Origin of the sequence: Nonomuraea sp. NPDC050383 (assembly GCF_044459125.1) — a bacterium.
Classification (GTDB): Bacteria; Actinomycetota; Actinomycetes; order Streptosporangiales; family Streptosporangiaceae; genus Nonomuraea.
The window spans coordinates 1-55,442 of the sequence record NZ_JBITIP010000031.1; the positions used below are offsets into that span (position 1 = coordinate 1).

Annotated in this window: 54 protein-coding genes and 2 tRNA genes; 41 read left to right on the plus strand and 15 right to left on the minus strand. The window is 72.1% G+C overall.

Annotated features, from left to right (window positions below; all coding sequences use genetic code 11):
• The first annotated feature begins 796 nt into the window (after positions 1-796).
• From ACIBG4_RS40965 to ACIBG4_RS41055, 19 genes are all read left to right on the plus strand, one after another.
• The gene (locus ACIBG4_RS40965; RefSeq protein WP_397208006.1) at positions 797-2,086 is read left to right on the plus strand and encodes a bifunctional folylpolyglutamate synthase/dihydrofolate synthase; all 1,290 of its coding nucleotides are present in this window, start codon (positions 797-799) and stop codon (positions 2,084-2,086) included.
• Positions 2,086-2,451 carry a DUF4233 domain-containing protein gene (locus tag ACIBG4_RS40970; RefSeq protein WP_397207911.1) on the plus strand — a complete coding sequence of 122 codons (366 nt, stop codon included), beginning with the start codon at positions 2,086-2,088 and terminating at the stop codon, positions 2,449-2,451. Before ACIBG4_RS40965 ends, ACIBG4_RS40970 begins: the two co-directional genes overlap by 1 nt.
• An 11-nt stretch (positions 2,452-2,462) precedes the next feature.
• Positions 2,463-4,757, plus strand: a complete 2,295-nt coding sequence (locus tag ACIBG4_RS40975; RefSeq protein ID WP_397207913.1) for a hypothetical protein — start codon at positions 2,463-2,465, stop codon at positions 4,755-4,757.
• A 519-nt stretch (positions 4,758-5,276) separates the two neighbouring features.
• The gene (gene ndk, locus ACIBG4_RS40980) at positions 5,277-5,687 is read left to right on the plus strand and encodes a nucleoside-diphosphate kinase (RefSeq protein ID WP_397207915.1); all 411 of its coding nucleotides are present in this window, start codon (positions 5,277-5,279) and stop codon (positions 5,685-5,687) included.
• A 275-nt stretch (positions 5,688-5,962) separates the two neighbouring features.
• Entirely contained in the window at positions 5,963-6,994 is a 1,032-nt protein-coding gene (locus tag ACIBG4_RS40985; RefSeq protein ID WP_397207917.1) for a rod shape-determining protein, read from the plus strand.
• 5 nt (positions 6,995-6,999) lie between these two features.
• Positions 7,000-7,971, plus strand: a complete 972-nt coding sequence (gene mreC, locus ACIBG4_RS40990) for a rod shape-determining protein MreC (protein ID WP_397207919.1) — start codon at positions 7,000-7,002, stop codon at positions 7,969-7,971.
• Complete coding sequence (gene mreD, locus ACIBG4_RS40995) at positions 7,968-8,432, plus strand: rod shape-determining protein MreD (protein WP_397207921.1); 465 nt, start codon at positions 7,968-7,970, stop codon at positions 8,430-8,432. The genes mreC and mreD overlap by 4 nt, the downstream gene beginning before the upstream one ends.
• Positions 8,429-10,471, plus strand: coding sequence for a penicillin-binding protein 2 (gene mrdA / locus ACIBG4_RS41000; protein WP_397207923.1), 2,043 nt, complete (start codon positions 8,429-8,431; stop codon positions 10,469-10,471). Before mreD ends, mrdA begins: the two co-directional genes overlap by 4 nt.
• An 88-nt stretch (positions 10,472-10,559) precedes the next feature.
• Entirely contained in the window at positions 10,560-11,729 is a 1,170-nt protein-coding gene (rodA, locus tag ACIBG4_RS41005; RefSeq protein ID WP_397207925.1) for a rod shape-determining protein RodA, read from the plus strand.
• A 42-nt stretch (positions 11,730-11,771) separates the two neighbouring features.
• On the plus strand, positions 11,772-13,682 hold the full coding sequence (locus tag ACIBG4_RS41010; RefSeq protein ID WP_310717320.1) for a TIGR03960 family B12-binding radical SAM protein: 1,911 nt from the start codon (positions 11,772-11,774) through the stop codon (positions 13,680-13,682).
• A gap of 356 nt (positions 13,683-14,038) precedes the next feature.
• The gene (locus ACIBG4_RS41015; RefSeq protein WP_310717321.1) at positions 14,039-14,800 is read left to right on the plus strand and encodes a TIGR03936 family radical SAM-associated protein; all 762 of its coding nucleotides are present in this window, start codon (positions 14,039-14,041) and stop codon (positions 14,798-14,800) included.
• 143 nt (positions 14,801-14,943) lie between these two features.
• On the plus strand, positions 14,944-18,087 hold the full coding sequence (locus ACIBG4_RS41020) for an Rne/Rng family ribonuclease (RefSeq protein WP_397207928.1): 3,144 nt from the start codon (positions 14,944-14,946) through the stop codon (positions 18,085-18,087).
• Between the two features lie 232 nt (positions 18,088-18,319).
• Positions 18,320-18,622 carry a 50S ribosomal protein L21 gene (gene rplU / locus ACIBG4_RS41025; RefSeq protein ID WP_310717323.1) on the plus strand — a complete coding sequence of 101 codons (303 nt, stop codon included), beginning with the start codon at positions 18,320-18,322 and terminating at the stop codon, positions 18,620-18,622.
• Positions 18,623-18,637: 15 nt separating this feature from the next.
• On the plus strand, positions 18,638-18,895 hold the full coding sequence (gene rpmA / locus ACIBG4_RS41030) for a 50S ribosomal protein L27 (protein ID WP_310717324.1): 258 nt from the start codon (positions 18,638-18,640) through the stop codon (positions 18,893-18,895).
• 208 nt (positions 18,896-19,103) lie between these two features.
• Positions 19,104-20,456, plus strand: a complete 1,353-nt coding sequence (gene obgE, locus ACIBG4_RS41035) for a GTPase ObgE (protein ID WP_397207930.1) — start codon at positions 19,104-19,106, stop codon at positions 20,454-20,456.
• A 143-nt stretch (positions 20,457-20,599) separates the two neighbouring features.
• A complete protein-coding gene (proB, locus tag ACIBG4_RS41040; RefSeq protein WP_397207932.1) occupies positions 20,600-21,718 on the plus strand; it encodes a glutamate 5-kinase in 1,119 nt (372 codons plus the stop codon).
• A gap of 104 nt (positions 21,719-21,822) precedes the next feature.
• Positions 21,823-23,103 carry a glutamate-5-semialdehyde dehydrogenase gene (locus tag ACIBG4_RS41045; protein WP_355451526.1) on the plus strand — a complete coding sequence of 427 codons (1,281 nt, stop codon included), beginning with the start codon at positions 21,823-21,825 and terminating at the stop codon, positions 23,101-23,103.
• Positions 23,104-23,167: 64 nt separating this feature from the next.
• Positions 23,168-23,344 carry a hypothetical protein gene (locus ACIBG4_RS41050; protein ID WP_310717328.1) on the plus strand — a complete coding sequence of 59 codons (177 nt, stop codon included), beginning with the start codon at positions 23,168-23,170 and terminating at the stop codon, positions 23,342-23,344.
• 130 nt (positions 23,345-23,474) lie between these two features.
• Positions 23,475-25,613, plus strand: coding sequence for a protein kinase (locus tag ACIBG4_RS41055; RefSeq protein WP_397207935.1), 2,139 nt, complete (start codon positions 23,475-23,477; stop codon positions 25,611-25,613).
• Between the two features lie 116 nt (positions 25,614-25,729).
• On the opposite strand, the gene ACIBG4_RS41060 is transcribed toward ACIBG4_RS41055, so the two are convergent.
• A complete protein-coding gene (locus ACIBG4_RS41060) occupies positions 25,730-26,761 on the minus strand; it encodes a M48 family metallopeptidase (RefSeq protein WP_397207937.1) in 1,032 nt (343 codons plus the stop codon).
• A gap of 87 nt (positions 26,762-26,848) precedes the next feature.
• Between ACIBG4_RS41060 and nadD the strand changes: the two genes are divergently transcribed.
• The 4 genes from nadD (at position 26,849) to ACIBG4_RS41080 (ending at position 28,797) form a co-directional block, all read left to right on the plus strand.
• A complete protein-coding gene (gene nadD, locus ACIBG4_RS41065) occupies positions 26,849-27,463 on the plus strand; it encodes a nicotinate-nucleotide adenylyltransferase (RefSeq protein ID WP_310711741.1) in 615 nt (204 codons plus the stop codon).
• 121 nt (positions 27,464-27,584) lie between these two features.
• The gene (gene rsfS, locus ACIBG4_RS41070; RefSeq protein WP_310711740.1) at positions 27,585-27,980 is read left to right on the plus strand and encodes a ribosome silencing factor; all 396 of its coding nucleotides are present in this window, start codon (positions 27,585-27,587) and stop codon (positions 27,978-27,980) included.
• Positions 27,977-28,606 (plus strand): histidine phosphatase family protein, encoded by a 630-nt coding sequence (locus ACIBG4_RS41075; RefSeq protein WP_357632444.1) that lies wholly within the window; start codon positions 27,977-27,979, stop codon positions 28,604-28,606. The genes rsfS and ACIBG4_RS41075 overlap by 4 nt, the downstream gene beginning before the upstream one ends.
• A 118-nt stretch (positions 28,607-28,724) precedes the next feature.
• Positions 28,725-28,797, plus strand: a tRNA-Ala gene (locus ACIBG4_RS41080).
• Between the two features lie 56 nt (positions 28,798-28,853).
• On the opposite strand, the gene ACIBG4_RS41085 is transcribed toward ACIBG4_RS41080, so the two are convergent.
• Entirely contained in the window at positions 28,854-29,474 is a 621-nt protein-coding gene (locus ACIBG4_RS41085) for an L-threonylcarbamoyladenylate synthase (RefSeq protein WP_397207940.1), read from the minus strand.
• 217 nt (positions 29,475-29,691) lie between these two features.
• Here ACIBG4_RS41085 and ACIBG4_RS41090 point away from each other — a divergent pair, with 217 nt between their 5' ends.
• On the plus strand, positions 29,692-30,282 hold the full coding sequence (locus ACIBG4_RS41090) for a TetR/AcrR family transcriptional regulator (RefSeq protein ID WP_310711735.1): 591 nt from the start codon (positions 29,692-29,694) through the stop codon (positions 30,280-30,282).
• Between the two features lie 211 nt (positions 30,283-30,493).
• Here the strand turns inward: ACIBG4_RS41090 and ACIBG4_RS41095 are convergent, their stop codons facing one another.
• The gene (locus tag ACIBG4_RS41095) at positions 30,494-31,360 is read right to left on the minus strand and encodes a polysaccharide deacetylase family protein (protein WP_397207943.1); all 867 of its coding nucleotides are present in this window, start codon (positions 31,358-31,360) and stop codon (positions 30,494-30,496) included.
• 200 nt (positions 31,361-31,560) lie between these two features.
• Here ACIBG4_RS41095 and ACIBG4_RS41100 point away from each other — a divergent pair, with 200 nt between their 5' ends.
• Both ACIBG4_RS41100 and ACIBG4_RS41105 read left to right on the plus strand, forming a co-directional pair.
• The gene (locus ACIBG4_RS41100) at positions 31,561-32,610 is read left to right on the plus strand and encodes a helix-turn-helix domain-containing protein (protein WP_397207945.1); all 1,050 of its coding nucleotides are present in this window, start codon (positions 31,561-31,563) and stop codon (positions 32,608-32,610) included.
• Between the two features lie 210 nt (positions 32,611-32,820).
• Entirely contained in the window at positions 32,821-33,492 is a 672-nt protein-coding gene (locus ACIBG4_RS41105; RefSeq protein ID WP_397207947.1) for an SGNH/GDSL hydrolase family protein, read from the plus strand.
• Between the two features lie 149 nt (positions 33,493-33,641).
• Here ACIBG4_RS41105 and ACIBG4_RS41110 read toward each other — a convergent pair whose 3' ends face one another.
• Positions 33,642-33,974 carry an epoxide hydrolase N-terminal domain-containing protein gene (locus ACIBG4_RS41110; RefSeq protein WP_397208008.1) on the minus strand — a complete coding sequence of 111 codons (333 nt, stop codon included), beginning with the start codon at positions 33,972-33,974 and terminating at the stop codon, positions 33,642-33,644.
• An 18-nt stretch (positions 33,975-33,992) separates the two neighbouring features.
• Positions 33,993-34,961 carry a helix-turn-helix domain-containing protein gene (locus tag ACIBG4_RS41115; RefSeq protein ID WP_397207949.1) on the minus strand — a complete coding sequence of 323 codons (969 nt, stop codon included), beginning with the start codon at positions 34,959-34,961 and terminating at the stop codon, positions 33,993-33,995.
• A gap of 86 nt (positions 34,962-35,047) precedes the next feature.
• Here ACIBG4_RS41115 and ACIBG4_RS41120 point away from each other — a divergent pair, with 86 nt between their 5' ends.
• A complete protein-coding gene (locus tag ACIBG4_RS41120; protein ID WP_397207951.1) occupies positions 35,048-36,229 on the plus strand; it encodes an MFS transporter in 1,182 nt (393 codons plus the stop codon).
• A 177-nt stretch (positions 36,230-36,406) separates the two neighbouring features.
• Positions 36,407-36,805 carry a VOC family protein gene (locus tag ACIBG4_RS41125; protein WP_397207953.1) on the plus strand — a complete coding sequence of 133 codons (399 nt, stop codon included), beginning with the start codon at positions 36,407-36,409 and terminating at the stop codon, positions 36,803-36,805.
• Positions 36,806-36,952: 147 nt separating this feature from the next.
• On the opposite strand, the gene ACIBG4_RS41130 is transcribed toward ACIBG4_RS41125, so the two are convergent.
• Complete coding sequence (locus ACIBG4_RS41130) at positions 36,953-37,618, minus strand: AIM24 family protein (protein ID WP_397207955.1); 666 nt, start codon at positions 37,616-37,618, stop codon at positions 36,953-36,955.
• Between the two features lie 195 nt (positions 37,619-37,813).
• Between ACIBG4_RS41130 and ACIBG4_RS41135 the strand changes: the two genes are divergently transcribed.
• Positions 37,814-38,368, plus strand: coding sequence for a fasciclin domain-containing protein (locus ACIBG4_RS41135; protein ID WP_397207957.1), 555 nt, complete (start codon positions 37,814-37,816; stop codon positions 38,366-38,368).
• A gap of 94 nt (positions 38,369-38,462) precedes the next feature.
• Here the strand turns inward: ACIBG4_RS41135 and ACIBG4_RS41140 are convergent, their stop codons facing one another.
• The 3 genes from ACIBG4_RS41140 to ACIBG4_RS41150 all read right to left on the minus strand — a co-directional run bounded on the left by ACIBG4_RS41140 (position 38,463) and on the right by ACIBG4_RS41150 (position 41,087).
• Positions 38,463-39,422, minus strand: coding sequence for a YbgA family protein (locus tag ACIBG4_RS41140; protein WP_397207959.1), 960 nt, complete (start codon positions 39,420-39,422; stop codon positions 38,463-38,465).
• A complete protein-coding gene (locus tag ACIBG4_RS41145) occupies positions 39,419-39,895 on the minus strand; it encodes a sigma-70 family RNA polymerase sigma factor (RefSeq protein ID WP_310711725.1) in 477 nt (158 codons plus the stop codon). The genes ACIBG4_RS41140 and ACIBG4_RS41145 overlap by 4 nt, the downstream gene beginning before the upstream one ends.
• An 82-nt stretch (positions 39,896-39,977) precedes the next feature.
• Positions 39,978-41,087, minus strand: a complete 1,110-nt coding sequence (locus ACIBG4_RS41150) for a MerR family transcriptional regulator (protein ID WP_397207961.1) — start codon at positions 41,085-41,087, stop codon at positions 39,978-39,980.
• A gap of 101 nt (positions 41,088-41,188) precedes the next feature.
• Between ACIBG4_RS41150 and ACIBG4_RS41155 the strand changes: the two genes are divergently transcribed.
• Complete coding sequence (locus tag ACIBG4_RS41155) at positions 41,189-42,145, plus strand: GNAT family N-acetyltransferase (RefSeq protein ID WP_397207963.1); 957 nt, start codon at positions 41,189-41,191, stop codon at positions 42,143-42,145.
• On the opposite strand, the gene ACIBG4_RS41160 is transcribed toward ACIBG4_RS41155, so the two are convergent.
• Entirely contained in the window at positions 42,119-43,132 is a 1,014-nt protein-coding gene (locus tag ACIBG4_RS41160) for a helix-turn-helix transcriptional regulator (protein ID WP_397207965.1), read from the minus strand. The two genes, ACIBG4_RS41155 and ACIBG4_RS41160, sit on opposite strands and share 27 nt — an antisense overlap.
• Before the next feature lie 44 nt (positions 43,133-43,176).
• On the opposite strand from ACIBG4_RS41160, the gene ACIBG4_RS41165 reads away from it, so the two are divergent.
• On the plus strand, positions 43,177-43,629 hold the full coding sequence (locus ACIBG4_RS41165) for a hypothetical protein (protein ID WP_397207967.1): 453 nt from the start codon (positions 43,177-43,179) through the stop codon (positions 43,627-43,629).
• 7 nt (positions 43,630-43,636) lie between these two features.
• On the opposite strand, the gene ACIBG4_RS41170 is transcribed toward ACIBG4_RS41165, so the two are convergent.
• On the minus strand, positions 43,637-43,957 hold the full coding sequence (locus tag ACIBG4_RS41170; RefSeq protein WP_310711720.1) for a hypothetical protein: 321 nt from the start codon (positions 43,955-43,957) through the stop codon (positions 43,637-43,639).
• Positions 43,958-44,006: 49 nt separating this feature from the next.
• Positions 44,007-45,803, minus strand: a complete 1,797-nt coding sequence (nhaA, locus tag ACIBG4_RS41175; RefSeq protein WP_397207969.1) for a Na+/H+ antiporter NhaA — start codon at positions 45,801-45,803, stop codon at positions 44,007-44,009.
• Positions 45,804-46,003: 200 nt separating this feature from the next.
• Here nhaA and ACIBG4_RS41180 point away from each other — a divergent pair, with 200 nt between their 5' ends.
• The gene (locus ACIBG4_RS41180; RefSeq protein ID WP_397207971.1) at positions 46,004-46,783 is read left to right on the plus strand and encodes a hypothetical protein; all 780 of its coding nucleotides are present in this window, start codon (positions 46,004-46,006) and stop codon (positions 46,781-46,783) included.
• Positions 46,784-46,798: 15 nt separating this feature from the next.
• Here the strand turns inward: ACIBG4_RS41180 and ACIBG4_RS41185 are convergent, their stop codons facing one another.
• Positions 46,799-47,296 (minus strand): DUF523 domain-containing protein, encoded by a 498-nt coding sequence (locus tag ACIBG4_RS41185; RefSeq protein ID WP_310711717.1) that lies wholly within the window; start codon positions 47,294-47,296, stop codon positions 46,799-46,801.
• Between the two features lie 79 nt (positions 47,297-47,375).
• Here ACIBG4_RS41185 and ACIBG4_RS41190 point away from each other — a divergent pair, with 79 nt between their 5' ends.
• The 5 genes from ACIBG4_RS41190 to ACIBG4_RS41210 all read left to right on the plus strand — a co-directional run bounded on the left by ACIBG4_RS41190 (position 47,376) and on the right by ACIBG4_RS41210 (position 51,094).
• Positions 47,376-47,741, plus strand: coding sequence for a hypothetical protein (locus tag ACIBG4_RS41190; protein WP_310711716.1), 366 nt, complete (start codon positions 47,376-47,378; stop codon positions 47,739-47,741).
• Positions 47,738-48,118 (plus strand): hypothetical protein, encoded by a 381-nt coding sequence (locus ACIBG4_RS41195; RefSeq protein WP_310711715.1) that lies wholly within the window; start codon positions 47,738-47,740, stop codon positions 48,116-48,118. The genes ACIBG4_RS41190 and ACIBG4_RS41195 overlap by 4 nt, the downstream gene beginning before the upstream one ends.
• Before the next feature lie 31 nt (positions 48,119-48,149).
• A complete protein-coding gene (locus tag ACIBG4_RS41200) occupies positions 48,150-48,812 on the plus strand; it encodes an SRPBCC family protein (RefSeq protein WP_397207974.1) in 663 nt (220 codons plus the stop codon).
• A gap of 126 nt (positions 48,813-48,938) precedes the next feature.
• Complete coding sequence (locus tag ACIBG4_RS41205) at positions 48,939-50,270, plus strand: CynX/NimT family MFS transporter (RefSeq protein WP_397207976.1); 1,332 nt, start codon at positions 48,939-48,941, stop codon at positions 50,268-50,270.
• Positions 50,267-51,094, plus strand: coding sequence for a metal-dependent hydrolase (locus tag ACIBG4_RS41210; protein WP_397207978.1), 828 nt, complete (start codon positions 50,267-50,269; stop codon positions 51,092-51,094). The genes ACIBG4_RS41205 and ACIBG4_RS41210 overlap by 4 nt, the downstream gene beginning before the upstream one ends.
• A 39-nt stretch (positions 51,095-51,133) precedes the next feature.
• Here ACIBG4_RS41210 and ACIBG4_RS41215 read toward each other — a convergent pair whose 3' ends face one another.
• On the minus strand, positions 51,134-51,916 hold the full coding sequence (locus ACIBG4_RS41215) for a dienelactone hydrolase family protein (protein WP_397207980.1): 783 nt from the start codon (positions 51,914-51,916) through the stop codon (positions 51,134-51,136).
• Positions 51,917-51,985: 69 nt separating this feature from the next.
• Here ACIBG4_RS41215 and ACIBG4_RS41220 point away from each other — a divergent pair, with 69 nt between their 5' ends.
• The 4 genes from ACIBG4_RS41220 (at position 51,986) to ACIBG4_RS41235 (ending at position 53,493) form a co-directional block, all read left to right on the plus strand.
• Positions 51,986-52,405, plus strand: a complete 420-nt coding sequence (locus ACIBG4_RS41220; protein WP_397207982.1) for a MarR family winged helix-turn-helix transcriptional regulator — start codon at positions 51,986-51,988, stop codon at positions 52,403-52,405.
• A 93-nt stretch (positions 52,406-52,498) separates the two neighbouring features.
• Positions 52,499-52,750 (plus strand): helix-turn-helix domain-containing protein, encoded by a 252-nt coding sequence (locus tag ACIBG4_RS41225; protein WP_397207984.1) that lies wholly within the window; start codon positions 52,499-52,501, stop codon positions 52,748-52,750.
• A 4-nt stretch (positions 52,751-52,754) separates the two neighbouring features.
• Positions 52,755-53,357: a Clp protease N-terminal domain-containing protein gene (locus tag ACIBG4_RS41230; protein ID WP_397207986.1), complete on the plus strand. Its 603-nt coding sequence runs from the start codon at positions 52,755-52,757 to the stop codon at positions 53,355-53,357.
• Between the two features lie 63 nt (positions 53,358-53,420).
• Positions 53,421-53,493: transfer RNA gene (locus ACIBG4_RS41235), tRNA-Ala, on the plus strand.
• Positions 53,494-53,881: 388 nt separating this feature from the next.
• Here the strand turns inward: ACIBG4_RS41235 and ACIBG4_RS41240 are convergent.
• A complete protein-coding gene (locus ACIBG4_RS41240) occupies positions 53,882-55,381 on the minus strand; it encodes a serine/threonine-protein kinase (RefSeq protein ID WP_397207988.1) in 1,500 nt (499 codons plus the stop codon).
• Positions 55,382-55,442: the final 61 nt, after the last annotated feature.

Genomic DNA, 55,442 nt, shown 5'->3' on the forward strand with positions numbered 1-55,442 from the left:
GAGAGTAGGTCACCGCCGGACAATCTTTTGATGGGGGTCCATGCGGGTCTGGCATTCGTGCCGGGCCTGTGTGGGCCCCTTTCGCATGCCCGGAGACCGAATGAGGGCGTGCTTTGTTTTTACCTGGCCCTAGGACGTGCTCTTTTTCTTGCCCGGCCCTCAGGAGAGGGCAACGGGTGGCTGCGGGGCCGGAACTACTTGTTCGGCGTCAATCGGTCAATCGCCGGGCGCTTGACCGCGCACGGCGACGGGTGGCGACCCACTTCAATTCCCGGCCTCTTCGGCCGTGTACGTGCTCCGCGAAGGTACGTCCGGCGCTGCGGTGGCGACTTCCATGGACACGCCGATGACCCCACGCCCACATCGCGCCGCCGTTCGTGCATCGCATTGCTGGTCTTGCAAGCGCCATTGGGATCCCGCCCTCAAGCAGGCACCCTTCGTGCTCCCCTGACTGACCCCGGTAGGGCAACGACTGCCCTCGTGCCGGCCGGGAGAACGACTGCCCTCGTACCGAGTGCCCGGCGAGTGACGTACCTCCGGGGCCATATGCGCGGGCAAGCCCTCCTGGACCATATGCGCGGGCAAGCCCTCCTGGACCATATGCGCGGGCAAGCCCTCCTGGACCATATGCGCGGGCAAGCGGTCGAGGTGGGACGCACGCACCTCTGGCCCTCCCTCGTGCGCGGGCGGTGGAAAGGGTTGGTGTGGTCAGGGTTCCGGGGCGGTGTGTGGCCGGGGCGGGTGGTGGGGTCAGTAGGGTTGAGGGGTGGACTACCGTGCTGTTGAACGCGCGATCATGGAGCGAGGCGTCGAGTGGGACTTCGAGCCGACGCTCGACCGCATCGCCGCCCTGCTCGACCTCCTCGGCTCGCCCCAGCGGGCGTACCCGGTCATTCACATAGCGGGCACCAACGGCAAGACCAGTACCGCCCGTCTGACCGAGGCGTTGCTCCGGGAGCGCAATCTCCGCGTCGGCCGGTTCACCAGCCCGCACCTGGTGTCCATGCGCGAACGCATCACTGTCGACGGCGAGCCGTTGAGCGAGGAGCGGTTCGCGGAGGTCTATGAGGAGATCATTCCGTACGTCGAGCTGACCGACACGCAGGGCCGGCGCATCCAGTTCTTCGAGCTGCTCACCGCCATGGCGTTCGCGGCCTTCGCCGACACCCCGGTCGACGTCGCGGTGATCGAGGCCGGCATGGGCGGCTCCTGGGACGCGACGAACGTGGCCGACGGCACCGTCGCCGTCATCACGCCCATCTCCCTCGACCACACCGACCGGCTGGGCCCCGACATCCCGAGCATCGCCGGTGAGAAGGCCGGCATCCTCAAGCCAGGCGCCACCGCCGTTCTCGCCCAGCAGGACCTGGAGGCGGCCGAGGTGCTGATGCGGCGGGCCGCCGAGGTGGGCGCGGTCGTGGCGCGTGAGGGACTGGAGTTCGGGGTGCTGGCGCGCGAGGTGGCCATCGGCGGCCAGCTCCTGACGCTGCGCGGCCTCAAGGGAACCTACGACGAGGTGTACCTGCCGCTCTACGGCGCCCACCAGGCGAGCAACGCGGTCACCGCGCTCGCCGCCGTCGAGGCGCTGACCGGCGGCGACGACCCGCTGGACGTGGAGCTCGTGCGGCAGGCGTTCACGCAGGCATCGTCGCCGGGGCGGCTGGAGGTGCTCCGGCGCAATCCGACGGTGGTGGTCGACGCCGCCCACAATCCCGGAGGCATGCAGGCCACGATCGAGGCGGTGCACGAGGCGTTCGACTTCGCCAAGGTCGTCGGCGTCGTCTCCGTCATGCGGGACAAGGACGTCGACGGACTGCTGGAGCTCCTGGAGCCGGTGCTGGAGGAGATCATCGTCACCCGCAACTCCTCGCCCCGGTCGATGCCGGCCGAGGAGCTTGCACGGCTCGCCGAGCCGATCTTCGGGCCGGACCGCGTCCACCTCGTGGAGCGTCTCGACGACGCCATCGACAGGGGCATCGGCATGGCCGACGCCGAGGGTGAGTTCAGCGGCACGGGTGTGCTCATCGTCGGGTCCGTGGTGACCGCCGGCGACGCCCGGCTGCTGCTGAAGGCGGACGGCGCGTGATGGCCGGCGGCGGGAAGGGCCTGCTGGGGTTCGAGGTCACCCCGGGCATGCGCAGGCTCGGGGCGAGCGTGCTGGGCATGGAGGCGATCGTCGCGGCGCTGGTCACCCCGGTCGCGATCAGCGTGAACGGCGTGCGGCCCGCGCTGGCCGTCACGGCCGGCATCGGGCTCGCCGTGCTGTGCGTGGTGGCGGCCGGCCTGCTCAAGAAGCCGATCGGCTACGTGCTCGGCAGCGTCGTGCAGGTGATCGCCATCGCGACGGGGTTCCTGGTCCCGACCATGTTCTTCCTCGGAGCGATCTTCCTCGCGCTGTGGATCACGGCGATATTCGTAGCTCGCCGTGTCGAAGGCGTGACTTCCCGCTAAAGTCGGCGAACATGGCCGTCCCCCCGATTCAGCGGTCCCCGAACCAACCGGCCACGGGACCCGACCCCGGCGCCACGTACCCGTGGTTCCTCGACACCGTGCTGGCGCTGCTCATCGTGGCCGCGCTGCCCCTGGCGATCGTCGCCATCCCCAACACCGTCTCCGTGGTCGGCGACCTGCTGCCCCCGGGGTTCGACCGGCTCGGGCTCATGCGCGCGCACGGCCTGGCCCTGCCGGCGATGATGCTGACCGTCCCGCTCGCCGCCGTGGCGCTGGGCAGGGTGAAGGTCGCCTACGTCCTGATCGCCGGCCTCGCGCTGCTGGCCGTGGCCGACGCGACAGGCGGGTACGCGGGCTCCACGTTCCTCGTCGGTGTGCTGCGCGTCGTCCACGGCGTGGGCGCCGGTCTGCTCCTCCCGGCCACGCTGGTGGCCGCCTGGGAGCGTCCGGCGGTGCTGCGCGCCGTCTGGTCGGGAGTGCTGGCCCTCAGCCTGCTCAGTGCCCAGGCACTCGCCCTGTGGCCGCTCGACGGGGTGAGCGACTGGAAGGTGACGCTCCAGCCGTACCCCATGCTGACCGGCATCGCGCTGGTGCTGGCCGCCGCCTACCTGGTGCTGTGGCTGCAGTACGGCCGGCGGCCGGCGCCGCGGCCCGAGCCCAGGGAGCGCAGCCGGCTGCTGCTGGCGACCATGCCGGCCGCGGGCATCGCCGTCGTGGCCATCAGCACCGCGAGCGAGGACTGGCGTCCCAACATCGTGATCCTGGTCGCCGTGCTCGCCGTGGGCGCGCTTCTCGCGCTCGCGTCCATCGGCACCCCCCGGGCGCGTTCGCTCGCGTACGTGATGGTCGCCGTCGGCGCCGTGGTGCTGCCGAGCATCGCGCAGGTGACGTACGTCGAGATGGGCGGGCTGGGCGGTCCGGGGCTGAAGGGGCTGTGGGCGCCGTTCGCCGTGGCGGGCGCGCTCGCGGTGGCCGGCGCGGTGCTCGTCCGGCTGTTCGTCCGCGACGACGCGACGTGGCCGGAGCCGCTCGGGCTGCTGGCGATGGTGGTCGGCCTGTGCTCGGTGCGCGTGGTGGTGCCCGCCGCGGACGGGAGGGTGCTGGTCGTGCCCTTCACGCTGCTGGCGGTGGGTGCGGCCGTGGCCCTGACGGCGTCGCTGCGGCGGGCCGGGGTCGGGGCCGCGCTGTTCGGGCTGGCGCTGTGCTTTCCCGGCGTGCTGGCGGGCTACCTGCTGGGCAGCGGCGTGCAGATGGCGATGCTGCGCGGGGTGAGCTCGCCGCAGCAGCTCGTGGACCGGTTCGTGGGGGCGCTGCACATGTGGGCGCTGATCGGCGGGTTCCTGGTGGTGGCCGTCATCGTGCTGGCCGCGCTGCTGTCGCGGCGTGGGCCTGGCCCCGATGGGGCGGGGGACGGCGATCCGGACGGGCCGTCCGGCTCCGGACAGGTGACCGAGGCGGGCCGGCCGGCCGGCTCGGAGGATCTTTCCGGCCCGGAGCGGCTGACCGAGCCGGAGCGGCTGACCGAGTCGGAGCGACTGGCCGATGCCGATGTGGCCGGTGGTTCGTCGGGCGATGGGCATCGGTCCGATGCGGCTGACGGCTTCTCGCGGGACGGCGGCTTGGAGGTCGCTGGGGACGGCTCCGTTAACGGTGGCGTCGAGGTGGCTGGGGACGGCTCCGTTAACGGTGGCGTCGAGGTGGCTGGAGACGGCTCCGGAAACGGTGGCTTCGCGGTCGCGGGGAACGGCTCCGGCGACGGCGCTCGGCGGGCCGGTGCGGCGGCTGACGCCGCCTCTGCGACCGTCCCGTCGGGTGAGGACGTGCCGGGTGACGGGACGGCCGGCGGCGGGGCCAGGAACGGCTCCGGCGGGCTCGGGAAGGGGTCCCTGGGCGCGTTCGAGGCGTCACCGGACGTGAGCGGCACGGACGGCGCGGAACCGCGTGACGGCGCTCTGAGGGGCGCGGCGCGGGAGCGCGGCACGTCCGGGAAGACCTCCGGCGGGCCCCTGCGGGACGGGACTGACGAGGAGGATGCTCCGACCGGGGCGGTTCCCCGGGTACCCGCCTCCTCCATGCCCAACGGGGCGTCCGCGTGGAAGGGCGGCGTTCCGGCGCAGACACCCGCGCCGGGGCCCGCCGACGAGGCGGCATCCTCCGGCGCGCGGCGCGGGTCGCGTGGTGCCGGGGGCGGCGCGGGGAGACGCCGCGGTACCGGCGCCGGTGAGGACGCCGGCTCCGCCGGGACCGAGCAGCGTCCGGCGGTCCCGCCGCCGACCGCCTCCCCGGAGGACGGCTCCCAGGCGTGAGGGCGTGGGACGCCTCCCGCCTTTCGACGGCCGGGTGCCCGTCCCGCCGCGTCCTGACGGTCTGTCGGTGCGCGCGCCGCGGCGTCGTCTGACGTGCGTGGTGTGTTCTCCGGTCGTGTGACGTGCGTGGTGTGTCCTCCTGTCGTGTGACGTGTCGCCGAGCGGGTGCCACCTGCGGTTGTGTCGGGCGTGGGTGCCGTGTGCGCCAGGTGGCGGGTGCCGAAGCGCAGGTCTTCCTGCACGACGTGAACATGTGCGGGAGCGGGTGCCACCCGGTCGCGGGACGCGGGGGCGTGAGTGCCGCTCCGACATGTGGCGCGTGCGGATGAGGGGCGTGGTTCGAGTCGCGGTGAGCCCCGTCAGGGCGTGCGGCGTGGGCGTGGGGTCCGAGGACGGTAAGCTGAGCCGCAGCTACAGCGACGCGAGGTCGTGCGTGCCGCGGAGCGTTCCCGGCGGAGTCATCCCGGCGTCCGTAGCCGCATCCGCGACCCCCAGACCCTGTTCAAAGGAGAACCTCAAGTGTCCGAGCGCACTCTTGTCCTGATCAAGCCCGACGGGGTGAAGCGCGGCCTCATCGGTGACGTGATCGCCCGCGTGGAGCGCAAGGGCCTCAAGGTCGTCGCGATGGACCTGCGCATTCTCGACGTCGAGACCGCCAAGGCGCACTATGCCGAGCACTCCGAGCGGCCGTTCTTCGGCGAGCTGGTCGAGTTCATCACCTCCGGCCCGCTCGTCGCCCTCGTGCTGGAGGGCCCCCGCGCGGTCGAGGCGTTCCGCGCCCTGGCCGGGCTCACCGACCCGGTGAAGTCGGCCCCCGGCACGATCCGCGGCGACCACGCCCTGGAGATCGGCGAGAACGTCGTCCACGGCTCCGACTCGCCCGAGTCCGCCGCCCGGGAGATCAAGATCTTCTTCCCGGACCGCTTCTAAGGAGCGCCGGAGGGCTTGCCGCCCTCCTCGGTAGACCCGTCAGAACCCGTGAGTGCCCGCCGGCCCCCGTGCCGGGCGGGCATTTCGCGTTCTTGGCGCCCTTGCGGTGCACTCTGCACTTCTAGCGGAATTCCGGGCAAAAGGGGTTTGGCGGAGAGGCGGCAGGTTTTTTGTGGGGCGGCTGGGCTCGTTGCGACCGGGCTTGGGTACGTCACGTTACGATTCGAATTCACTCTGTAGCGATTGGCGTACGATATTACGGAAGGCTCCGTTCCATGGGCAGCAAGCTCGCGTTCCTCGGCCGTGACATGGCGGTCGACCTGGGCACCGCCAACACGCTGGTGTACGTCCGCGGCCGGGGCATCGTGCTGAACGAGCCGTCGGTCGTCGCCATCAACACCACCACCGGCAAGATCATGGCGGTGGGCGTCGAGGCCAAACGGATGATCGGCCGCACACCCGGCCACATCGTGGCGGTCCGGCCGCTCAAGGACGGTGTGATCGCCGATTTCGAGGTGACGGAGCGGATGCTGCGCTACTTCATCCAGCGCGTCCACCGGCGGCACCACTTCGCCAAGCCACGGGTGATCATCGCGGTGCCGAGTGGCATCACGAGCGTGGAGCAGCGGGCGGTGAAGGAGGCCGGCTACCAGGCGGGTGTGCGCAAGGTCTACATCGTCGAGGAGCCGATGGCCGCGGCCATCGGCGCGGGGCTGCCGGTGCACGAGCCGACCGGCAACATGGTCGTCGACATCGGCGGCGGCACCACCGAGGTGGCGATCATCTCGATGGGCGGCGTGGTGACCAGCCAGTCGATCAGGATCGGCGGTGACGAGCTCGACCAGGCGGTGATCACTTTCGCGAAGAAGGAGTACTCGCTCATGCTGGGCGAACGCACCGCCGAAGAGATCAAGATAGCGATCGGGTCGGCCTGGGCCGACGGCGACGACGCCCACGCCGAGATCCGCGGCCGCGACCTGGTGACGGGCCTGCCCAAGACGGTCGTGGTGTCGTCCGAGGAGATCCGCAAGGCCATCGAGGAGCCGATCAGCTCCATCGTCGACGCGATCAAGACCACGCTCGACAGGTGCCCGCCCGAGTTGTCCGGCGACCTGATGGACCACGGCATCGTCCTGACCGGCGGCGGAGCGCTGCTCAAAGGCATGACCGAACGGATCAAGGTGGAGACCGGCATGCCGATCCACCTGGTGGACAACCCGCTGGACTCGGTGGCCCTCGGGTCCGGCCGCTGCGTGGAGGACTTCGAGGCGCTCCAGCAGGTGCTCCTGCCGGAATCGCGCGGCTGACCGCCATGAGGGACATCCGCCGTGGCCGGATCATCCTCGGCGTCCTCGTGGCCGTGTCGCTGCTGGGTGCGACTGTGGACCAGCGCACCGGCGCCGAGTCGCCGTTCGTGCCGGTGCGCCAGGCGGGGGCGGGGGTGTTCGGCGCGATCGAGCGGGCCGCCGGCTTCGTGACACGGCCGGTGACCGGTTTCATCCACTCGCTCGCGACCGCCCCCGGCGCGCAGGACGAGGTCAGGCGGCTGAAGGCGGAGAACGCGCGGCTGCGTGCCGGCCTGGTCGCGAACTCGCTCGACGCGGCGCGCTCCGCCCAGCTCAAGCGCATGCTGGGCACCGTCTCCCGCGGCGGCTACGACGTCCTGCCGGCCAATGTGATCGCCCGGCGCGGGAACCCCGGCTTCGAGGAGGCCGTCGAGCTCGACGTCGGCGCCGAGGACGGCGTACGTCCAGAGATGACCGTGATGAACGCCGACGGTCTCGTCGGCCGGATCGTGCTGACCGGGCCCCGCACCTCCACGGTGGTCCTCATCAGCGACCGGGGCTCGGCCACGGGAGCGCGGCTGGAGGGCGGCCAGGAGATCGGGGTGGTCCACGGGGTGGGGCAGAACGGACGCCTCGTGCAGTTCCGGCTGCTCGACTCGACCGCGCCGATGGCGCCCGGCGGGCGCATCGTCAGCTTCGGGTCCCAGCGTGGCGCGCCGTACGTCGCGGGCGTGCCGATCGGGGTGATCGAGCGGGTGGAGGCGACGCCGGGCGAGCTGACGCGGGTCGCGTTCGCGCGGCCGTACGCGGACCTGACGGCGCTCGACGTGGTCGGCGTGGTGCTGCGGGCCCCCCGGCGCGATCCGCGGGACGCGGTCCTGCCGCCGAAGGAGGGGGCCGGACCGCCGAAGCAGGTGGCCGTCCCGCCCAAGGTAGGGGCCGTCCCGCCGACGGCAGGGGCCGTCCCGCCGAAGGAGGAGAAGGAGAGAACGCGATGACGCCTCTACTGCTCGTGCCGCTCGTCGTGCTGGCGCAGGTCGTCCTGGTCAACCGGGTGCCACTGCCGGGAGGAGGCGCGCCCGACCTGGTGCTGCTGGTGGTGACCTGGCTGGCGATGACGCGCGGTCCCGCGACGGGCGCGCTGCTCGGGTTCTGCGCCGGGCTGCTGGTGGACATCATGCCGCCGGCGGCTCACCTGATGGGGCAGTACGCGCTGGCCCTGGCGGTCGTCGGCTATGTCGCGGGACGCGGCGTCGGCAGCCCCGTGGCCACGATCGTCGCGTGCGTGCTGCTGGGGCCGTCGCTGGCCGTGGCCCTCGGGCTGCTCATCTCCGATCCGCGGGTGACCTTCACGACCCTGGTCGAGCAGGTGCCGCTCACGATCGCCTACACGATGATCCTCTCGCCCGTCGTCCTCTGGGCCACCAGCCGTGGCCGGGAGCCGGGGTACGCCACATGACCCGGATGCGTGCCCGGCTGTTCCTGCTGCACGTGCTCGTCCTGACCCTGCTGGTGGTGCTGGCCGTACGGCTGTGGCAGGTGCAGGTGGTCCGCGGGCAGGAGTTCGTGACCAGGGCGACCGAGACGAGGACGCGCACGGTGATCGAGCCCGCGGTGCGCGGGCAGATCCTCGACTCCTCCGGCCGGCCGCTGGTGCGCAACCAGACGGCGCTGGTGGTGTCGGTCGACCGGACCGCGCTCACGCGCACGCCCGACGGCGGCGCGTCGGTGCTGCGCAGGCTGAGCGCGGTGCTCGGCACGCCGGTCAAGAAGCTCAAGGAACGGATCCGGCCGTGCGGGCCCGGTGTGTCCCAGCCGTGCTGGACGGGCTCGCCGTACCAGCCGGTGCCCGTCGCGCAGAAGGCCGACACGCGGCAGGCGCTGCAGATCGTCGAACGCCAGGAGGACTTCCCGGGCGTCACCGCCGAGATCCAGTCGGTACGGCAGTACCCCGGCGGTGAGGCCGGCGCCCAGATGCTCGGCTACCTGCAGCCGGTCACCGAGGCGGAGTTGGAGAAGCGCTCGGGGCTCAAGGCCGCCTACTCCGGCGTCGACCTGACCGGGCGCGACGGGCTGGAGGAGGTCTACGACGAGGCGCTGCGCGGCAAGCCGGGACTGCGCCGGGTGCAGGTGGACCGGATGGGCAAGGCCATCGGCGTCGAGCAGCAGGTGCGACCGGTCAGCGGCGACAACATCGTCACCAGCATCGACGCCCGCGTGCAGGCCGTCGCCGAGCGGGCCCTGGCCAGGGCCATGCACAACGCTCCGAAGGCCGACGGGGGCGCGGCCGTCGTGCTCGACGCGCGTACGGCGCGGGTGCTGGCGCTGGCCAGCGCGCCCGGCTACGACCCGGCGGTGTGGGCGGGCGGCATCTCGGCGAGCGGCTACCAGCGGCTGCTGTCGGAAAAGTCAGGCAAACCGCTGGTGTCACGGGCCATCAACGGGCAGTTCGCGCCCGGCTCGACGTTCAAGGTGTCGTCGGTCACCGCGATGCTGCGGTCCGGCTACCCGCTGAACGGAACCTACGACTGCCCCGGGTCGTACATGGTGGGCGGCCGGCCGTTCAACAACTTCCACGGCATCGGCCTCGGCACGATGAACCTGCACACCGCGCTGGTCAAGTCGTGCGACACGATCTTCTACCGGGCGGCGTACGAGCAGTATCTGCGTGACGGTGGGCGCGACCCCAAGAAGAACCCGAAAGAGGTGTTCGCCAACACCGCCAGGGCCTTCGGCTTCGGCCGGCGGACCGGCATCGACCTGCCCGGTGAGTCGTCCGGCCGCATCCCCGACCGCAGGTGGAAGAAGGAGCTGTGGACGCAGACCAGCGGCACCACCTGTAAGCGGGCGCAGACCGGCTACCCGGAGGTGGCCGACCGGGCGCGGGCCGACTTCCTCAAGCGGCTGGCGTACGAGAACTGCGCCGAGGGCTTCCTGCTGCGGCCCGGCGACTCGGCCAACTTCGCGATCGGCCAGGGCGACGTGCTGGTGACGCCGCTCCAGCTGGCCCGCGCGTACGCGGCGCTGGTCCACGACGGCAAGCTGCGCAGCCCGCGCATCGGGTGGGCGCGGGTGCGGCCCGACGGCACGCTGGTCGAGAAGTACGACGTTCCGGTGGTGGGGAAGCTGCCGCTCAGCGAGAAGGAGCGGCTCTACATCAAGGGCGCGCTCAGCGACGTGCCCTCCGACGGCACCGCGGCCGGGGCGTTCGCGGGCTTCCCGATGGACAAGGTACGCATCGGTGGCAAGACCGGCACCGCGGAGGTGTGGGGCAAGGAGGACACCTCGTGGTTCGCGTCGTTCGCTCCGACGAACGATCCGCGGTTCGTGGTGGTGGCGATGGTGTCGCAGGGCGGGATGGGGGCGCAGACGGCGGCGCCCATCGCGCGGGAGATCTACGAGGGCATCTACGGGCTCAAGGGGCCGGCGGCGCTGCCGGGCGGCAAGCCGGCGAGCAGGCTGCCGAAGTTCGCGCCCGACGGGACGGTGGCGCGGTGAGGGCCCCGTAGACGGGGGCCCGGCGGCCAGTGATGACGACACAGTGGTGACGACACAGTGACGAGGACACAGTGAGGGTGGCGGCGGGGTGACGGCGGAGCGGGTGCTGAGGAACGGCCGGCGCGGTTACGGACGGCGGATCGTGGGCGCGCAGTCGTCGCTGTGGCGGCTCGACGGCCTGCTGCTGGTCGCGGTCGTCGCGCTGTGCGTCATCGGCACGCTGCTGGTGTGGTCGTCCACCCGTACGTGGGCGCCCGGCTCGACCGGCCTGGTCAAGAAGCACATGCTGAACCTCGGCATCGGGCTGGTGCTGTGCGCCATGACGACCGCGATCGACCATCGGGCCATGCGCGCCTACGCGCCGATGGTGTACCTCGTCAGCCTGGTGGGACTCGGGCTGGTGATCTCGCCGCTCGGGGCGACGATCAACGGGTCGCATTCGTGGATCCTGCTGGGCGGCGGGTTCGCAGTGCAGCCGTCGGAGTTCGCCAAGCTGGGGCTGCTGCTGATCCTGGCGATGCTCCTGGCGCAGCCGGCGGAGGGCTCCGACCGGCCGCGCCTGTTCGACGTCGTGCTGGCGCTGTCGGTGGCGGCGCTGACGCTGGGGATGGTGATGCTCCAGCCGGACCTCGGCACGGCGCTGGTGCTGGCCGTGATCACCGCCGCGGCGCTGGTCATCGGCGGCGTGCGCAAGCGGTGGATCGTGCTGCTGTCGCTCGTGGCCGCGACCGCGGTGTTCCTGGTGTTCCGGCTGCAGTTGCTGGAGCCGTACCAGATCGCGCGTTTCACCGCGTTCCTGGACCCGGGCGTCGACCCGCGCGGCGTCGGCTACAACAGCACGCAGTCGCTCATCGCGATCGGGTCGGGGCAGGTGTTCGGCAAGGGGTGGCTGCACGGCGGGCAGACCACCGGCCGGTTCGTGCCGGAGCAGCACACCGACTTCGTCTTCACGGTGGCGGGGGAGGAGTTCGGCTTCCTCGGGTCGGTGGCCATCGTGGCGCTGCTGGGCGTGGTGCTGCTGCGCGGGCTGCGGATCGCCCGGCAGTGCGACGACCGGTTCGGGTCGCTGGCGGCGGGCATGATCGTGTGCTGGTTCGCGTTCCAGACGTTCGTCAACATCGGGATGACCATCGGGATTATGCCGATCACGGGGCTGCCGCTGCCGTTCGTGTCGTATGGCGGCACGGCCACCTTCGCCAACCTCATCGCGGTCGGGTTGCTCCAGTCGATCAGGATCCGCGAGCAGACGTACAACTGACGCCGGGGCTTGGCCGCTCCCGCGCGCCGCTACCCTGGTCGTATGCCTGTCGAGTCGATTTTCCACCGTCTGGAAGCGCTGCTGCCCAAGGTGCAGAAGCCCATCCAGTACGTCGGGGGTGAGCTCAACTCGACCGTGAAGGACTGGGACGACGCCGACGTGCGCTGGGCGCTGATGTACCCGGACGCCTATGAGGTCGGCCTGCCCAACCAGGGCGTCGCGATCCTCTACGAGATCCTCAATGAGCTGCCCGCGACCCTCGCCGAGCGCACCTACGCCGTCTGGCCCGACCTCGAGGCGCTCATGCGCGCCGAGGGCGTGCCCCAGTTCACCGTCGACGCCCACCGCCCGGTGCGCGCCTTCGACGTGCTCGGCGTGTCGTTCTCCACCGAGCTCGGCTACACCAACATGCTCACCGCGCTCGACCTGGCCGGCATCCCGATGCTCGCCGTCGACCGCGGCGACGACGACCCGATCGTGCTCGCGGGCGGCCACGCCGCGTTCAACCCCGAGCCGATCGCCGGCTTCCTCGACGCGGCCGTGCTCGGCGACGGCGAGCAGATCGCCATCGCCGTCAGCGAGGTCATCCGCGAGTGGAAGGCCGAGGGGCGGCCCGGGGGGCGCGACGAGCTGCTGATGCGCCTGGCCGAGTCGGGCGGCGTCTACGTGCCCAAGTTCTACGACGTCGACTACCACCCCGACGGGCGCATCAAGCGGGTCGCGCCCAACCGGCCCGGCGTCCCGTGGCGCGTCCACAAGCACACGGTCATGGACCTCGACGAGTGGCCGTACCCGAAGAAGCCGCTGGTGCCGCTCGCCGAGACGGTCCACGAGCGGTTCAGCGTGGAGATCTTCCGCGGCTGCACGCGAGGTTGCCGCTTCTGCCAGGCCGGCATGATCACGCGGCCGGTGCGCGAGCGGTCGATCACCACGATCGGCGCCATGGTGGACAACGGGATCAAGGAGTCCGGCTTCAACGAGGTCGGTCTGCTGTCGCTGTCCTCGGCCGACCACTCCGAGATCGGCGACGTCGCCAAGGGGCTGGCCGACCGGTACGAGGGGACCAACACCTCGCTGTCACTGCCCTCCACCCGGGTCGACGCGTTCAACATCGACCTGGCCAACGAGTTCTCCCGCAACGGGCGGCGCTCCGGGCTGACCTTCGCTCCCGAGGGCGGGTCCGAGCGCATGCGCAAGGTGATCAACAAGATGGTCACCGAGGAGGACCTGATCCGCACCGTCACCACCGCCTACTCGCAGGGCTGGCGGCAGGTGAAGCTGTACTTCATGTGCGGGCTGCCGACCGAGACCGACGAGGACGTGCTCGGCATCGCCGACCTGGCCAAGAAGGTCATCAAGGCCGGCCGGGAGATCACCGGGTCGCGCGACATCCGCTGCACCGTGTCCATCGGCGGGTTCGTGCCCAAGCCGCACACGCCGTTCCAGTGGGCCGGCCAGGCCGACCACGAGACGGTCGACCGGCGGCTCAAGGCGCTGCGCGACTCGCTGCGCGGCGACAAGGAGTACGGCAGGGCCATCGGCTACCGCTACCACGACGGCAAGCCGTCCATCGTCGAGGGTCTGCTCTCGCGCGGTGACCGGCGGGTCGGCGCGGTCATCCGCGCCGTCTGGGAGGACGGCGGGCGCTTCGACGGGTGGAGCGAGCACTTCTCCTACGAGCGGTGGAGGGCCGCGGCCGAGCGGGCCGGGGTCGACGTCGACTGGTACACCGTGCGCGAGCGCGAGGAGAACGAGGTCCTGCCGTGGGATCACCTCGACGCCGGGCTCGACCGCGAGTGGCTCTGGCAGGACTGGCAGGAGGCCGTCTCCGGGGGCGAGGTCGAGGACTGCCGGTGGACGCCGTGCTACGACTGCGGCGTCTGTCCGACCATGGGCACCGAGATCCAGGTCGGTCCCACGGGCCGCAAGCTCCTTCCGCTCACGGTGGTCTGAGACAGCTCCAGGGCAGGTCCGCGGCACGGAGACCCGCCCGGGATTCTTTCCGGGGCGGGATTCCGGAGGGGACTGTCCCGAGGGGCGAGACCGGGTGTTCCCGGGCGGGTCCGGCGGGCGGCCGAGGTGCGTGCGAGCGGCCGGAAACCTGTTCCGGTGGCCGTTCCGGCACAGCCGAGCGCACCGTTCCGGCGCGCTCGGTGCGCGGTCCGTGCCTCGCCGTACATGATCCTGAGCCGATCAGGCGTCAAGGCGGCTTATCCTGAACGAAGGAACTCTGACACGGGAAGGACGACAAAGCTCTGAAACCTGTTCCCGACGGGCCCCCGCCCGCGCCCACGGCGCAGCGCCTGCGTGTGCGCTACGCCAAGCGCGGCCGCCTGCGCTTCACCAGTCACCGCGACATCTCGCGGGCCGTCGAAAGGGCGGTCCGCCGTGCCGGGATTCCGGTGGCCTACAGCGCGGGCTTCTCGCCCCACCCGAAGATCTCCTACGCGGGCGCGGCACCGACCGGTGTCGCCAGCGAGGCCGAGTACCTCGAGATCGGCGTCACCACGCCGTGCGAGCCCGAGCGGGTCCGCGACGACCTCGACGGCTCGCTGCCGCCCGGGCTCGACGTGCTTGAGGTCGTCGAGGCGGGCCCGGGAGGGCTGGCCGAGCGCCTGGAGGCCTCCGAGTGGGAGGTGCGGATGCCCGGTGCGGATCCCGATCTCGCCGGGGTCGCGGTGGAGAAGTTCCTCTCCGCCGAGGCCGTGGAGGTCGAGCGCCTCACCAAGAAGGGCCCTCGCCGCTTCGACGCCCGTGAGGCCGTGCTGAGGCTGGCGATGTCCGAGGGATCCGAGGGGACAGGCAGAACCGCAGCTCAGGTGCCCGGACAGTCGTGTGTCATACTGCGCATGGTTGTTCGGCACATGACGCCTGCCGTTCGACCCGACGATGTGCTCGCAGGGCTGCGCCTTGTGGCCGACTTCGCGCCGCCGGTCCCCCCCGAGGTGACCAGGCTGGCGCAGGGGCCGCTGGACGTCGGCACCGGTGCGCTTGCCGACCCGTTCGACCTTGACCGCGAGACCACGCGCGGCGGCGAAGCGGGACCGACAGGTGAGCACGTCGCCGGTTAAGGGAGTGTCCCGCATGGGTGGGGCACGACCGCTGACAGGACTTGGCGCTCATGCCCCTTGGCGGGGGCGCGGGCGCACAACGAAACACGAGAGCTCCTGCGCGGCGCGGCGACGCGCCCGGGAGCTGACGGGAGAGCGCCCGCATGCTCGAGAACGAGCCCAAGACCGGGGTCACGGGCCCCGACGGCGAGACAACTGAACAGCCACGCACGACCACGCGACGCCGGGTCGCGAGCCGGCCCGCCGGGCCGCCGCCCGAGGTTCCCGACGAGCCCGCTCCGGTGACCGTCTCCGCGGCCGAGGCCGCGGCACGGGGTCCGGAGGGCGCCGCCGCGGAACAGGCCGGCCAGGAGGCCGCGCCGGGGACTGCCCAGGAGGCAGGGGGAAGCCCGGCCGAGGCCGCGGTCGCCGATGCCGTCGCGGGTGGCGCCTCCGGTGGCTCCGACGACGTCGCCGCGGACGCGGGCGCCGCAGAGGCCGAGAAGCCCAAGCGGACCAGGACCCGTTCGACGGCCACCGCCTCGCGCCGCCGCACCGGCAGGAAGGCCGAGGACGCCGAGCCGGCCACCACGGGAGCGTCGCCGGCCGGTGACGCCGCCGAGGCGGCCCTGACGCACGCCGGCGCCCCGGAGACGGGTGCGCCCGCGGCGCAGGACGCCGAACGGGCCGCGCTGGACACCGCCGACCGTGTTCTCGCGGCGGAGGCGGGCCAGGACGCCGCCGAGAGCGGCGACACGACGCCGCGCGGCGCGGGTGGCACGCAGGACACCGTCGATGACGCCGCCGAGGCCGCCCCGACGCGCCGCCGCCGTACCCGCAAGAAGGCGGAGCCGGAGGCCGCGGCCGAGGAGACGGCCGCCGCCGGCGCCTCGGGCACCGGCGACGAGAGCGGTGCGACCGGCGCGGAGACCGCCGCCACGACCCGCGGCCGGAGCACCCGCAGGCAGAGCGCCGCCACCCGGAGCGCCGCCACCCAGAGCGCCGACGACGAGGACGAGGGCGACGTCGAGGACATTTTCGACGTGCTGCCTGAGGACGAGCCGCTCGACGACGAGCCCGCCGGCGAGGACCTCGACGAGGACGGCGACCGGCCCAGCCTGCTCGCCGACCCGTTCGGGTTCTCCGGGCGCCGCTCCGACCAGCCGGGCGCCTCGTTCCAGCGCCCCTCCGCGATCTTCGCGCCGCTGTTCCAGGCGCCCGACCCGAGCCAGGCCGTACGTCCGGAGCCCGCGCGCCCCGAGCCGGCGCGTGCCGAGACCCAGCGGCCCGAGCCCGAGCCGGCCGCCGACGAGGACGAGGCCGCCGAGGCGGTCATCGACGACGTCGACTCCTCCGACGACTCCGACCAGGAGGAGGAAGAGGGCGGCAGCCGCCGCCGGCGCCGCCGCAGGGGCGGCCGGGGCCGCGGCAAGGCCCGCGAGCGCGACGACGCCGACTCCGACGACTCGGACGAGTCCGACGACGACGGCGAGGACGACCAGCCCGAGGAGCAGCAGGAGGAGGACAGCTCCGGCTCGCGCCGCCGGCGCCGCCGCCGCAGGCGCGGCTCCGACGACGGGGGCGCCGAGCCGGCCGGCGACGACCCGCCCAACACGGTCGTCCGCATCCGCGCACCCCGCTCGGGTCGCGCCGCCCTGGTGGACACCTCCGCCGACGGCGTGCAGAGCGTGCGCGGGTCGACCCGGCTGGAGGCCAAGAAGCAGCGCCGCCGCGAGGGCCGCGAGCTGGGCCGCCGCCGTCCGCCGATCATCACCGAGTCGGAGTTCCTGGCCCGTCGCGAGGCGGTCGACCGGATGATGGTGGTGCGCCGCCAGGGCGACCGCACGCAGATCGCGGTGCTGGAGGACGGCGTCCTCGTCGAGCACTACGTCAACCGTGAGGCCAGCCAGTCGTACGTCGGCAACGTCTACCTCGGCAAGGTGCAGAACGTCCTGCCGTCGATGGAGGCGGCGTTCGTCGACATCGGCAAGGGCCGCAACGCCGTCCTGTACGCCGGAGAGGTGAACTTCGACACCGCCGGACTGGAGGGCCAGCCCAAGCGGATCGAGGTGGCGCTGAAGTCCGGCCAGTCGGTGCTGGTGCAGGTCACCAAGGACCCGATCGGCCACAAGGGCGCCCGCCTGACCTCGCAGATCAGCCTGCCCGGCCGCTACCTGGTCTACGTGCCCGACGGCTCGATGACCGGCATCAGCCGCAAGCTGCCCGACAAGGAGCGCACCCGGCTCAAGAGCATCCTGAAGAAGGTCATGCCGGAGAACGCGGGCGTGATCGTGCGCACCGCGGCCGAGGGCGCCTCCGAGGACGAGCTGGCCCGCGACGTCGCCCGCCTGTCGGCGCAGTGGGAGAACATCCAGAAGAAGGCCAAGTCGGCGAGCCCGCCCGAGCTGCTGTCGGCCGAGCCGGACCTGACCGTGCGCGTGGTGCGCGACGTCTTCAACGAGGACTTCAGCTCGCTCGTCGTACAGGGCGAGGGGGCGTGGGAGACGGTCGAGGAGTACGTCAAGTACGTCGCCCCGCACCTGGAGGAGCGGCTGTCGCGCTGGGACGGCGACCAGGGTGACGTGTTCGAGTCGTACCGGATCGACGAGCAGCTGTCCAAGGCGATGGAGCGCAAGGTGTGGCTGCCCAGCGGCGGCTCGCTGGTGATCGACCGCACCGAGGCGATGACCGTCGTCGACGTCAACACCGGCAAGTTCACCGGTCAGGGCGGCAACCTCGAGGAGACCGTCACCCGCAACAACCTGGAGGCGGCCGAGGAGATCGTCCGCCAGCTCAGGCTCCGCGACATCGGCGGCATCATCGTCATCGACTTCATCGACATGGTGCTGGAGTCCAACCGTGACCTGGTGCTGCGGCGCATGCTGGAGTGCCTGGCCCGCGACCGGACCAAGCACCAGGTGGCCGAGGTCACCTCGCTCGGCCTGGTGCAGATGACGCGCAAGCGGGTCGGTCAGGGGCTGCTGGAGGCGTTCTCGACGCCGTGCGAGTGCTGCAACGGGCGTGGGCTCATCGTCTCCACGGAGCCGGTGGAGTCCAAGCCGGAGCCGCGCGGCACGCAGGGCAAGATGGCCGTCGAGAAGGCTGTGGCGGACAAGCTGGGCGACAGGGGCCATGGCGACAAGAGCCATGGTGACAAGAGCGGGGACAAGGTTTCCGCGGCCAAGGACTCCTCCGGCCGTGATACCGTGACCGGTGCGCTTGATGACGTCCCTGCTGAGGATGACCAAGCGGGCCAGTCTTCCGGCAGGGGGCGGCGACGCTCCCGCCGAGCCAAGTCCGCCGAGTAGCCCCCTGAGTGGCTGCTCGAAGGACTGCCCGACGATCCGTCCGGTTCGCCTAGGGCACCGTTAATCCGGTACCCTTGTGGATCGGTGCGTCAGGTGACGTGCCCTGTTGGCGCGCCCACTCGGTTCGTTGGTTCCAGACAAATGCGGGTGCAGGCGCAGCACTCGGCAGTCAACGGCCGCCCCGTCCGGGACGGCCGTGGATCGCAACAGTAGACAGTAGAAGGGTTCCGCGGTGTACGCGATCGTTCGTTGCGGCGGCAGGCAGCAGAAGGTCTCCGTCGGTGACGTCCTCGAGGTGGACAAGGTCGCCGGCGAGGTCGGCTCTTCGATTTCGCTGCCGACGGTGCTCGTCGTCAACGACGGCGATGTGACCACGGAGGCGGGCAAGTTCACGGTCGCCGCCGAGATTCTCGGCGAGACCAAGGGTCCGAAGATCCGCATTCTCAAGTACAAGAACAAGACCGGTTACAAGAAGCGCCAGGGTCACCGCCAGCGGTACACCCAGGTGAAGATCACCGGTATCGACCAGGCCTGATCGGGAGTTTGAGAGATGGCACACAAGAAGGGCGCGTCGTCCACCCGGAACGGCCGTGACTCCAACGCTCAGCGCCTGGGCGTCAAGCGCTTCGGCGGCCAGCTGGTCAACGCGGGCGAGATCATCGTCCGTCAGCGTGGCACCCACTTCCACCCCGGCGACAACGTCGGCCGTGGTGGCGACGACACGCTGTTCGCGCTGACCGCGGGTCACGTGCAGTTCGGCGTCAAGCGTGGCCGCAAGGCCGTGAGCATCGTCCCGGTCGCGGAGTAATCCGCAGCCGAACGGCGTTACCAAGGGGTGGATCGGTTCGTCGATCCGCCCCTTCGTGTTGTCCGGCCCATCCGTGCGTGCCGCGTCCCCCGGGCCGGCCCCGGCGAGGGCCGAGCGCGGGACGAGCGCGGACGAGCACGTGATGAGCGCGGGACGAGCACGCAAGACAAGAGAGAACCCCCGGACGGGGGCGTGAGGAGAGGCGGACATGCCGGACTTCGTGGACCAAGTGGTCCTGCACGTCAGGGCTGGTGACGGAGGGAACGGCTGCGCCTCCATCCACCGGGAGAAGTTCAAGCCGCTCGGCGGCCCCGACGGGGGCAACGGCGGCCGGGGCGGTGACGTGATCCTGGAGGTGGACCCCAACACCTCGACCCTGCTCGACTACCACCACCGCCCGCACCGCAAGGCCGACAACGGCAAGCAGGGGCAGGGCTCCAACCGTGACGGCGCCAACGGCGGCGACGTCGTCCTGCCGGTGCCCAACGGCACCGTCGTCAAGAACGCCGACACGGGCGAGGTGCTGGTGGACCTCGTCGGTTCGGGCACCCGGTACGTGATCGCGCACGGCGGCCACGGCGGCCTCGGCAACGCCGCGCTGGCCAGCACGAAGCGCAAGGCCCCGGGGTTCGCGCTGCTCGGTGAGCCGGGCGACGGGCTGGACGTCATGCTGGAGCTCAAGAGCGTCGCCGACGTCGCGCTGGTCGGCTTCCCCAGCGCCGGCAAGTCGTCGCTGATCGCGGCGCTGAGCGCGGCCCGGCCGAAGATCGCCGACTACCCGTTCACCACGCTGGTGCCCAACCTCGGCGTCGTCACCACCGGCGAGACCGTCTTCACGGTCGCCGACGTGCCCGGGCTGATCCCGGGCGCCTCGCAGGGCAAGGGCCTCGGCCACGAGTTCCTGCGCCACGTCGAGCGGTGCGACATGCTGGTCCACGTCATCGACTGCGCCACGATGGAGCCCGGCCGCGACCCCGTCACCGACTACGAGGTGATCGAGGCGGAGCTGGAGGCGTACGGCAAGCTGGAGGACCGCCCGCGCATGGTGGTGCTCAACAAGGCCGACGTGCCCGACGCCCAGGAGCTGGCCGAGCTGGTCAAGCCGGACTTCGAGGCGCGCGGGCTCCAGGTGTTCACGGTGTCGGCCGCCACCCACGCCGGGCTGCGCGAGCTGACGTTCGCGATGGGCGAGTGGGTCGCCGCCGCCCGTGCCAACCGCCCGGTCGAGGAGCCCACCCGCCTGGTGATCAGGCCGCGGCAGCTCGGCGAGACCGGGTTCGCGGTCCGCAAGGTCAACGACAACCTGTTCCAGGTCACGGGTGAGAAGCCCGAGCGCTGGATCCGGCAGACCGACTTCAGCAACGACGAGGCCGTCGGCTACCTGGCCGACCGGCTGGAGCGGCTCGGCGTCGAGGAGCAGCTGGTCAAGGCCGGCGCGACCGCCGGCGCCGAGGTGGTCATCGGCCCCATGGAGGGCGGCTACGTCTTCGACTGGCAGCCCACGCTGCACGCCGAGTCCGTCCGCACGGGCCCTCGCGGCACCGACAGCAGGCTGGGCTAGGAAACCTCTCCCTGCGGGCGGAGCAGCGGCTGGGCCGCGTCCCGCGCGGCCCCGCTCCCCGCTGACCCCGCCGCCCGGCCCCGCCGCCGGGCTCGCGGGAGACGCGCGGATCGGGGCCGCCGGCCTCGGATAGGCTTCCAGATGTGCGCGAACGGATCAGCTCAGCGTCGAAGGTCGTCGTCAAGGTCGGCTCCTCCTCGCTGACCACCCCGCAGGGAACGATCGACGTGGACCGGGTCGACGCGCTGGTCGACGTCCTCGCCGCGCGCCGCCGTACGGGCACGCAGCTCGTGCTGGTCTCCTCGGGGGCGATCGCGGCGGGCCTCGGCCCGCTCGGACTGTCCGCGCGCCCGCGCGACCTGGCCACGCAGCAGGCCGCCGCCTCCGTCGGCCAGGGCGTGCTCGTCGCCCGCTACACCTCCTCCTTCGCCCGATACGGCCTGCGCGTCGGCCAGGTGCTGCTGACGGCCGACGACATGATGCGCCGCGCCCACCACGCCAACGCCCAGCGCACCCTCAACCGGCTGCTGGAGCTCGGCATCGTGCCGATCGTCAACGAGAACGACACCGTCGCCACCGACGAGATCCGCTTCGGCGACAACGACCGGCTGGCGGCGCTGGTCACCCACCTCGTCCACGCCGACGCGCTGGTGCTGCTGTCCGACGTGGACGCCCTCTACGACGGCCCGCCGAGCCGCAGCGGCGCCAAGCGGCTGGCCGAGGTGCGCGGCCCGGAGGACCTGGCCGGCGTCGAGCTGGGCAGGAACGGCGCGGCCGTCGGCACCGGCGGCATGGTGACCAAGGTGCAGGCGGCGCGCATCGCCACCGGCGCGGGCGTGCCGGTCGTGCTGACGGCCGCCGCGCACGCCGCGCAGGCCCTGGCCGGCGCCGACGTCGGCACCTACTTCCACCCGGGCGGCCGGCACCCCGGCACCCGGCTGCTCTGGCTGGCGCACGCCACGACCGGCCGGGGGCGGCTGCACCTCGACGACGGCGCGGTCGAGGCCATCGTGGCGCGCCGCAAGTCGCTGCTGCCGGCGGGCGTCACCTCCGTGGAGGGCGAGTTCGCCGCGGGCGACCCGGTCGACCTGTGCGCGCCGCGCGGCGCGGTGGTGGCGCGCGGGCTGGTCAACTTCGACGCCGGCGAGATCCCGGGCCTGCTGGGCCGCTCCACGCGCGAGCTGGCCAGCGAGCTGGGTCCGGAATATGAACGCGAGCTGATCCACCGCGACGACATCGTCATACTGGAGTCCCACAACTGACTGCCCCCGCGCCCGGCCGCACCGCGGCTGGTGAGGGACGAGGGCCGGGTGGGGGGCGTCGGGAGCCGGCGCCTCTCAAGCGGCACGACAACGAGGAGCACGTGATGTCCGAGGAGTTCCTGAAGGTCGCCCGCGCGGCACGAGAGGCCGCCGCCGAGCTGGCCCCGCTGCCGCGGGCGCCGAAGGACCGGGCGTTGCGCGCCGTCGCCGACGCCCTGGTGGCCCACGCGGCGGAGATCATCGAGGCCAACGCCGAGGACGTCGAGCAGGCCCGCGCGCAGGGCACGGCCGAGGCGATGATCGACCGGCTGCGGCTCGACGAGAGCCGGATCCGGTCCGTGGCCGAGGCGGTGCGGCAGGTGGCCGACCTGCCCGACCCGGTGGGCGAGGTCGTGCGCGGCTCCACGCTGCCCAACGGGCTGGAGCTGCGGCAGCTCAGGGTGCCCCTCGGCGTCATCGGCATCATCTACGAGGGCCGCCCCAACGTGACCGTCGACGCGGCGGCGCTCTGCCTCAAGAGCGGGAACGCGGTGCTGCTGCGCGGCTCCTCCAGCGCCTACTCCTCCAACACCGCGCTGGTGCGGGTCATGCAGGAGGCGCTCGCGGACACCGAGGTGCCGGCCGGGGCCGTGCAGCTCGTGCCGGGGCTCACCCGCGACTCGGTCAAGGAGCTGATGCGGGCGCGCGGCCTGGTCGACGTGCTCATCCCGCGTGGCGGCGCCTCACTGATCAACTCGGTGGTCGAGGAGTCCACGGTGCCGGTGATCGAGACCGGCGTGGGCAACTGCCACGTGTACGTGGACGCCGACGCCGACCTCGACCTGGCCGTGGAGATCCTGGTCAACGCCAAGGCCCAGCGGCCGTCGGTGTGCAACGCGGCCGAGACGCTCCTGGTGCACGCCGGCATCGCGGACACGTTCGTGCCCATGGCGCTGCGGGCCCTGAAGGAGGCCGGCGTGACCGTCCACGGCGACGACCGCGTGGCCCGTCTCGGCGAGGTCGTGCCGGCCACCGAGGACGACTTCCGTGTCGAGTACCTCTCGCTGGACATCGCCGCGGCCGTCGTCGACTCGCTGGAGGACGCCGTGGCCCACATCCGGGAGTACGGCTCGGGGCACACCGACGCGATCGTCACCCGGTCCCAGGGGGCCGCCCGCCGGTTCGTGTCGCTCGTCGACTCGGCGGCCGTGGCGGTCAACGCCTCCACCCGGTTCACCGACGGCGGGGAGTTCGGGTTCGGCGCGGAGATCGGCATCTCCACGCAGAAGCTGCACGCGCGCGGCCCGATGGGGCTGCCCGAGCTGACCTCCACCAAGTGGGTCTACACCGGCGAGGGACACCTGCGCACCTCCGAGGGCACGGTCATCGCCGGGTCAGGCCGCTGACCCGATACGGCAGGCGGCGGCGTGTCGGCGTGGCCGCCGGGGGCGATGGCGATGGGCTGGGCGCATGGAGCTGCTCATCGCCCTGGCTTCCGCCGCCGCTGTGATCGCCGGCGCCGACCGTCTGATGCTGTGGCTGGAGGGCCGCGGCCACGTCCGCTGGCGTCGCAGCGGACGTCCCGACCTGTCCCGGGAGCCGCTGGCGGAGTTCGACGCGCTGCTGGGCCGGCGCTCCGATCGTTAGCGGTCGCGGTGGCGCGCCGGTTCGGGCGCGCCGTCCGCGGGAAGCGAAAGTCTCGGCGCGCCTCGGACATCCCCGGCCCTTCCGGCGCTAAGGTTGTGCCCCTTATGGGCGCGCCGAGCAGGGAGGGACGGTGAGCAAGCTCGGCAAGGTCGGGCCGTACACCTTGCTCGAGCGGCTGGGCCGTGGGGGCATGGGCGAGGTCTACCTCGCCGGCTCCCGGCGCGGCGAGCGGGTCGCGCTCAAGGTGCTGCACGAGCTCACCCAGGATGATTCGTCCAGGATTCGGCTGGAACGCGAAGTTCGTGCTCTCCGCCGGGTCGAGAGCCCGTACGTCGCCAAGGTGCTCGACGCCGACCTCGGCTGCGCCCGGCCGTACCTCGTCATGGAGCACATCGAGGGCGTCACGCTCCTCGACCGGGTCCGCCAGGACGGGCCCCTCGACATGGCGCAGCTCGTCGACATGGCGCAGGGCATCGCCGCCGCACTGGCGATCATCCACGCGGCCGGCGTGGTCCACCGCGACCTGAAGCCCGCCAACATCATCATGGGCGCCGAGGGCCCGGTTCTCATCGACTTCGGCATCGCGCAGGTGCACGACGCCACCCGGCTCACCATGACCGGCACCTTCCTCGGCACGCCCGGCTACACCGCGCCGGAGATCTTCGCCGACGAGCAGGTCGACTCGCCTGCCGACATCCACGCCTGGGCGGCGACGGTGGCGTTCGCGGCGACGGGGCGGCCGGCGTTCGGGCGGGGCACGGCCGAGGCGCAGATGTACGCGGTGCTGAACGGCCAGGCCGACCTCAAGGGCGTGCCCGTGGCACTGCTGCCGCTGGTGCGCGCGGCGCTCAACCGCGAGCCCGGCAAGCGTCCCACGGCCGCGCTGCTGGCCGACCGGCTGTCCCGGCTGGCCCGGGTGACCGGAGGGCCCGGCTCGGGCTCGGCGCCGAAGGGTCTGCTCGCGGCCCCCGTGGCCGAGGAGACGCGCGGCCGTGCCGCTGACGACGCCAAGCCCCCGCGCAAGACGGGGGAGGAGGGCCGGGGCCCCCGGCCTCGCGTGGGCGGCGACACGGGCCCCCGCGCCCGTTCCGGCGCCGACACGGGACCGCGGACCGGCGACTCCGGGCCACGTCCGCGCACCGGCGGCGACCCGGGAGCCCGCGGCCGGTCGGGCGGCGAGATTCAGGACGGCAAGGTCCCGTCGCCGCGCGGACGCGCGGGCGCCGACGGCACGCGCACCCGCAGCGGCTCCACCGGGGACGCCACACCGAGACCAAGACCAGGGACCGCCGGATCGGCAGCCGGTGGGGAGGCCACGCCGCGTCCCAGGTCGGCGGGCGAGTCCGGCGCCCGGCCGAGACCGGCCGCCGAGGCCGCGCGCACCCGGACGGGCACGGACCCGGCGCGCACGCGTACGGGCACAGATCCAGGGCGCACTCGTACGGGCGCCGACCCAGCGCGCACCCGTACGGGCGCCGAGGCCGCTCGGGCACGTGCGACCGGAGACGCCGCGCCGCGCACCCGGACGGGCGGCGAGGCCGTCGCCCGGGGGCGCGCCGCCGCCGACGGGACCGCCCGCGTCCGCTCCGCCGCGGAGGGCAAGGTGCCGGCGCCGCGCGGCCGGGCCGAGGCCCGCGGCCGGGCGGCCGAGGGCGCCAAGCCGGCCACCGCGCGGGCCCGCGCCAAGGCGGCGGCCGCCCAGGCGCGAGGGGGCCGCGCCGCCCGCTTCAGGTCGGAGCCCGGCTCCACCTCGCTGCCCGCGGGCAACGCCGCCCTCCTGCTGCTGGCCGTGCTGGCCGTGCCGTGCGTGGTGGCGTCGGTGATGTGGCCGATCGCCTCCATCGGCATCACGGCGGTGTTCGTGGTGCTGACGCGGACCATCTGGATGAGCCACTGGGTGGTCCGCAACCGCACGTCACGGCGCTGGCGGGTGGCGCTGCGGGTGCTGGTGTTCCCGTTCGCGGCCACCGGCTCGGCGGTGACCGCGGCGCTCTGGCCGGGCGTGCCCGTCGTGGTGGCGGCCGGCGGAGCGCTCTGGCTCACCGGCGGCGGTCAGATCGGCTCCGACTGGTGGCAGCAGCCCGCGCCGGTCACCGCCGCGGGCGTGGTGTTCGGCATGCTGTGCGGCGGCATCACCGGCCGCGAGATCGAGCGGATCGGCGCCCGGCTGCCGGAGCTGCGCCGCGAGGGGCTGCGCGCACTGGCCGTGCTGGGCGGGTTCGTCGCCCTGTGCGCGGCGGCCGTGCGCGCGATCGCTCTGCTGCTCTAGATCCTGAGTGCTCCAGAACCTGAGTGCTCCAGAACCTGAGTGCTCCAGAACCTGGCTGCTCCGAGAACAGTCGGTGAGGCCGGCCCCGGAGCGTTCGGGGAAGGGGGCCTGAGCCGTCAGCCCTGGCCGCCGTCGCGGCGGGAGAAGCGGTTGAAGATGCGCTCGCCCGCGTTGACCGCGCCCTCCGCCACGTCGCGCAGCACGCCGATGAACGGGTCCTGCGACTGCGACCAGGAGGCGCGGTAGGACTCGGCCGCGGCCTTGACCTCGTCGGTGACCCGGGCGTTGGCGTCGTCCTCGCGGCGGGGGTAGTCGCCGGCGACGATGCGGTCGTACTCGCCGCTGCGCTGCCACTTGTCCAGCTCGGCCACGCGCACCACGGCGAACGGGTGGGTGGTGCCGAGCAGGTTGAGCACCTTGAGGAAGCCGTCGCGGAGGTCGCCCGCGGTGTCGTACTCGTTGTACTGCTCCAGGAAGGCCTCGATGTTCATCTCGTGCGTGTAGGCGCCGCCGGCCAGCTTCATCAGCGCCCGCTTGCCCGCCTCCGGGTCCTGGCCGACGAGCAGGCCGCCGCGGTCGCAGGAGAGCTCCGACTTGCGGTACCACTCCTCCAGACCGGCCACGATGGCGCGCAGCCCGATGTAGCCGAGGGGGATCCACGCGACGCGGGTGGCCAGGCGGGTGAGGATGTCGAGCATCGTCCGGTAGACCGCGTGTCCGGACAGGATGTGCGCGGTCTCGTGGCCGATGACGAAACGCTGCTCCTCCTCGTTCATGAGGTTGAGCAGTCCGGTGGTCACCACGATGAACGGGTCGTCGAAGCCGATGGCCTTGGCCTGGACCTGGGGGTCCTGCTGGACGTAGATCTCGGGGATCCGGTGCAGGTCGAGGGTGTAGGCGGCGTCGCGCCCCATGTCGTACAGGGAGCGGAACTGGGTCTCGCTCACCCGTACGGCCGATGCGAGGTACATCAGGCGCAGCCGCCGCTCACTGATGAGACCGGACATCTGCTTGAGAACCGTGTCGAACCCGCTCAACTTACGCAGAGCGACCAGGGCGGACCGGTCTGCGGGGTGTTCGTAGGCACGGGACGAGATGCCGGGCAGTTGGACGCGGTTGCGGTCCGGGGTGGTCGTCATGCCCGGCATGCTACGTCGGCATCGTGGGCGATGCGCGGGTCTCGCCGAGGGGGGTCCCCTCATCTTCTGGTAGGGGTTCCGCGTAAGGTCCCACACATGATGCTTGCGCCTGATGTTCAGGGGAAGCGACGCGTGGGAGTGATGGGTGGGACCTTCGACCCCATCCATCACGGTCACCTGGTCGCCGCCAGTGAGGTGGCGCACCACTTCGAGCTCGACGAGGTCGTGTTCGTGCCGACGGGCCGGCCGTACCAGAAGTCGGAGCGAGAGGTGTCGGCGCCCGAGGACCGCTACCTGATGACGGTGATCGCGACCGCCTCCAACCCCAGGTTCTCGGTCAGCCGGGTGGACATCGACCGGCCCGGGCCGACGTTCACCATCGACACGCTGCGTGACGTGTCGCGGGCGTACGGGCCGGACGCCGAGCTGTTCTTCATCACCGGCGCCGACGCCCTGGGCGCCATCCTCACCTGGCAGGACGCGAGCGAGCTGTTCGGCCTCGCGCACTTCGTCGGCTGCACCCGGCCGGGCCACACGCTGCACGACCCGGGCCTGCCCGAGGGCAAGGTCACCCTGCTGGAGATCCCCGCCCTGGCCATCTCCTCCTCCGAGTGCCGGCAGCGCGTGGCCAACGGCGAGCCGATCTGGTACCTCGTCCCCGACGGCATCGTGCAGTACATCAACAAGCGCGGCCTCTATCGCCAGGACTGACCGGCGCGCCCCTCGTTCACCTTGTACGCTCACGGCTTCCGCGGCGGGAGTGAGGGGTGCGGGCGGAGAAGGTAGGCTCAGCACAAGGCAGATTGCCTACACAGGAGGACAGACCCGCATCGTGACCGCATCTGACAGAGCCGTCCAGCTGGTCAGGATCGCCGCCGAGGCCGCGGCGGACAAGCTGGCCGACGACATCCTCGCCTACGACGTGAGCGAGCAGCTCGTCATCACCGACGCCTTCCTGCTCTGCTCCGCCACCAACGACCGCCAGGTCCGCGCCATCGTCGACGAGATCGAGGAGAGGCTGCGCACCGAGGCCGACGCCAAGCCCGTCCGCCGCGAAGGCGAGCGTGAGGGCCGCTGGGTGCTCCTCGACTACCTCGACATCGTCGTGCACGTGCAGCACGAGGAGGACCGCACCTTCTACGCCCTGGAGCGGCTGTGGAAGGACTGCCCCGCCATCACGCTGCCGGAGGCCGTGATGCAGGCCAACATCCAGCGAGCCAGGAGTTGAGCAAGCGGATCGTCTGCCTCCGGCACGGGCAGACACTGTGGAACGTCGAGCACCGCTTCCAGGGACACTCCGACATCCCCCTGGACGAGACCGGCCAGGCCCAGGCGGCCCGGGCGGCCTCGCTGCTGGCGTCCCTGCGCCCCAGCATGATCGTCTCCTCCGACCTGCGGCGCGCCAACGACACCGCGCTCGCGCTCGGCCGGCTCGTCGGCCTCGACGTGGCCGTGGACAAGGACTTCCGTGAACGGGGCGGCGGGCAGTGGGAGGGCCTCACCCGCGACGAGATCGCCGCCCGCTGGCCGGAGGAGTACATCGCCTGGGAGGCCCCCGACGGGGAGCCTGTCACGGAGGTGGCGGCGCGCGTCGCCGCGGCCATGCGCCGCTGGGCCGCCAAGCTCGACGACGACGGCCTGCTCGTGATCGCCTCGCACGGCGCCGCGCTGCGGCTCGGCATCTGCGAGCTGCTCGGCCTGCCCGAGGAGCTGTGGCCGGCGCTGGGCGGGCTGGGCAACTGCTCGTGGTCGGTGCTGCAGGAGGGCCGCAAGGGATGGCGGCTGCTGGAGCACAACGCGGGCACGCTGCCGGAGCCCATCAGCAGCGACGACCGGCCCGACGCCCAGACCTGAGCCCCTTCACGGCCCGCACCGCCGCTCACCGGTGGTGCGGGGCCGCGATTAGGCGAATCGTGCGGATGACTATATGCTTCCTGAGCGCCGTTCACGAGAGCACTCGAAGCGGTGACCAGGGGCTATAGCGCAGTTGGTAGCGCGCCTCCATGGCATGGAGGAGGTCTGGGGTTCGAATCCCCATAGCTCCACAAACAGCCGATCCCGTCCGATCATCTTGATCGGGCGGGATGTTGTTTTCCCGGGCCTATTCGAACAGGGACGTATCTCCCGTGCCCCGGCGAAGAATCTCCGGCTCCTGCTGCGAGAAGTCGACGACAGTCGTCGGAATGGCACCGCATTCGCCGGAGTCGATGACGGCGTCCACCAGGTGGTCGAGCCGCTCCTTGATTTCCCAGCCCTGCGTCAGAGGCTCGGTCTCGTCGGGCAGCAGCAGGGTGCTGGACACCAGCGGTTCGCCGAACTCGGCCAGCAGCGCCTGGGTGACGACGTGATCAGGGATGCGGACGCCGACGGTCTTCTTCCGGGGATGCAGCAGCCGCCGCGGCACTTCCTTGGTCGCGGGCAGGATGAAGGTGTAACCGCCGGGAGTCGCCGCCTTGACCTGGCGGAACAGCGCATTGCTGAGGTGAACGAACTGGCCGAATTGGGCGAAGTCGCGGCAGAGCAGGGTGAAGTGGTGGTCGCTGCCCAGGCCGCGGATCTCCCTGATCCGGTCGATGCCCTCCTTGTTGCCCGGCTGGCATCCGAGGGCGTAGCACGAGTCGGTGGGGTAGGCGATAAGCCCGTCCGCCCGCAGGATCTCGGCGATCTGGCTGATCAGGCGAGGCTGGGGATTGTCGGGATGAAGATCGAAGTATCTGGCCACGCCTCGGATCTTAGGATCCGGCACACCATGGCATGACAGGCGGGCCCAGGGCGGAACGGTCTCGCCGTCAGGCGCTGTCTCCCTGAATCCGCACTGACCACCGTTCGAGCAGCGGCTCGAGATGCTCTCAACCTGGAACTGTCCGTCGGGATGACGCCAGCCACTGGTGAAGGTACGATCGTTCGTAATTAATTGACGCGTCGGTAGAGAGGACATCATGACTGCCGATCAGAGGCTGGCCCGTGGGGCGCGCGCCAGGAGGACAATCACGCGTCATGCCGTGGATGTGGCCTCCGTCGAGGGTCTGAGCGGTCTGTCCTTCGGCCGCCTCGCCGCTGATCTGAGCCTGAGCAAGGGCGGCGTGGCGACGCTGTTTCCGACCAAGGAGCAACTTCAGATCGCCACGGCGAAGACCGCAGGAGAGGTTTTCCTGGAGGCGGTCGTCGAGCCGGCTACTGCGGCGCCGCCGGGAGCCGCTCGGCTACGGGCCCTGGTCGAACGGTGGATCACCTACGTCGAAGCGCCGCTCTTTCCCGGCGGGTGCTTCTGGGCGGCCAACATCCCGGACTTCGACAGCCGCCCCGGGCCGGTCCGCGACACCCTGGCGCGTCAGCGGCAGGCTTGGCTGACCCTGCTCGCAGAACAACTGTCTCGCGCCATCGCCGAGGGGGAGATCACCGAGGTCGACACCGAACTCACAGCGTTCCAGATCGACGCGGTGCTGCACGCCGCCAACATCGCGATGCGTCTCGGCGAATCGGGCGCCGCGCACAAGGTCCGCCGGGTGATCGATGAGCTTCTGTCCTGAGGCGGCGAACGCGAGCCGATCAGCGTTCGGCCCATCCCTTCTCGGGTCGGCCGCCAGGCTCGGACGCGACGCCCGAAGCGCCGATGCCCCACGGAGTCCGCCGGCGCACCATGGCCGGGCTCTGGCGCCGGTGCGTGGCGGATCTCTGGGGCGGGTCGGACGGGGTGCGGTGATGATCCACAAACCGACGGGACCCCTGAACAGGCAGGTGTCAGGATGTTGTGCCAGTGGTCGTGCTTGCGTAGTGTGCGGCGATCTCGTCGCTCGTCGTCAGCCACACGCCTTCGTGGCCGGCGATGTACGCGAGCGCCTGGTCGAGGTACTTGGCCCGGAACGCCTGGCCGATGACGAACGGGTGCAGCGCCAGCGCCATCACCCGCCCGCTCGCGGCAGACTCGGCGTAGAGCTGGTCGAACTGGTCGGTGACCATCTGCACGAAGTCGCCGCCGCTCTTGCCCTGCATGGTGAAGATGCCCAGGTCGTTGAGTTCCAGCGAATACGGCACACTCAGCATCCCGGGGACGTTCAACCGGTACGGCTGGTCGTCGTTGGTCCAGTCCAGCACGTAGTCCAGCCCGAGCTCGGCCAGCAGCGACGGCGTCTGGAACGTCTCGGTGAGCGCGGGCCCGAGCCAGCCGCGCGGTCGCTGCCCGGTGGCTTTGGCGATGGTCTCGACCACCTCGGTCAGGTAGGCGCGCTCGTCGCCGACGCCTGCCTGCAGGGTGGAGTTGTTCTTGCCGTGGGCCAACCACGCCCAGTCTCGGGCGTTGCCGGCCTCGACGATCTGCGGGTATTGCTCGCACACGTCGGCGTTGAGCAGCACGCTCGCCCGGATCCCGTGCCGGTCGAGGACGTCCGTCACGCGCCAAATGCCCACTCGGGGCCCGTAGTCGCGCCAGCCGTAGTTGAGCGGGTCCGGCACGAGAGTCGCGGTGGCCTCGTTGATGCTGGTGGAGGGGTGGTCAATCGTGAAGTGCTCGACGTTGAGGCCCACGTAGAAGGCGACGCGGGCGCCTCCCGGCCAGCTGATCGGTTCGCGCCCGACGATCGGGCTGTAGTCGAACAGGGTGTTCTCCATGGCGTTTCCTCTCGGATCACTGCACCGGCCCCGGCAAGGGGGCTTTCCGTTGCCCACGATAGGAATCCGGACCGAGCGCCAGGAGGGCTGGAAACGTCATCGGGTGGGCCGAAGGCGCCACACTTCGTGTTGCGGTATGTCATGTTCCTCCTGATTTGCCGGGCTGGGGAGGCTTCTCTTTCTTCCGGAGCACGCCGTTCATGACGAGCAATGTGATGCGCGACGGCGCGGTGGCCGGCAACGTCAAGAACACCGTCTCGCCCCACCTGACCCGCCTGCTGATCCGCGCGGGCCTTGCGGCGGGCCTGGATCAGCGACGACTGGCCGGTATTCCCGGTCTCACCGTGCTCGATGAGCCCGGGATTCGCATCCCCACCGCGACCTGCCTGCGGATTTGGGAAGTGATCTCCGGCACGACATGGCAAGCGGGTGGCAGCAAGCGCGTCATGGAGCTGTGGCGGCCAGGCGCGCTGGGCGTGTGGGACTATCTGTTCTCCGTCTCCGGCACCCTCGGCGACGCGCTGGCCGCCTGCAGCCGCCACTTCACGGCCATCGCCGACCCCGCCGACCGGCTCCTCCTCACCCCTGGCGACGACGGCGTGACGGTCACCTATCAAGGCCCTTATCGCGATCACGAGCAGTATCCGCTGATCGCGGAGCTGGTGCCGCACATGCTGCTCCAAGTGGCAAGCTCGGGTGCCGGGCGCCGGCTGACCCCCCTGCGCGTCCGGCTGCCGAACCCCGCACCCACCCTCTCCCGGCGCCATGTGGAGCTTTACCACACCGCGAAGATCGAGTACGAGGCCGGCGACCCATCGATCACTTTCGCCGAAGCGGACGTACGCGCGCCGCTGCTGCGCGCCGATCCCGCGCTCGCGGCCATTTTGGACGAGCATGCGCGGCTGTCCACGGCGGCCGCCCGGCCTGTGCTGAGCTGGCTCGACCGCTTCCACGCCGCCCTCGAGACCGCGGTCGCCGACGGCCCGCCGAGCGTCGAGCTCGTGGCCCACCGCCTGGCCATGAGTCCCCGCACCCTCCAGCGCCGACTGCGCGAGGAGGGCACCACCTGGCGGGAGGAACTGGAGCGGCTCCGGCAGAGCCGGGTGGACCGTCTGCTGCGGGAGAGCTCGCTCAGCGTCGAATCCATCGCCGCGCGGGTCGGCTTCACCGACCCCCGCGCCCTGCGGCGTGCTATCCACCGCTGGTACGGCCACGGCCCGGCCGCCATCCGCGCGAGCGGCCCCACCTAGGATCATCCGCCAGAAATCGCGGCAGAGCCGTCCAGGGCGGTAGCCGTTCAGGGCGGTAGCCGTTCAGGCGGTGTCCGGTTCGGCGCGTTTCAGGAGCCGGCGATGCCCCGGCTGCGGCCGATGTTGGCGACGATGTCAGGGCAATGCAGTGAGTTAGGACGTTCGCCTGACGACTTGCATCATATATACGAACGATCGTATGTTTTATCCATGTCGACCTTCCACGCAGAAGAGGCGGACCCCATCTGCCTGCCGGTGCAGAGCGCGACGTGGCTGGCCGGTGCGCCTTGGCGTCGGTTCGCCTCAATGGGCGACAGCCTGGCGGCCGGGACTCACGACCCGAGCCCTGGTTATGCCGACATGGGCTGGTGCGACCGGCTCGCCGGCCTCCTCCGCCGCGTGCACCCCGACCTGGCGTACCTGAACACCGCCACCATCGGTTCGACCACGGCCGGCACGCTGGACCGGCAGCTGGGCCCGATCTTGGAGTTCCGCCCGGACCTGCTGCACATCTCCTGCGGCGCTAACGACCTGTGGCGAACCGCACCCGACATCACCGCGATCGAGCAGACCATGCGGCAGTTGTTCGAACGCGCCGCCGCCACCGGCGCACTGCTGACGACCTTCACCCTGGGCAGGGCCTTCGTCGTGCCCGGGTTCCAGGACTGGCACGAGCGGGTCCGCGCCCTGAATGACATCGTCCGCGCCCTGGCCGCCGAACATCGCGTGGTGCTGGCCGACATGTGGGACCACCCGGTCAACGACCGCCCGGACCTGCTGAGCGCCGACCGCATCCACTTCTCCGCCGCCGGTCAGGCCGTGATGACCGCCGAACTGGTCAAGGCCCTGGCGCTGCGCATCGGCGAGGAGGCCGGCGCGTGAGCACGCTCCTCGGTGCCCGGCCTCTGCGCCCGGGGAAGCAGTGCGGGTGGCCAGGTCGATCACGTCGACGCTTCGCGCGTCACCGGTGGTCAGGAACTTGTCGTCGCGGCTGAAGGTCAACGCCACCGCGTGGATCCCGGTCAGCGTCGTCACCTGACGCGGCATGGCGACCTCGGCGATGAGCAGACTGCCCCGGCCGTAGTGGTCGTTCGGGGCAACGGGGGACAACGCGAGCAGCCGGCTGTCGGGGCTGAGGGCCGCCGGCGGATCCCTTGCCTCTGCACCGAGCATCCACATGAAAGGCATCGGCCGGTCGCCGCCGTGGGCGTGTGGGTCGGGGAGCGGGCGTGCAGGAAGCGGATGGTCTGGCCGTCGACCTCGGTGGTGAACTGCGGGTGCTCATGGAGTGCCGCCTCCTGCCCGCGCCAGTCGTACGCCGTCCGCAAATACGCAGCCGTTTCCTTCGCGTACGAGCGGCAGATGCCCTTCCGAAGGCACGCTCACGCGCGCGTCTCGTGGAAGGCTCTGCGGTATTCGGTCGGGGTAACGCCGATGGCACGGGTGAAGTGGTGCCGGAGATTGCCTGCCGAGCCCAGCCCGCACTCCTCGCCGACGCGGTCCACGGGCAGGTCGGTGGACTCCAGGAGTTGCCTGGCCCTGGACAGCCGCTGGGTGTGCAGCCAGCGCAGGGGCGTGGTGCCGGTGGCGTCGTGAAAGCGCCGGGCCAGGGTTCGGGGGCTCAGTCCGGCCTGCCTGGCCAGTTCGGCGACGGTGAGCGGGCGGTGCAGGCGCTGGGCCGCCCACTGCAGCAGGGGCGCGAGGCCGTCGTCGTCGGCGCGGGGCATCGGGGCGTCGATGTACTGAGCCTGGCCGCCTGGCCGGTGCGCCTGGACGACGAGGCGGCGGGCCACCTGGTTGGCGATCTCCGAGCCGAGATCCTTGCGGATGATGTGCAGGCACAGGTCGAGGCCGGCGCTGCGGCCCGCGCTGGTCAGGATGTCGCCGTCGTCCACGTACAGGACGGATGGGTCTACGCGGACGCGCGGGTGGCGGGCGCGCAGTAGGTCGGTGCGCATCCAGTGGGTGGTGGCGGTACGGCCGTCGAGCAGTCCCGCCGCGGCCAGCGCGAACGCTCCCGTGCAGAGCGAGACCATGCGCGCGCCGCGCCCGTGCGCGGCCCTGAGCGCGTCCAGCAGGTCCGGGTCCAGCCTGGCGTCGCCGTCCACGTAGTCGCCTGGGAGCGCGGGGACGACGACGGTGTCGGCGCTCACCAGCGCATCGAGCCCGTACGGCGGCGTCAGCGCGAACCCGTGGCGAGTGCGGACCGGGCCGGCGGCGGCCAGGCGCAGCTCGTACCAGGGGTCGGCGAGGTCGGGCCGCTCCAGGCCGAACGTCTCACAGACGATGGACAGCTCGAACATGGGCATGCCGTCGATCACGGCAAGCGCGACCACTCCGGGGTGCTTCACGCGTTCCAGCTTAGCGGCAGTATCTTGACGAATATGGGCAGTCCTGCCACTCGTGTGGGGAAAACAGCTTCGCCAAGGTGGTGTGCGTGAATGACATCACCATCAAGGCCGGGGTCATCGGTCTCTGTCTGGCCGCGTCGGCCACGCCGTCCCCGCTCTACAAGCTCTACGCCTCCGCCTGGGCGATCCCCACGCCCACGCTGACGCTGATCTACGCCACGTACTGCCTCGGAGTGCTCGCGGCGCTGCTGCTGTTCGGGCGGATCTCAGACTCGTGGGGGCGGCGTCCGGCCATTCTGGCCGGGCTGGCCGGGCTGCTCGTCTCGCTGGCGATGTTCCTGGCGGCCTCTGGGGTGGGCTGGCTGTTCGTCGCGCGCGGCCTGCAGGGCGTGGCCACGGGCGTCGCGATCAGCGCCGCCGGCGCGGCCCTGCTCGACCTGCGTCCCGCCGCCGCGGGGCTGCTCAACACGCTGGCCAGCGGGCTCGGGATGGGGGTCGGCGGGCTGCTCGGCGCGGTCCTGGTCGAGTACGCGCCCGCCCCGCTGCTGACGCCCTTCGCCGTGCTCGCGGTGGTGGACCTGCTCCTGCTCGCCGGGGTCTGGCGGCGGCCGGAGACGGCGGGCGCGCGGGCCGGGTTCAGGATGGCGGCGCCCGGGGTGCCGAGGGAGATCTTGGGGTCGTTCGTGCTGTCGGGGCTCGGGGTGACGTCGTCGTGGTCGATCGTCGGGCTTTACCTGGCCCTGGTGCCCGCGCTGGCGCCCGCCCTCATGGGCTCGGCAGGGAACCTTCCCGGTGGGCTGGCCATCTTCGTCATGGGCACGGCCGCCGCCCTGGCCCCCGTCCTCGCCCGCCACCTCCCCACCTCCGCCGCACGGGGCCTGCCGATCTTCACCCAGCTCTCGTCCGGCATGCTCATCCTCGCCGCCGGCGTCGCCCTGCTGGCCCTGTCGATCTCGGCCGGCAGCGCCGCCGGGTTCATCGTGTCCAGCGTGGTGATCGGCCTCGGCGGCGGCCTCGGGCTCGGCGGGTCCCTGGGACTGCTGGGCGCGGCGGCGCCGCGCGACCATCGCGCCCGCGTCATGTCCGCGTTCTACGTCGTCGCGTACGCCGCCATCTCCCTGCCCGCGATCGTCGCCGGATTCGTGGTGCGCGCCCTGGGCCCGGTGGTCACGTTCCGCGTCTTCGGCGCAGGCATCATCGCCGTCTCCCTGGCCACCTTCCTCCTCGCCCGCGCCCGGACGCGGCGCGCGGCAGAAGAAAAGGTGTGACCGCCCCGAGCGGGCCGCGCCCCACGCCGTCCTCGCCTCACAGGGTGCATGATGGCCCTACCGGTGATGACGGTGGAGCAGCGTGCCAGGGTGCCGGCGAAGGTGGCCGAGGCGTGTACGGCGCGGCGGAGGTGGCAGCGGCTGTTCACATGTGGGGCTGTTAGGGAGAATCTCGCCATGATCGGTCACATCGGGATCAACGTTCCTGATCTGCGGACGGCCAAGACCTATTACGACAGCCTTATGCCGTTGCTGGGCTTCACGGAGTTCTTCACGGCCGAGGATGAGTTCGCCTACCGGCCGGCCAACGGGAAACCAGGCACCTACCTGTTCATCTACCCCGCGAACGAGGTGAGTGACTACTCCCGGCACCGTACCGGGCTACAGCACGTCGCCTTCATGGTGAGAAGCCGTTCGGTGGTCAAAGAGGTGCATAAACTGGTCACTGAGCTTGGGGCGACCGTGCTGCACGAGCCGCGCGTATTTCCGGAGTACCCGCAGCCCTACTATGCGACCTTCTGGCTCGACCCGTTCGGCATCATGCTGGAGGCCGTCTGTCACCACGATCGGGATTGATGTCGACGGAGGATGGGTCCGTCCGTCCTCAGTCGCGTAACGGCGCTCGCGAAACTCGCGCCTGAGCGCAGCTCTGCAAGCTCCACCAGCCGCTCGGCATAGCGAACATGCAATCGTCTCTCGCGGAACCGTTCGCGTCCCTCCGGCTCACTGGGCGCGGACGACCGGCCGGCCCTCGCTCGCCTGGACGAGGACGAACCCCTGGCCCTGGAAGGCGAGCTGCACCGCCTCGCCGCTGCCCCGGCCGATCAGGGCGCCCGCCTTGAACGTGCGGTTGACGCCCACGCGCAGCCCGGCGCTCCAGCACACGGCGGACTGGCTGTCGGCGAACGTCGGCAGCCGCGAGGCGTCGAGCACCACGGGGGCGCCGTGCGCGGTGACCGCCACCCAGCCCGTGCCCCTGATCGTCATGTTGAACAGGCCGCCCGCGGCCACGCCGGCACCCTGCAGCCGCTGGATGTCCCAGGTGAGCGAGGCGTCGAGGGCGAGCAGGTTGCGGCCGTTGACGGTCAGGGCGTCGTCGTCCAGGTGGAACAGGTGGATGTCGTCGGCGTTGTCGGCGAGGAACAGCACGCCCTCGCCGGTGACGCGCATGAGCGGCGCGCCCTCACCGGTCACCACCTTCTTCAGCAGCTTGCCCACGCCGCCGGCGCCCTCGTAGGAGAAGTCCATCCGGCCCTGGAAGGCGACCATCGAGCCCTGACGCGCCAGCACCTCGGGCGGGAGCTCGACGCGGAGCATCTTGGAGTTCGCCAGGGCGAAGGTGCCGGGCCCCTGCTGGGAGCCGAGATTTCCTAACAGGGCGCTGCGCATGGGGCCTCTTTCGACGTTCGGCGGTTTGTACCGGTATGAGGGTGACGAACGGCGTGACGCTCCGGTTCCCTCCGCCTCTTTGCCCTCTCTTTGGCGGAAATCCGCATCCCCGGACGTCCCGCGTACCGGAGGAGGGGGAAAGAGGCGCGGCCCGCAGTTGCCCGCCAGGTGCTCCACTGAGGGGAACGACGAAACATGAAGAGATCTCTGCTCGCGGCGGCGCTCGCGCTGGCCACGACCTTCGTGGGCGCGAACGCCGCGTCCGCTGCCTCCTCCACGGGTGCGCCGGAGGCGCCGTTCGGTCCCGGGTGTCCCGCCGCAGCCGACGCGAACGTGGCGGCCATCGCGGGCCAGCCGGTGGCGACCGCGGCCTCGCGGATCCCCGAGCTGTCCACGCTCGTGGGCGCGCTCAAGGAGGCGGGCCTGGCCGACAAGCTCAACACCGCGCAGGACATCACGGTCTTCGCCCCGACCAACGAGGCGTTCGCGGCCGTCCCGAAGGGCACCCTGGACAAGGTCCTGGCCAACCGCCAGGCGCTGACGAAGATCCTGACGTACCACGTGGCCGAGGGCAGGCAGGCACCCGCCGACCTGGCCGACGCCCGGCTGACCACACTGGAGGGCGGCAGGCTCACGGTGCGGGGCTCCGGCGACAGCTACAGGGTGAACACGGCGAAGGTGGTCTGCGGCAACGTGCCGACGGGCAACGCCTCCGTCTACGTCATCGACAAGGTCCTCATGCCGGAGTAGCGCCGAAGGGGGCAGGGGCGCCTCACCCGCTCGAAGGTCTCGTGACCCGCGGGTGAGGCCCTCCCGCCGCTCTGGCAGGCCTGAGGCCGGCAGGTCACGCCGGGACGTGGTGGCGCAGCGCCAGCTCGTCCGGGTACGGCGACAGGAACGTCTGGTCGCGCACGTAGGCGGCTCCCTCGCCCTCCGCGTCGTGCCGGATCAGCGCGGCCGGGACGCTCAGCGGTACCAGGCCGGCCCGGTAGGAGCCGATGACGCCGGCCAGGTGGTCGCGGCGGGCCGGGTCGAGGCCGAGCATGCCCAGGCAGTGCTGGAGGGCGTTGACGTTGCGTCCGGGGCGGGCCCGCTCGGCGAGCGCCGCGTGGAACGCACCGGTGTACGCGGAGGCGACCTCGGCCCGGGGACGCGTGCCGGCGCGGGCCACGACGGCGCCCGCGGCGCGGTGGCCCGCCGGGTCGTGGGCGAGCAGCTGCATCTTGTGGCGGGCGTGGAAGGCGACCAGGTCCCGCGTACACCAGTCGTCCTCCAGCAGCGCGCGCAGCCGCGCGTGCGCGAAGATCCGCTCCACGAACGCCTCCCGGAGCACGGCGTCGTGCAGCCGGCCCTCGTCCTCCACGGGCAGCAGCGGGTGCGCCTCGACGATGGCCGCGGCGAACACGCCCCGCCGGCGCCGGTCGACCGGCTGCCCCTCCGCGCCCGGGTAGAGCGGGATGCCGTGGAGGCCGCAGGTGGGGCTCTTGGACTTGAACACGTAGCCGTCGACGTCGAGGGCGGCGGCGCGGGCCTCGGCCAGGGCCGCCATGCGGCCGGTCAGGTCGGCGCGGGTCCTGCGGGTCATCAGGCGCGGGCCGTCGGGCGAGCGCTCCAGGCGCAGCGTCTCCCGCGGGGTGCCGAGGCCCACCTCCATCTCGGGGCAGACCGGCACCCAGTCGACGTACGGGTCGAGCGGGCCGGCCAGGAAGCGGTCGCGGCTGTGGCCGCCGTTGAAGCGCACCAGCTCCCCGATCAGGCAGCTCGACACGGCCACCCGGGGCCGGACCGGGGCGGGGCCGGTCATGCCGCCTCCAGCAGGGCGGACAGCCGATGCAGGCCGCGGGCGGTCCGGGCCTTGACGGTGCCGAGCGGCACGCGCAGCCGTTCGGAGATCTCGCGCTGGCTCAGGTCGCCGTAGTAGGCGAGGGCGATGGCCTCCCGCTGCGCGGCCGGCAGCTCCGAGAGGGCTCTGCGGACCAGGTCACGCCGGGCCAGCCCTTCGCTGTCGTCGCGGCCGTCGTCGCCGGCCGGCTCCCCGGCGGCCTCCAGCGGCACGGTGGCCTTGCGGGCGCGCAGATGGTCCACGCCGCGCTTGCGGGCGATGCCCAGCAGCCACGCCTCCAGGCTGCGCGCAGGGTCGTAGCGGTGCCCGGTCAACCAGGCCTCGATGAACACCACCTGCGTCACGTCGTCGATCTCGCCCGGCGGGACCAGGCGGCGCAGGTACGAGCGGACCAGGGGGGCGTGGGTGCGAAAGCAGTCGGCGAGCGGTTCCATGCGCTCCACCCTTCCATCGGATAACCTCTTCAAAACTTATTCAACGCGGCCCGCAGCCGTGCGGCAACCAAGGGCAGGGAGATCAGTGCGCCCGGGCGGCGACGAGGGCGACTGCCTCCTGGAGGGAGGCGGCGCGGGGAACGCGGGGCGGCAGCTCCGGCCCCCACCCGGGGCCTCCGACGACGACGGCCGCAGGCGGGCGCAGGGCCGGCAGAGCGGCCAGCGGGGCGGGATCGCCCGTGGCGGCCAGCTGCGACCAGACGAAGACGACGGCCGGCCCGAGGCGGCGCATCGCGTCGGCCAGCGCGGGATACGGGGTGCGGGCGCCGAGCACGCGCGTGTCCAGCAGGCGGTCGGTGGCGAGCGCGGCTGCCAGCGCGTGGACGGGCAGGCTGTGCTGCTCCTCCTCGGCGCAGGCCAGCAGAACCGGCCGGTCGTTCGCCGGACGGGCGGGGCGGGCGGCCAGGGGGTGCAGGGCGGCCAGGAGGCGCTCGGAGAACAGGTGCTCGACGTCGATGCCGCCGCCGGTCTCGGCCTGCCTGCGGCAGATCGTGCCGAACGTGGGCACGACCAGGCGCTCCCAGGTGGCCACGACCCCGAGCCGGGCCAGGGAGGCGGCCAGGCCGGCGGTCACCGTCCGGCCGTCCAGCGCCAGCGCGGCCCTGGCCAGCATCGCGACGGACGGCACGGGCGCCTCGTCCGAGGGCGGGCGTGCCGGCTCCTCCGCCTGAAACGCCGGGGACGCGTCCGGCTGCTCCACCCGGGACGTCCCGGGAGGGGCGAGGCGGAGCGCCTGGCGGGCGGCGTCGGCCGGGGGGACGCCGGCGTGGACGAGCCGGTTCATCTCCTCAAGACGGGCCAGGTCGGCCGCGCCGTACCGGCGGTGGCCGCCGGGGCTGCGGCGGCTCGGGCCGATGCCGTAGCGCAGGTTCCACGTGCGCAGGGTGGGCGCGGGCACGCCGAGCCGCCGTGACACGGCGCCGATGCCGTATCCCGGCTCCTCGGCGGCGGGAGCCGAGCCCGTCTCCTCCATGCAGGTGTCCCCGTTCGCGGTCCGATCCGTGACGCTCTGGCTCATTCTTTCGGACCGCGCGCCCCGCGGGTTGCAACCGGCGCCGGGCCGGTCTCCGAGGACCGTGGCGCGGACACCGTCATCGTGCTCCTCCACCGCGACCTGCGGGTCGGCGAGCACGCGGGCCGCGTAACGGAGCCGTAACGGATCTTGGAGTGAGGGCGGCGCGTCTGGAAGGCTGGCGTCATGATCCCGCCCGCGCGCCCAGGGGGAGGGCCCGCATGACGGCCGTCCGAGCTTTCGCCGCAGGGGACGAGGGCGCCCTGGTCGACGCCTGGAACCGGGCCATGCCGGCCGACCCCACCACCCGCAGCTGGTTCCGCGACTGCGTGCTGCTCGACCCCAACTTCGACCCCGAGGGCCTGCGCGTGGCCGTCACGGCCGCCGGTGAGGTCGCCGGCTGCGCGTACGCGGTGCGCCGGCTGACACCGCTCGCGCCCGGCACCGGCCTGGAGCCGGAGACGGGCTGGATCCCGTTCCTGTTCGTCGCGCCGGAGCACCGGGGCGGCGGGCTGGGCCGGCGGCTCCTCGACGAGGCGCTCGCCTTCCTGGCCGCCCACGACCGCACCCGGGTCGAGTTCGCCTGCTACACGCCCCACTACGTGCTCCCGGGCGCCGACCCCGAGCGCTACCCCGCGGGGTGCGCGCTGCTGCGTGACGCCGGGTTCGAGACGGTCTCCTCGCCGGTGGCGATGGGCCGGAGCTTGGCCGGCTACGTCACGCCCGACGTCGTTCGCGCGCTGCGGGAGCGCCGCGAGGGCGAGGGCTACCGCTTCCGCTGTCCTGGCGACGGCGAGCTGCCGGAGCTGATCCGGTTCGCCTCCCGGGAGTTCAGCCCCGAGTGGGGCGAGGCGATCAGGCGGCTCGGGGACCCGGCGCGGTTGCTCGTGGCCGTGCGGGAGCGCGTCGTCGGGTTCGCCGCGTACGGGGCGTACCGGGGGATCGCCGAGCGGTTCGGGCCGTTCGGCGTGGACCCGTCCGAGCGGGGGACCGGGATCGGCGCGATTCTCCTCCACGGGGCGATGACCATGATGCGGGCCGAGGGGCTGCACGCGTCGTGGTTCCTGTGGACGGGACAGACGGGGCCCGCGGCCCGGTTGTACGTGAAGGCGGGCTACGAGGTCACGCGGCGCTTCCACGTGATGCGCCGCTCAGCCGGGGCCGTCCAGGACGGCTGACCGGTCCGCGCAGGACGCGTACCGGCGGGTGAGGGCCCGCGCGACGGCCGCGACCGCGTGGCGCAGCTCCGGCGGCGACAGGATCTCCACGTCCACGCCCAGCCGCAGCAGCTCGCCCGTCGCGTGCTCCACCGACTCGATGGGCACCGTCACCCGCGTCCAGCCCTCCTCGTCCGGCGGCCCCGCCGTGGCCCTCGCCGCCTCCACCACGCCCGGGGTCATCAGGTCGGCCAGGCGCTCCAGTCCGCGCGGCGACAGCCGGACCACGGCCTCGCCGCGCCGCAGCCGGGCCTCGAACTCCGCCCGGTACGCCTCCCAGTGGGCCGCCAGGTCGAATCCCGGCGGGCGGGTGAAGCGCTCCTCGTGCAGCGGGTGCAGCTCCAGGATCTGCGACACCCGGTACGTGCGTACCTGTCCCTCCGAGCGGGCCACCACGTACCACCGCCCGGCCTTGACCACCAGCCCGTACGGCTCCAGCCGCCGCTCCACTTCCTGCGGCGCCTTCCAGCGGCGGTACCTGACCTGGAGCGCGTGCTCGTCCCACACGGCGGCGGCCACGGCCGGCAGGTGGGTGACCGGCTCCGCGTCGCGGTACCACGAGGGCGCGTCGAGCAGGAACCGCTCCTGGATCCGCCCGGCCCGGTCCCGCAGCTCGACGGGCAGCGCGGCCATGAGCTTGAGCTGCGCGGCCGTCACCACCGCCCCCAGTCCCAGCTCGGCCGCAGGGCCCGGCAGCCCGGCCAGGAACAACGACTCCGCCTCGTCGGCCGTCAGCCCGGTCAGCCTGGTCCGGTAGCCGTCGAGCAGCCGGTAGCCGCCGCTCGGGCCGGCGTCGCCGTACAGGGGGATGCCGGCGGCGTGCAGCGACTCGACGTCGCGGTAGATCGTGCGCACCGACACCTCCAACCGCTCGGCGAGCTCCCGCGCGGTCATGAGGCCGCGCGTCTGCAGGAGCAGCAGGATCGAGACGAGCCGGGAAGCGCGCATTCGCTGACACTACCTGTCAGTGACCCGCCCCTATCGTCGCCCGCATGAACGACTTCGACTTCTTCATCGGCACCTGGAACGTCCACAACCGCAGGCTCGTCAGCCGGCTCACCGGAAGCGACGAGTGGGAGGAGTTCGCGGGCCGGTCCACGTGCACGAGGCACTTCGACGGCGCCGCGAACGTCGACGAGATCGTCTTTCCCGCCAAGGGCTTCTCCGGGCTCACCGTGCGCGTCTGCGACCCGGCCACGCGGGAGTGGTCGATCTACTGGGCCAGCAGCACCGGGGGAGCGCTCGGCCTGCCGCCCATGGTGGGCCGGTTCGAGGGCGGCCGGGGCGAGTTCTACGCCGACGACGCGCACGAGGGCCGGCCGGTGCGCTGCCGGTTCATCTGGACGGTCGGCGGCCCGGACTCCTGCCGCTGGGAGCAGGCGTTCTCGGTGGACGGCGAGCGCACCTGGGAGACCAACTGGACGATGGATTTCACCCGGGCCTGAGCCCCGGCTACGTCTGGCTGCCGGCCCAGAGGATCACGAGGATGGCGACGGTGGCCAGCACCAGCAGCGTCCCGCCCACCACGAGCACCCAGCGCAGACCGGGCGAGCGGGCGGGCTCGGCCTCGTACACGGGCACGTCGGGCAGCATGTCCGGTGTGTACGGCAGGCGGCGCGTGCCCGAGTCCTCCAGGAGCGACGGGTGCGGCGTGTGCCGGGGCGGATCGTCGGGGGCCGGGGTCTCGTCGGGGGACGGAGGCTGGGCGGGGACGGGGATGTGCATGGTCTTGCGGGCGTCCGGGTCGTCCGGAAGGGGGCGGTCGGCGGTCATCGAGGCTCCTGACCGTGAAGGCGGTGGGCGGTACGTGGCGGGGTGCCGTTCAGACGGACTGTTCCTGTTCTTCCACCGCACGCGTGATCGACACCAGATCCAGGCCACCTTGGTAGCGGACGCCGTTGACGAACAGCGTCGGCGTGCCCCGCACGCCGCTCGCCCGGCCCGACTGCTCGTCCCTGGCGACCCGCGCGGCCTGTCCGGGCACGTCCGGCCACGGCTCCACGTCCATCTCGGCGGCGTGGCGGACCAGGTCGGCCTCCGTCAGGAACCGCTGGTTGCCGAAGAGCACGTCGTGCATCTCCCAGAACTTCCCCTTGCGCGCCGCCGCCTCGGACACCAGCGCGGCCGACATGGCCCTCGGGTGCAGGGTGCGCAGCGGGAAGTGCCGGAACACCAGGCGGACGTCGGGGTGCCTGCTGAGCAGCTCGTCCAGGATCGGCTCCAGCCGCCCGCAGTACGGGCACTCGAAGTCGCCGTACTCGACGATCGTGACCTTGGCGTCCGCCGGGCCGCGCACGTGGTCGTCCGGCCCCACCGGCTCCGACAGCAGTACGGGCAGCTCCTCCTCCGGCTCCGCCTCGGGCGGCGCGCACACGCCGCCCCGGTCCCACGCCAGCCGGAACGCGATCCAGCCGGTCAGTGCCGACAGCAGCGACCCGGCGAGGATGCCGATCTTGGCCTGGGCCTGCACGGCGGGGTCGTCGAAGGCCAGGTCCACGATGAACAGCGACACCGTGAACCCGATGCCCGACACCGCCGCCCCGCCGAGGAGCTGGCCCCACACCAGGTTGCCCGGCAGCAGCCCCCAGCCGAGGCGCAGCGGCAGCCACGTGCCGAGCGAGATCCCGGCGAACTTGCCGAGCAGCAGCCCGGCGGCCACGCCGATGGAGATGGGCGAGGTGGCGGCCTGGCGCAGCGTGTCGCCGTCGAGCGCGACGCCGGCGTTGGCCAGCGCGAACAGCGGCACGATCACGTAGCTGCTCCACGGGTGGAGCTGGAGCTGCAGCCGCTCGTTCACCGACACGGCCGCGCGCACCCTGCGGGTCGCCTCGCGGGCGGCGCGGGCGTTGGGGTCGCTGGTGAGCCCCTGCACGGCCTCTCCGGCGGCCAGCAGCTTGTACTCGCTCGGCGCGTACACGAACACGAGGACACCGAGCGCGATGCCGACCAGCGTCGGGTGGACGCCGCTCTCCAGCGTGGCCACCCACACGCCGAACCCGAGCAGGATGTAGGCCGGCGCGCGCCAGATCCGCAGCCGCCGCAGCGTCATGATGGCCGCCAGCAGCACCGCCGCGACGATCAGGGCCGGCACCGACAGGTCACGGGTGTAGAAGACGGCGATGATGATGATCGCCAGCACGTCGTCCACGATCGCCAGCGTCAGCAGGAACGCGCGCAGCGGCTCGGGGCAGCGGGCTCCCACCACGGCCAGCAGGCCGAGCACGAACGCCGTGTCGGTGGCGATCGGCACGCCCCAGCCGCCGGCGCCCGGCCCGCCCGCGTTGAGCGCGAGGTAGACGGCCGCCGGCACGATCATGCCGCCCAACGCCGCCAGGGCGGGGACGGCCAGCAGCCGCCGGTCCCGGAGCTGCCCGATCCGCACCTCGTAGGAGACCTCCAGGCCGATGAGGAAGAAGAACACCGCCATCAGGCCGTCGTTGACCCAGTGACGCAGGTCGAGGGAGAAGTCGGCGTCCCCGAAGGACAGGCCCATCGGGGTGTGCCAGAACGTCTCGTAGGTGCCGCTCCACGGCGAGTTCGCCCACAACAGGGCGAGCAGGGTCGCGCCGAGCAGCACGCTCGTGCTCCCCGCCTCGGTCTTGAAGAACGCCCGCAACATCCTGAACCCCCCAGTGGTCCGATGATAGGGGGAGTGTCCGTGTGCTCCCGAGCGCGGTCGCACGACAGGACCGGACCGTCAATTCGACACGTCCGAAATGTGGCCACCGGAATGGCGCCGGGCAATGGCCGGAATTTCCGAAGAATCGGCTTGCCCGCTACATGATCTTGGCCCTATCGTCGCGCCTCATGAGATTACGCATGACCGCCATGGTCGCCGCCCTCGTTTCGCTTCCGCTGACCGGCACGGCCGCCGCCGCTGCCGGTTATCCCGCCGCCTATCCCGTCAAAGGCGACGGGCTGACCGCCAGCCCTCTTTACGACAAAGGCGCCCTGCCTGCCGTGAAGTGCGAGGAGAAGCCGGTCAAGGCCCGCAACCGCGCCTCCGTCCGGGCCTACGTCGACGGCGTCGTCGGATGTCTGGACGCCACCTGGGAACAGCACCTCACCGCCGCCGGGCTGCCCTTCAAGAAGGTGCGGGTGAAGCATTACACCCGCATTCCGAAGAACTACTGCCGAATGGACGTCGGCAAGGATCAGTCGATGGCGTTGTACTGCTCCAGAACCAGTACGATCGCCTTCCAGATCGGCAAGGACTGGCTGGACAATCCGTACGACCTGTGGCTCGCCGACATGACCGCCGGCATGTACGCCTATCACGTACAGAATCTGGTCGGTATTCAGGAGGCGCTGGACAAGGAGCCGTACCGCAACAAGGCGGAGCTGGCGGAGCAGGTGCGCCGGGCGAGCCTGCAGAGCTCCTGCCTGGCGACGGCGTTCCTGAAGAGCGTGTGGCCGCTGGACCGCCGCACCAAGCGCGACTGGAACGACCTGCTCTCACTCGTGCAGGGCGACAGGGCCGGTGAGCCGCGCTACTACGGCAAGACCGGGACCATCAAGGCGTGGATGCGGCGCGGGTACGCCCAGGGCGACCCGGGGGCGTGCAACACCTGGACGGCGTCGGCCGCGCAGGTCTCCTGATCGGGGTCTCGTCGCTCAGGCGGGTTCGAGGGTGGCCAGGTAGGCGGCGGCCTCGGCGATCCGGTCCTCGGTGAAGACGCGGACCCCGTTGGCCTCCAGCAGCGCCGTGGTGACGCCCTGCCCGGGTGTGCGCCTGCCCTGGAAGGTGCCGTCGTAGATCGCCAGCGCGCCGCACGACGGGCTGCCCTCCTTCAGCACCGCCAGCCGTACCCCGGAGGAGCGGGCCACGGCCAGCGCCGACCGCGCGCCCTCCAGGAAGTGCGCGGTCACGTCGGACCCGTCCGCGGCCAGCACGCGAGCGGCGCCCGCCAGCACGGCGGCGCCGCCCGCGCCCGCCTCGATCTCGGCGGCGGGACGCGGCGTCGGCAGCCCGCCCTCGACCTCGGGGCAGAACGGCACCAGCCGCCCCTCCTCGCGCCACCCGGCCAGCCGGGCGTCGGAGCTCGTCCTGGCCCCGCCGTCGTAGCGCACTCTCCGGCCCATCAGGCACGCGCTGACCAGGATCCTCTCCATGCCTTCGATCCTAAGCCGCGTCGCCGGCGTCGCCCGCCCCGTCCGGGGGCGAGGGGGGCGGGCGATAGCCTTTTCCGCGATGAACACCACCGTGGCCACGATCGTCATCGCCGGCTCGCTGCTGCTCGCGCTGGCGAGCCTGATCACCGCGATCCGCGACCGGCCCATGGGCATGGTCCTGCTCGTCGGCTTCGCCGTGCTGGAGGTCGCCGTGCTGGTGCAGGCGGGCATCGTGATCGCGGCCGTCGCCGGGGGCGAGGGCGCGCACGTGTCCAAGGGCACGCTGTTCGGCTACCTCGCGGGCGAGGCGGTCATCCCGCCCGCCGGCGTGTTCCTGGCGCTGGCCGAGCGCAGCCGGTGGGGGCCGGGGATCCTGACCGTGGCCGGGTTCGCCATCGCGGTGATGACCGCGCGGCTGCTGCAGATCTGGCAGGGCGGGCCGTGACGTCCCCCTCGATCGGGACCGGCCCCGGCCGGGCGCTGCTGGCGGTCTACGGGCTGTTCGCGCTCGCGGCGGGCGCGCGGGCCGCCGTGCAGATCCTCACCCGCTTCGGCGAGGCGCCGCTGGCGTACTCGCTGTCGGCCTTCGCCGCGCTCGTCTACATCCTGCTCACCGTGGCGCTGGCCCGCGGCGCGCGCCGGCTGGCGCTGGCGGCGCTGTTCGTGGAGCTGGCCGGGGTGCTGGTCATCGGCACGGCGAGCGTCCTCGACCCGGCCGCCTTCCCGGAGGCGACGGTGTGGTCGGTGTACGGCAAGGGCTACCTGTTCATTCCGCTCGTGCTCCCGCTTGTCGGCCTCTACTGGTTGCTGCGCAGGCGTTAACGCCGGCCCCGTAAGGGCAGGGGCGGACACCATGAGCACGATCGAACACTCGGTAGACGTCAACGTTCCTGTCAGGGTCGCCTACGACCAGTGGACGCAGTTCGAGAGCTTCCCCGAATTCATGGAAGGGGTCGAGTCGGTCAAACAGCTCACGGACACGCGCACCGCGTGGATCACCGAGATCGCCGGGGTGCGGCGCGAGTTCGAGGCCGAGATCTCCGAGCAGCACCCGGACGAGCGCATCGCCTGGCACTCGGTGGACAAGCCCCGGCAGGCCGGGGTGGTGACCTTCCACCGGCTCGACGAGAACACCACGCGGGTCACGCTCCAGATGGAGTACGACCCCGAGGGCTTCCTGGAGACGGCCGCTGACTGGCTGCAGCTCGTCCGCATGCGCGTCCGCAACGACGTCCAGCGGTTCAAGGAGTTCATCGAGTCGCGCGGCGGCGCGACCGGCGCGTGGCGCGGCGACGTTCCAGGCCCGCACCAGCACGGCTCCGGCCTCGACACCGGCGGCTCCATGCCGCCCCGCTCCGGCGACCCCATGCCGCCCGGCTCGGGCGAGCCCGTGCTGCCGGGCAGCGTCGGCGGCAGCGACTACCCGCCCGGCACCGGCACCAGCCCCACGCTCCCGGCGCCCGGCCCGCTGGGGACGCACGACGACCCGCCGCAGCCGCCGCGTCCGGTCCTGTAACGGCGCGCTCTGACAGGACACTCCCTTCGATCACAAAGCCCCCGGGACCGGGGGCTTTGTCATGTGTCAGGAATAAATGCCGGTTTTGGGGCTGTTAAGATTGCCATTCGTCCCATGATTAGATGAGTGGAGGATCTCCCCCACATGACCGTGCTCGCCGAGCTCCGAAGCGAGTCCCGCGGCAGGACCGGCCCCCTCGCCTGGCTCCTGGTGCTGGGCATCGTCCTCGCGGCCCTCAATCTGCGCACCGCCGTCACCAGCGTCGGACCGCTGCTCGACCAGCTCGCCCAGGGCCTCGGCATGAGCAGCGTCGGCACCGCCCTGCTCACCACGCTACCCGTGCTCGCCTTCGCGACGGTCGGGGCGATCACGCCCTCCCTGTCCAGGCGGCTGGGCGAGCACCGGCTGCTGCTGCTCGCCCTCGTCACCCTCGGCGTGGGCCTGCTGGTCAGGTCGCTGGTCGGCTCGGCGCCGGTGTTCCTGCTGAGCAGCGCGGTCGCGCTGTCCGGTGGGGCCGTGGGCAACGTCCTCATCCCCACCCTGATCAAGCGCCACTTCCCGGCCCGCACCGGCGTCATGACCACCGTCTACACGACCGCGCTCGCCGCCGGCACCATGCTGGCCGCGGCGGCCACCGTGCCGATCGAGCGCGCGTCGGGCGACTGGCACATCGCGCTCGGCGTGTGGGCGGCCCTGGCGGCCGTGGCCACCCTGCCGTGGCTGGCCCTGCTGCGCAGCGACCCGGCCCGCCGCCGGACACCCCAGAACGCGGCGGAGGACGCGTCCGGCGACACGCAGGACGGCGTCGCGCCTGAGGCCGCGCCGCCCGCCTCGGGGCTGCGTCAGCTCGCCCGCAGCCGGCTGGCCTGGATGGTCGCCGTCTACTTCGGCACCCAGTCGATGATCGCGTACATCATGTTCGGCTGGCTGCCCACGATCCTCACCGACGGCGGCTACAGCACCGGCGAGGCCGGGTTCGCCCTCGGGGTCTTCACCGCCCTGAACATCCCCGTCTCCATCCTCGTCCCCGTGGTCGCCTCGCGCTTCCGCGACCAGCGGCCCGTGGTGGTCGGGCTCGTCGCGGCGTACGCGGCCGGCTTCCTCGGGCTGTGGCTCGCGCCCGTCTCCACCGCCATGGTGTGGGTGGTGCTCATCGCGCTCGGCATGGGTTCGTTCCCGCTGGCGCTCATGATGCTCGGCCTGCGCACCCGCACCGCCGAGGCCACGGCGGCGCTGTCCGCGTTCGGGCAGAGCGCCGGCTACCTCATGGCCGGCGCGGGGCCGCTCGCCGTCGGCCTGCTGCACGACCTGACCGGCGGGTGGACGCTGCCGTACGCGATGCTCTTCGTGGTGCTGGCCGCGCAGCTCGTCACCGGGCTGTACGCGGGACGGCGCCGCTACATCGAGGACGAGCGGCGGGAGCGCGTGGCCGCGGAGCCTGCGACAATTCGGGGGTGAACTCCACCGTCGTCACCTTCCCCGAGGGCCGGGTCACCGGCCGATCCGAGATCGTCGGGACCGTGCCGGTGGGGGAGCGGCACGGTCTCGTCGTGTCCGAGACCCCGTTCCACCCGCTCGACCACACCTGGCCCGACCAGCCCGCCGACCGCGGCACGATCGGCGGGCTGCCGGTCGTGGACTGCGTGACCGGCGCCTGGTCGGAGGGCCGGCTCCACCTCGGCGAGGACATCCCCGCGCGGCGGGGCGCCGAGGGCTGGCAGTGGCTCGTCGTGCACGTCACCGACACCCCGCTGCCGGTGGGCGAGAGCGTCGACCTGGCCGTGGACCCCGCCCACCGCGCGGCCCTGTCGGCCGGGCACACCGCCTGCCACCTGGCCGCCCTGGCCCTGAACGCCGCCCTGGCCGGCCGCTGGCGCAAGGAGCCGGCCCTGGACGGGCTCGGCCACCCCGACTTCGACCAGACGGCGATCACCTCCTCGCGCATCTCGCCCGGCGCCAGCCTCGACGTGTACCGGCTGGGCAAGTCGCTGCGCAAGAAGGGCTTCACGGCCGACGGCCTGGACGCCGGCCTCGCCGAGGTGGCCGCCGCCGTCGACGACCGCCTCAAGGCGTGGACGGCGGCCGACGCGCCCGTACGGCTGGAGGTGCCCGGGCCGGAGCTGACCGCCCGCCGCACCTGGCACTGCGCGCTGCCCGAGGGCGAGGCGTCGATCCCGTGCGGCGGCACGCACGTGTCACGCACGTCAGAGCTGGGGACCGTCACGGTCGAGCTGGCCCTGGAGGAGACCACCCTGACCATGCGCACCACCGTGACCCGCTGAGCCGTTCGCGGACGGCCGGCCGGCGCTTCCGAGGCGCGCTCAGACGGCGGCCAGGAAGTCCAGCACCCTCCTCCAGGCGTCCGCGCCGGCCGCCTCGTGCGCGCCGTGCCCGCCCGGTGCGGTGTGCGTGGCGTGCTCGCCGGGCGCGGTGTGCGCGGCGTCGAAGAAGCCGTGCGGCGCGCCCGGATAGGTGACCAACTCGTGCCGCACCCCGGCGGCCGTGAGCGCCTGCCCGAACTCCGCCACCTGCTCGGCGGGGATGCCCTCGTCCGCGCCGCCGAACAGGCCGAGGACCGGCGCCGACAGCTCGGCGGCGTGCTGGGTGGGGCCCGGCCCGTACGGCCCCGCGATGCCCGGCGCGCCGTAGAAACCGATCACCCCGGCGAACCCGAACCGGGGCGCGGAGGCGAGGAACGCGTTGCGCCCGCCCATGCAGAAGCCCAGCGCCACCGCCGGGCGGCCGAGCCGGTCGGCCGCGGCCATGATGTCGGCCTGGATGGTGTCCCTGCCCAGCCTGGTGACGTGCTCCATGATCGGGAAGGCTTCGCCGCGGTCGTCGTCCGCCGCCGTGCGCCCGTAGTAGTCGATGGCGACGGCCGGGTGGCCCTGCTCCGCCAGCCGTACGGCCAGGTGCTTGTAGAACCCGTGCAGGCCCCGCACGTCGGGCAGGACGACGACGCCCGCGCCGCGCACGTCGTCGGGACGGGCCTCGTAGGCGGCGAACGTCGCACCGTCCGCCGAGGTCAGGCGGAGCGACCGGGCGCGGGTGCCGGTGACGGGGGGAGTGAAGGCCGGCGGGGCGGCCTCGGGGTCGTAGCACATGGCTCAGGAATTTACCAAAGCCAGATTGATAAATCCAGGCTTGGCGTCGGTGGCACTAGCCTTGGGCTCGTGCTAGCGAAGGACCTCCGGATCGCCGTCGGCCGCCTGGCGCGGCGCATCCGCCAGCTCTACACCAACGGGGCGGACGACGACGTGTCGTTCAGCGAGCTCGCCGTGCTGGCGCGGCTGGACCGGGAAGGGGCTCTCACCTCGGCCCGGCTCGCCGCGCTGGAGCGCGTCACCGCCCAGGCCATCGGCACGATCCTCGGCGGCCTGCACCGGCGCGGGCTCGTGGCGCGCGACCCCGATCCCGAGGACGGCCGCCGGGTGATCTCCTCGATCACCGGCAAGGGCCAGGCCGCGCTCGTCAGCCGCGACCTGGTCATCACCGAGCGCCTCGCCGCCGCCGTCGACACCCTCACCCCCGAGGAGCGCGAACGCCTGGCGGCCGCGCTGCCGATCCTGGCCGTCCTGGCGGACCGCCTCTGAGTTCGGGCGGCCCGTCTCCGGGTCGCCGCGGCGCGCCTCGTCCGGTGTCAGCATGTGATGACAAACACTGCCGTGTCAGCATATGCTGACGCCATGACCGTACCCACGACCGGGCCCGCGCCCGTTCCGGTGGACGCCGCAGACCTGGCCCGTGCCGCGGCCGGCCCCGACCCCGGCGTGGGGCTCGCGGCGGTCGCCGCCCTCCGGACCCTGCTGGAGGAGCTGGAGGCGGCGCACGTGTCGCACGCCCGCGACCGCGGCTGGTCCTGGGAGCGGATCGCCGACGCGCTCGGCGTGAAGCGGCAGACGGTCCACCGCAAGCACGCCCGCAGACTCGGGAGGTAGAACAATGCCGCAATCGCCCGGCAGGACGCCCGACGCGACGCCCGGCGGGCCGGCCGCGTCCGTCGTGCGCCACGGCTTCGCCCGGTTCACCCGGCCCGCGCGCCGAGCCGTGGCCACGGCCGGCACGATCGCGCTCGACGCGGGCCATCCGGCGCTGACCACCGGCGTCCTGCTGCTCGCACTCGCCGAGACCCGCCCCTTCGACCTCGCCTCGTTCACCGCCACGCGCGAGGAGATCGGCTCCCGCGTCGACACGGGCCCGGACGCGCGGGCGCTGCTCGCCACGCTCGGCATCGACCTCGAGGAGGTGCGCCGCCGCACCCGCGCGAGCGCCGGCGACCCGGACCGGTGGCGGCTCACGCGCTCGCCGCTGCGGCCCCTGAGGATGACGCTGCACGGGCCGCTGGGCTCCATCCCGCTGGCGGGCCACATGCGCAAGGTCGTGGAGGTCGCCCGCCGGCGGCCCGGCCCGGTGACGGGCGAGAGCCTGCTGTGGGGTCTGCTGGCCGACGGCGGCAACGGCACGGCGGCGATCCTGCGCTCCGCCGGGGTGGACGTGTGCGGGCTCGTCCGTGAGCTCGGCATGCCGATCCGGCGGGCGGCCTAGCGTCCGGTTCGCCGTGGGTGGCACGGGGACGGCGGGATCTCCGATACACTTGCCATGAATCAAGGGGCTATGGCGCAGTTGGTAGCGCGCCTCCATGGCATGGAGGAGGTCTGGGGTTCGAATCCCCATAGCTCCACTGCGATAATGCGGCGGCATCCGTTACGGGTGCCGCCGTTTCGCTGTGCGGGACGCCATTGCGGCGCTGTGCGCCCAGGGTTTCAGGCGTTCATTCCAGTCGTGCCGGAGCCGTGATGCCTTAAGGGTGAGACACTGTGGCACATCGTGGTACGGCCGCATGTCATTGAGCCATGGATGCTCGGAAGCCCCGTCCGGCCGAGGTGAGCGTGCGCCAGTTCGTCAACGACTCCGGTAGCGTCACGCGCGGCCCGCGCGAGGGAAAGCGCTTCATTCTGACGATCAACGGCGAGCCGGTCGCCGAAGTAGAGCCGATCAGGCGCAAGGCCCCCCGTCTCGCCCTCGACTCAGGGCATTCGTTGAGGGCTCCGGAACGGGTTAGAACGGGACTATCGGTACTTCTCCATAGCCGCCGCGACGAGTTCGGCCGACCGATCGGCGATGGTGTGACCGGGCCGCGGGGCGTAGACGTCGATGGTCACCAAGACGTTCGTCACGCGCAGCACTGTCCGCGTTTGGTAGCCCGGGAGCCCGAAGGGTCGCGGTTGGGTATAGCTGTACGCCTCGTCGCCGGCGTCCGGCCCGTTGCGGAGCTTGGTTCCCGCGTTGCGCCTGGGCTCCTCCTTCATGAACTTGACCGACTGCTTGTAGGAGAACTCGGTCGTCGACGCGCTGGGCAGACGGAACGCCGTGACGCTCAGGGTGGCACCGTCCGCCCGGCTCCACTTGCAAGCGGAGGCGCTGAGGAACTGCCGCTTCGTCGAAGCGTCGAACAGCGAGCGCGTCTGCTTGCTGGTCAGCAGGTCGCACGCCTCGAAGTCGCGGGAGATCAGCGGCGTGGCCGCCACCGACGGGCCGGCCGACGGGCTCGACGTCGGTGCCGCGGAGTAGGTGGATCGGGGCGTGAGCACGTAGCCGAGTAAGCGGACGGTGTTCGGGAACAGCAGCGGCACGACCACTATCGCCGCCGCCACGGTCAGCACCACCGCGAGCGCGGCGCCCACGACGATCTGGGGGCGGACGCGCCGGGACGAGCGTCCCGGCATGGTCCGCTTCCGTGGGCGGGTCGGGCCGGCCGTGGTGTCGCCCCGCGAGACGGCGTCCAGCCAGCCGGCCGCCTCGTCCGAGGAGCAGCGGCGTGCCGGGTCCTTCTCCAGGATCGCGCTCAGGACGGGAGCGAGCGGGCCGGCCAGCCGGAAGGGGGCGGGTTCCTGCATGAGCACGGCTGCCAGCGCCGCGGCCTGGTTCGGGCGGGCGAACGGCGGGCTGCCCTCCACCGCCGCGAAGAGCGTGGCGCCGAGGGACCACAGGTCGGCGAGCGGGCCCTCGGCCTCGCCGCGCAGGCGCTCCGGGGCGATGTAGCCGGGCGAGCCGGTCAGCATCCCCGTCTGCGTGAGCCCGTTGTCTCCGACGATGGTCGCGATGCCGAAGTCCGTCAGCAGCACCCGCCCGTCGTCGGTGAGCATGACGTTGGCGGGTTTGACGTCCCTGTGCAGGATGCCCGAGGTGTGCGCGGCCGTGAGGGCGTCGATCATCCGCAGCCCGATCGCGGCCACCTGGTGCGGCGGCAGCGGGCCGTCGTCGCGAACAGCCCGATCGAGGGAGCGCCCGCGGACCAGCTCCATGACGATCCACGGCCGTCCTCCGTCGAGGACCACGTCGTGCACCGTGACGATGGACGCGTGGGAGCGCAGCGTCGCCGCGGCGCGCGCCTCGCGGAGCGTGCGTTCGGTCAGCTCGGCCCGTGACGCCTCGTCGAGGTCGGGCGGGAGCCGCACCTCCTTGATGGCCACTTCCTGCCGGAGGAGCTCGTCCATCGCCCGCCAGACCGTGCCCATGCCGCCCTGGCCGAGCTGCGACAGCAGCCGATAACGGCCTGCGAGCAGCATCACCGCGCCCTTGCCGACGTCCCGGACTCTCCGACCATTCCAAGCCTCCTGGCGATCTCGG

Excerpts from the sequence above, each read along its gene's own strand:
- ACIBG4_RS40970 (WP_397207911.1), top strand. The coding sequence starts at position 2,086 with ATGGCCGGCGGCGGGAAGGGCCTGCTGGGGTTCGAGGTCACCCCGGGC.
- ACIBG4_RS41230 (WP_397207986.1), top strand. The coding sequence starts at position 52,755 with ATGCCGCAATCGCCCGGCAGGACGCCCGACGCGACGCCCGGCGGGCCG.
- ACIBG4_RS41045 (WP_355451526.1), top strand. The coding sequence starts at position 21,823 with ATGTCCGAGGAGTTCCTGAAGGTCGCCCGCGCGGCACGAGAGGCCGCC.
- ACIBG4_RS41225 (WP_397207984.1), top strand. The coding sequence starts at position 52,499 with ATGACCGTACCCACGACCGGGCCCGCGCCCGTTCCGGTGGACGCCGCA.
- ACIBG4_RS41125 (WP_397207953.1), top strand. The coding sequence starts at position 36,407 with ATGATCGGTCACATCGGGATCAACGTTCCTGATCTGCGGACGGCCAAG.
- ACIBG4_RS41060 (WP_397207937.1), bottom strand. The coding sequence starts at position 26,761 with ATGCCGGGCATGACGACCACCCCGGACCGCAACCGCGTCCAACTGCCC.
- ACIBG4_RS41135 (WP_397207957.1), top strand. The coding sequence starts at position 37,814 with ATGAAGAGATCTCTGCTCGCGGCGGCGCTCGCGCTGGCCACGACCTTC.
- ACIBG4_RS41050 (WP_310717328.1), top strand. The coding sequence starts at position 23,168 with ATGGAGCTGCTCATCGCCCTGGCTTCCGCCGCCGCTGTGATCGCCGGC.
- ACIBG4_RS41215 (WP_397207980.1), bottom strand. The coding sequence starts at position 51,916 with ATGTGCTACGACCCCGAGGCCGCCCCGCCGGCCTTCACTCCCCCCGTC.
- ACIBG4_RS41165 (WP_397207967.1), top strand. The coding sequence starts at position 43,177 with ATGAACGACTTCGACTTCTTCATCGGCACCTGGAACGTCCACAACCGC.
- ACIBG4_RS40975 (WP_397207913.1), top strand. The coding sequence starts at position 2,463 with ATGGCCGTCCCCCCGATTCAGCGGTCCCCGAACCAACCGGCCACGGGA.
- ACIBG4_RS41240 (WP_397207988.1), bottom strand. The coding sequence starts at position 55,381 with ATGCTGCTCGCAGGCCGTTATCGGCTGCTGTCGCAGCTCGGCCAGGGC.
- ACIBG4_RS41155 (WP_397207963.1), top strand. The coding sequence starts at position 41,189 with ATGACGGCCGTCCGAGCTTTCGCCGCAGGGGACGAGGGCGCCCTGGTC.
- ACIBG4_RS41160 (WP_397207965.1), bottom strand. The coding sequence starts at position 43,132 with ATGCGCGCTTCCCGGCTCGTCTCGATCCTGCTGCTCCTGCAGACGCGC.
- obgE (WP_397207930.1), top strand. The coding sequence starts at position 19,104 with ATGCCGGACTTCGTGGACCAAGTGGTCCTGCACGTCAGGGCTGGTGAC.
- ACIBG4_RS41010 (WP_310717320.1), top strand. The coding sequence starts at position 11,772 with ATGCCTGTCGAGTCGATTTTCCACCGTCTGGAAGCGCTGCTGCCCAAG.
- ACIBG4_RS41090 (WP_310711735.1), top strand. The coding sequence starts at position 29,692 with ATGACTGCCGATCAGAGGCTGGCCCGTGGGGCGCGCGCCAGGAGGACA.
- ACIBG4_RS41190 (WP_310711716.1), top strand. The coding sequence starts at position 47,376 with ATGAACACCACCGTGGCCACGATCGTCATCGCCGGCTCGCTGCTGCTC.
- rpmA (WP_310717324.1), top strand. The coding sequence starts at position 18,638 with ATGGCACACAAGAAGGGCGCGTCGTCCACCCGGAACGGCCGTGACTCC.
- ACIBG4_RS41140 (WP_397207959.1), bottom strand. The coding sequence starts at position 39,422 with ATGACCGGCCCCGCCCCGGTCCGGCCCCGGGTGGCCGTGTCGAGCTGC.
- ACIBG4_RS41200 (WP_397207974.1), top strand. The coding sequence starts at position 48,150 with ATGAGCACGATCGAACACTCGGTAGACGTCAACGTTCCTGTCAGGGTC.
- ACIBG4_RS41185 (WP_310711717.1), bottom strand. The coding sequence starts at position 47,296 with ATGGAGAGGATCCTGGTCAGCGCGTGCCTGATGGGCCGGAGAGTGCGC.
- ACIBG4_RS41180 (WP_397207971.1), top strand. The coding sequence starts at position 46,004 with ATGACCGCCATGGTCGCCGCCCTCGTTTCGCTTCCGCTGACCGGCACG.
- mreC (WP_397207919.1), top strand. The coding sequence starts at position 7,000 with ATGAGGGACATCCGCCGTGGCCGGATCATCCTCGGCGTCCTCGTGGCC.
- nhaA (WP_397207969.1), bottom strand. The coding sequence starts at position 45,803 with ATGTTGCGGGCGTTCTTCAAGACCGAGGCGGGGAGCACGAGCGTGCTG.
- ACIBG4_RS41130 (WP_397207955.1), bottom strand. The coding sequence starts at position 37,618 with ATGCGCAGCGCCCTGTTAGGAAATCTCGGCTCCCAGCAGGGGCCCGGC.
- mrdA (WP_397207923.1), top strand. The coding sequence starts at position 8,429 with ATGACCCGGATGCGTGCCCGGCTGTTCCTGCTGCACGTGCTCGTCCTG.
- ACIBG4_RS41145 (WP_310711725.1), bottom strand. The coding sequence starts at position 39,895 with ATGGAACCGCTCGCCGACTGCTTTCGCACCCACGCCCCCCTGGTCCGC.
- nadD (WP_310711741.1), top strand. The coding sequence starts at position 26,849 with ATGATGCTTGCGCCTGATGTTCAGGGGAAGCGACGCGTGGGAGTGATG.
- ACIBG4_RS41105 (WP_397207947.1), top strand. The coding sequence starts at position 32,821 with ATGTCGACCTTCCACGCAGAAGAGGCGGACCCCATCTGCCTGCCGGTG.
- ACIBG4_RS40965 (WP_397208006.1), top strand. The coding sequence starts at position 797 with ATGGAGCGAGGCGTCGAGTGGGACTTCGAGCCGACGCTCGACCGCATC.
- mreD (WP_397207921.1), top strand. The coding sequence starts at position 7,968 with ATGACGCCTCTACTGCTCGTGCCGCTCGTCGTGCTGGCGCAGGTCGTC.
- ACIBG4_RS41170 (WP_310711720.1), bottom strand. The coding sequence starts at position 43,957 with ATGACCGCCGACCGCCCCCTTCCGGACGACCCGGACGCCCGCAAGACC.
- ACIBG4_RS40985 (WP_397207917.1), top strand. The coding sequence starts at position 5,963 with ATGGGCAGCAAGCTCGCGTTCCTCGGCCGTGACATGGCGGTCGACCTG.
- ACIBG4_RS41100 (WP_397207945.1), top strand. The coding sequence starts at position 31,561 with ATGACGAGCAATGTGATGCGCGACGGCGCGGTGGCCGGCAACGTCAAG.
- ACIBG4_RS41095 (WP_397207943.1), bottom strand. The coding sequence starts at position 31,360 with ATGGAGAACACCCTGTTCGACTACAGCCCGATCGTCGGGCGCGAACCG.
- ACIBG4_RS41020 (WP_397207928.1), top strand. The coding sequence starts at position 14,944 with ATGCTCGAGAACGAGCCCAAGACCGGGGTCACGGGCCCCGACGGCGAG.